The sequence below is a fragment of the Micromonospora sp. WMMD1274 genome (assembly GCF_049179035.1).
GTDB classification, from domain to species: domain Bacteria; phylum Actinomycetota; class Actinomycetes; order Mycobacteriales; family Micromonosporaceae; genus Micromonospora; species Micromonospora tulbaghiae.
On sequence record NZ_JBMHMG010000001.1, the window covers coordinates 173,015 to 230,685 of the forward strand.

Consider the following 57,671-nt stretch of genomic DNA (forward strand, 5'->3'; position numbering starts at 1 on the left):
GTGGGCCGCCACCCTGGCCTGTTCCGCGTAGTCCGCCAGTTGCCCGCGCAGTACGGACAAGGTCTCGTCCAGCACCGCTGACCAGTACCGTTGCCCGGCCGCATGCCGCCACTCCGGCAGGGCCGACGGGGACACCGCCCCGAAAGCGTTCGTGAGGTCCTGCATGCCGTCCCAGTCCCGGAACTCGTCCCAGGTGTCGCGGCCGAGATCGGTCACCGGCCCGGCGGTCTGGAACGGGTCCTGCGAGACGACGAAGACCGGCACCCGATCGTCCAGGCCGAACAGGTCCCGCAACTCGCGGACCTTGCGGTCACCGAGTTCCCGGTACCCCGCCGGGTCGTACTCCGGGTTCCCGAAGGCCTCGTCGAACCGGGAGATGACGAACCACATCGTCCCGGCCGGCCAGCCCCGCGTGAACAGCCTCCGGAGCACGTCACGTTCGGCGGTCACCAGCTGCGGGGTCAGCACCGCGATGCCGACGTCGGTGAGCCCGACCGCGGCCATCGCGCGGGAGCTGTTCTGTTCGCGGACGCCCGACGCGCCGACGTCGAATCCGGGGGTGTCGCGGACGATGCACGTACCCAACTCGACCTCGTTGACCTCGAAGGTCTCGTGACGTGCGCTGATCGTCAGCCAGCCGGGAACGTCGCGGCCCGAGTCGACGAGCAAGCGGCGCAGCAGGGAGCTCTTGCCGGTGTCGTAGGAGCCGAAGAGGGTCACCACCGGTTGGTCCCGCTCCTGGAAGGCGTCCCAGTCGTCGGCGTACCGCCCGGGCGATCCACCGGGAAGCCGCCCCAGCCAGTCGCGCACCGCGTCAATGTCAACCACTGTAATCCGTTCCTTCCATTTCTTCCGCGGCCACGATCAGGGCATCGGCCACCTCGACACGTACCTTTGCCGATTCCATCTGCTCGACGATCGACGATTCCCGGGCGAGGTGTTCGTCGAGCAGCGCTTCGAGGTCCCCCGTCCGCTGCTCGAGGTAGGCGACGTGACCTCCCCACTGCTCATCGCGCATGATCAGATCGACGATCAGCGCGGCCGTCTCGTCGATCTTCTGCCACGCCAACTCCTGCCGCTCCCGGTGCTGGCCGGCCTTCTGGGCGTCGGTGGCCATCTCCGCGATGTCCACGGCGGAGGCGATGGCCCCGAGGACGAGCCCGACCCGGGCGACGTTGGCGCCGCCCTTGACCGCGCCCCACGGTTTGAACTTGTAGTTGAACTGCTTCAGGACCGTGTAGAACGCGTCCCGGTTTCCGAGGGCTTTCGCGAGCGGCGCAACGGCTCCTGCGACACTGCCGGCGCCCGCGACGATTTCCTCGTACCAGGCGGTTCCCTGGGCCTGGAACTCTGCCGCGGGCTCGGGCGCCACCTGGAGTTCGGCAGCGCGAATCTCGCGACTGATCGTCGGGAGGTGATCGCCATGCCACTCGGCCAACCGGCGTGCCGCGTCGTCGCGGTAGCGTTCAAGATCAGCCTCGACCTGCGGTGTCTTCCACCAGGACTCGACGAGGCTCGTCATCTTCTGGGCGTCCTTGCGGTCGAGGTCCGCGACCGCGGATTTCGCCGGCACCGCGTGGCGGTCCACCATGCGCCGGGCGTCCTCGCGCAGTGAGCTCTCGACAATCATGGCGTCGCGCACCGCGTCCCGGAGGCTGGCGATCAGCGGATCCAGGTGGCTCAGTGCCTTCTCGCCTTCGGCCAGCACCTGGTGCAGGGTGTGCCGGTGACGCTTAAGGGCAGTGACCGCCGCGTCGAGGGCGGCCGAGCACGTCGCGTCGGCCAGCCGCTCGTCGGAGAGGCCGGACAGGGCGCTCGTCAGTGCGGCCACCCCGTCCCACAGCCGATGCTCGTCGAAGTCTGCGGGCTGGGCCGTTGCCGCCCCACCGACCAGGCCGAACGGATCCCCGGACAGGCAGTGGATCCGGTCGAGCTCCACGTCGGCGCCACGCGCGGCGAGGGCCGCGCGTAGCTCCCCGCGTTTGCGGTTCTGCAGACGGAGGAAGTCATCGGGTGCGGTCAGCGGATCGACGCCCAGCTCGTCGCACCGGTTGATGAGAAACACCATCCGCCCGCCCTTGGCGGCGGTCATCTCCGTGCCGCGCAGGAGCTCCTCCAGCATCGAGGTGTTGCCGACCAGCAGGTTGACGTGGACGACGACGAGCACGAGAGCGCCCTCGGTGATGGCCTCGAGCGCGGTGGCGTCGTGCTCGTCGTGTCCGCTCTGCAGGCCGGGCGTGTCCACGAGATCGAACCCCGGGAACCGGTAGCGGCTCGCGGCCGTGGTTGCCGGCAGCGCCCGGGTGTCGAACGCGGTGTCCGGCCGCAGGCCACCGTCCACCATGATCCGGTGGACCAGCGACGACTTACCCGAGTTGTAGTCACCCAGCACGGCGAAGGACGGCCGCGCCCCGCGGACGCGCCAGAAGGCTCGGACGACGTCGGCCAGCGCCGGGTCACGCCCGGCCGCGTCCTCAAGGTCGTGGCGCCAGGAGTAGATCTGCGCCGGCGTCGGTGACCGCCACGCCGCGGTCACGGCGTGTGCAAGCCGCGTGCGGTCCGCCTCCTGGCGACTCGCGTACGCCTCGCGCACCGCCTCGCTGATCCGCACCGGCTGGTGGTCGACGCCGGACTCCAGCCAGTCCTCGCCCAGCAACGCCCGGTTCACCTCGGCCGGGGTTTCCCCCATCCGGCGCTGTGCCCGCCGCAGGACGTCGGTCACCGCCGGCGTGGGCCGAACCGCGTCGGCGTAGGTCCGCAGGCTGTCGAGTAGCCGCGTGATTCGGGCGCGCGCCATCCGACGCTCGATCGCGGCGCTCAGCGACTCACCGACCGTGGGCCCCAGCGACGTCCACGCGGCTCTGCGGCTGTCCTGGACGAGTGCGTCCTCGTAGGCGACGAACGTCCGGTCCACCGCCCGATGGCCTTCGGCGATGGCGTCGGCCTTTGCCTTCCGGGTCTGCTCCGCGCCCTCCTCGCTCGCCTTCTTACCGAAGTACTTCCCGACCTGCGTGACGATGCCGATGCCGGCGAACGTGGTGGCGAGCACCCAGCCTGCGGGGTTCCAGATGAGCGGCAGCGCAAGGGCGCCGAGACCCACCGCGATGCTCGTGCCCTGGGCGGCGTCACCCGCCAAGCTGCCGCCCTTGTCACCGGCGATCGTCGCGGCGTGCACCGCGGCCGGCCCGCTCGCAGCGGGCTCGTCGTCCACCGCGATCTCCAGCTCACGCTGCAGGAACACCTGCCGATCCGCCCACACGGCCTGCGCCGCGGTGGTCATGGCTCCTTCGTCATACGTGGCCGCCCGAAACTCGGGCTCGCCGAACGCCTTGCGTTCGGCGAAGGCCCGCTGGATCGCGTCGTCTACGTTGACCTTCGCCTGCCGATGGCAGCCCGCCAGGTGCGACGCGGCGAGATGCCGGACGAAACGGTCCAGCGACCCCTTGGGCGGCGAGGTGTACGGGCCGCCCCGCGCCTGCTCGGACAGATCGACCAGGTCTCCGCTGAGCGCCGCGTCGTGCAGCCACTGGGCACGTTCGGCGTCCTCCGGATAGCCCAGCACGGCGAACAGCGACTCGACCCGCCGCTCCAGGGACTCCGCCTCCCGCTCGAGTTCGGCCGCCAGGTCTTCGAGCTCGCCGATCCCGCGGCGGCACCGTGACCGGATGTCCTCGCGCAGCGCGGTCAGCCGCAGATCGGCGCCGCCCTCCGCGATCGAGGCGGTGATAAGGCGCTCCAGCTCGGGAAAGTTTGACCAGCGGTCGAGGTAGTCCGTACCGAAACGCTCCCGTTCGTTGTGGAAGTCCTCCGGGAACGGACTGCGGAACGGGGTCGCGGCGCGCGCGTACAGGGCCCGCTGGCTCTGGATCGCGACGACCGGGACGTCGAACAACCCGATCTGGGCGAGCTGGGTCCGGATGTTGTCGGCGTGCTGGCGAACCGTCTCGGACAGATGCCGGCGGCCGGACTCCCGGACCACCGCCGGGTGATGCCAGCGCCGGTTGCGGGAGTTGAGGACGGCCACCACCGGCTTTCCCCGGTCGAGGACCCAGGCGGCGATCTTCTCGAACTCCATCGCCTGCTGGGACTGGCTGTCGAAGCACAGGAGCACGATGTCGGCGATCTCAACCGCCGCACGGGCCCGGGCTTCGAGTACATCACGACTCTCGGAGGCGCCCCAGCCGTTGATCCCGGGTGTGTCGAACAGCCGGCAGTCCCGCCACCCGACATGGCGCACCTCGGTGGTGAAATCGTTGTCACCGGGCGAGACGTACGCCCCGTCGAGCCGGCCGAACACCGACAGCAGGGTGCTCTTCCCGGTGCCGGTCCGCCCGAAGAACGCGATGTTGAATGTGCCGAGCGACTCCCGCTCACGGTCAAGGTGACGCCGCAGCTCCGCCGGAAACCCCTGGACGAACTCTTCCAGCCGAGCGATCGAGCCCGGGCCCTGGCCTTGAGTGAAGGCGGCGACCAGGTCGTCCGTGATGTCGTCCAGGTGCATCAGTTCCGCGCGTCCCTGCTCGACGGCCGACCGAACGGCCTCCTCGAATGACCGCACCTCTAGAGTCAACTCATCATCACTTTCGCTGCCTGACGGGCCACCGCTCGAATGCACCCTCAACTTGCCGGCGACCACACACCGAGAAGTTGTCTACGGGATGCGTGGCGATCTTGTCCAGCGTGCAGCTGAGATCAAAGCCCGTCTGCCGGGGGGAGAGTTCCAATGCTTCACCTGATCAGGTGCAGCGGTGCCGGCCAAGCGATGATCGGGTACTGCTCGACCGGGTCGGAAACGGCTGCGTCGGTGGCCGCGTCTCGTCCGCGGACGGGGACGCGGATTCGGTAGGCCCCAGGCCCGGCGGCGGTCAGGGTCGGGATCCGGTCGGGTCCACCACTGCAGCGCAAGGCCACTGGGATCTTCGCCGCAGGGAGAACGATGTTCACGAGCAGCGGCACGACCCCAGTACCGAGATCCGGACGCCGCACGAAGGGCAGAACGCCGTCCCTCGTGTGGCAACCTCGGGTGGCGCTTGTTTTGTCAGGGATGGCGGAGCTCCATCGGATTTCGCCTTACGGGGCGAAGCCGCTTGCTGTAGCGCTTTGCGGGTTTTCGGACCGATTCGCCCTTTCTTGGTCTTAGCGCGGCGCCGTTTGACAGCCAGGCTCTCGGTACCAGGTATCGAGATACCAGGCGGCGGAAGAATGCTCCTCACCAGGTCGGTCGATACATTCGACCATCCCATGTTGCGGAGGTGACGCGAGATCTCCCAGGTGGCCCACAACGGCCGGCGCGCATGAATTATAAAAACCGCCCGGCGAATTTCCTCGAGAGGAGGGCGAACCTCAACAGGTCTGGGTGTCGCAGCGACCACTATCTCCTTGCGGGGCTGCGGGATGCGCTTGATTCGGGATTGTACCCGACGTACGGCAAGAGAAATTTCTTTCGATGTCAGGCGAGCCCAACCGTCGCCCTTGCGGTGAAGAATTTTTTGCACGGATTCCTGCGCCTTCAAGCCCAGGATGACGGCAATCTCACTCTCGAGTTCACGAACCGACGGCTTTGGTGCGCGACGGATGCCTGCCGAAGCCGCGGTCGCCTCCGCCTTGCCTCGTCGCCGGGCAGGGGGCTTGGATTTCATAGCCAGGGGTGCGGAAGAGCGATCAGGTGTGGCCAGAGCCCGGTCCAGCCACGTGTCAGGCCCGTGACCGGGAGCTTCGTCGTCAGTCCTGTCATCCGCCGAGGACGAGCCACGACCGAGGTACCAATCGTTGATTGTACGGCCCCTGACCACCGCGCCCCTTTCGAAGCAGCCATCGGGACTCCAGGATGCCAGCTGTCGCGTGGGAAGTCATCCTGCACGCGGCCGCGTCCACTGCCGTGCGCTGAGCGCAGTCTGTGTGGTGTGGACCAAGCGCCGTCCACGCCGTCCGCTGGCCTACCACAATGCCCGGGCCGTGCCTGGTGCAGGTGGATTGAGTCAGTCAGCCGGGAATGTGTCGGGTTCGCGTCGCGCGGCGTAGCGGTCGAGCAGGATCGGCACTCCCGTGTGCACCCACCATGGAACGTGGACGGCGCCGGCAGACATGCCGTGGCCCGGGTCGAACTCGGGGACGTATATCGCTCCGGCGTGGTCGTGCCACGGTGCCGATTCGCGGCTGGTGAGATGTTCGCCGACAACCTGCTCGATGGTGTCCATGATGAGCGTCCGTAAGTCGAACCAGTCGTCTGGCAGCGGCGTGTCGGCGAACCGCGCGCGAAGTTCTCGCCACAGGTAGAAATCGCCGCGCAGCGAGTACTGGATCGGCTCGCGCTCAAACAAGGAGCCGACGCTGTCTGTGTCGACGGGCGGCGGACACCGAACCCAGACGGCTGCGCGGGTTCGCTTGTGCATGGCTTCGTCGAATGCGACGAGCCGTACCTCGTCGACGCCCGTCTCGGCGGCCGCGATGGTCTCGATCGCCGCCTCAATGGCATCGGCGTGTGGCCAGCCGCGGACGCCGGTGCTGATCAGCGGGAACGCGACGCTGCGCGCGCCCAGTTCGTCGGCGACCTTCAGCGCGCGCCGGTAACACGACTCCAGCAGGGAGCGGTCGCGCTGCCCGGCGTGGTAGTTGGGGCCGACGGTGTGGATGACCCACCGGGCGGGCAGGTCGCCTGCTGTTGTCCATCCGGCGTCGCCGGTGGCGAGGCCGTTAGGAAACCGGGCGATGCAGTCACGCAGGATCGCCGGGCCTCCGCTGTGATGGATCGCGCCATCCACACCGCCGCCTCCGCGCATAGCCTTGTTCGCCGCGTTGACGATGGCGTCAACGTCCTGCGTCGTGATGTCCCCGAGAACGGCGGTGATGACTGGCACGGCATCAGTCTGCCCGGAGGCACCGACAGAGCAGCGACCACCCCGGCACAAAGCTTCCCGCTCCTGCCGCTCGCGGTGCAGCCGGACCGCTGACTACGTTTCGCACTGTCAGTGCGTGGAGGTGCTGCTGAGCGGCGGCCCCAATGCGGGCCAGGTGGTGCCGGCGTGGGGAGAACGCCGTGTGGCAGGCCTGCCTGCACGAGATCAAACCCGCGTACGGCCACCGGCGCGGCCGTGACCCACGCGTCTACCGATACCGCCCTGACTGTTGCCAGCCCTACCCCCGAGGCGCCCAGGACCGCCGCGAATGACCCGGCAGCCCGCCGAGACGAAGCGGCAGCCAAGATCACGGTTGGGCTCCCGCTGCACGCCCACATCGCCGGCCAGCCCTGGGAACAAGAGGTCGGCTTGGGTGGCCAGCAACGGCGACACGATCAGTGCGGCCCACCCAACCGGGCGCCACGGTGACGGAATAACAATGCAGGCCCCCGTCGCTGTTCCTCAGCCGGCGGGCCCGGTCGGTGAGGGTGAGGTGTGCCAGGGTCAGCACGCTGGAGGGCCAGAGCGTCGCGTCGGAGGTCCCCATCGAGCCCGAGACTGGAGCGGCCACATTCGCGAACCTCGTAGCCGAACTCGAACATGTCACACAGCCAAATCGACCCGCTGCCCGGCTATGTCTGAACGAACCGCGTCGGCTCCTGCAGGACAGCGGTTGCGCCGCCGAGGTCAGCGAGGCGGGACGCCAACGTCGCCAGCGCGAGCCGCTCCGGCAGCGCTTCGCTGAACTTGAGTCCGTCAAGAGCTTTCTTGTTGACCTCGGGCAAGCACAGACGCTGATCTGTGTCGGCGATGAGTGTCCGCCATTCTTCCCGAGTGAGATTCGCCCGTAGGCGGACCTGGCAGTCATCGAAGCGTTGGACCGGGTCGACCACCTCGGTCAACGTGGCGGCCAAGGTGGCGTTCGCGCGGAAACCGGCCCAGGTCCACCACCGTAGGTCACCACCATTCCGATCGCGGAGGATGACGCTGCCTCCCGGATGTACCAGCGAGGATCGTTCATCCCGTTCGTCAGCGAGCCGCTTCGCTGCTCGCTGAGTGAGCTTCACAGGGGGATCAGCACCAAGAAGTACCTCCCGCATGGCGCGGCTCAGCTCGAATCCAAGACCTGCCCACCCCCCGGTCATCCAGCGAGCCTTTCCGCCACTCTCGGCGGGTTCGACGAAACAGCGCCGGCGCCGCCAGTCGATGTAGGTGACCCGCCAACTTCGCCCGTTGAGTAGCAGTCGACGGTCGCCCTGCACCTCCTCCGTGAGCAGCGCGGGGTCGACGCGGCCCAGCTCATCGCGGCCCACCAGGACGGTGAACTCGGGTGCTCCGACGAATACTGCTGTCATGCCCATGAAGTGTCGGTGCCCGAAGCGCCGTTCAGCTTCGGGACCGATGTAGAGCATGTCGCTGTCGCTGTCGAGGTAGCCCTGATCGATCAGATGGCGAATGATCGGGGTGGCGCCGCGGCCGAAGGGGTCGAGACCGTTCCACCACTGCGGCCAGTTCTGATCTCCCACTCGGTGTTCTTGCAGGCAGAGCGCGAGCATCTGCTGGGCGACGATGTGCCGTGGCTCTGGCGGGGCGACGACTGGCTCGACCCATCCGCGGCCCCAGAGCACCAGCAGGGCCGCTGCCTCCAGTAGGGCGTCGCCGCTGCGGGTGAGGAAGAGGCAGTTGCGGATGCTGCCAGGCCGCCGACCTGTGCGGCCGAGTCGTTGCAGGAATGAGGCCACGGTCGAGGGGGCGTCGATCTGAATGACGCGGTCGAGGTCACCGACGTCGATTCCCAGTTCGAGTGTGCTGGTCGAAACGATGACGCAGTCACGCGCCTCGGCGAACGCCTCTTCCGAGCGTCTTCTTTCGTCAGCGGACAGCGAGGCGTGTGACAGGAAGGTGGTGATGCCGCGATCCCGCAGGAGACTGCCGAGTTGTTCTACGGCCTGGCGGGATTCGCAGAAGACCAGCCGTTTCTCACCGGAGTGCAGCCCGGCGAGCACAGTGGCAGCATTTTGCAGGGATCCGACGAAGTCGAGTTCGATTTCGCCCGGCGGAGGTGTCACCGCGGTCGCTGTCGCGGCGACCGGCAGGTCAGGAGCGATGACGCGTCCGGCCCGAGCACCCGCGCCGGAGCCCTGCAGCCAGGTCAGCAGGCGATCCGGATTGCCCACGGTTGCCGAGAGCCCGACCCGCTGAACGGGACGGCCGATCAGGTGGGTCAGACGTTCCAGGACGGCGAGCAGATGCCAGCCACGGTCGTCGCCGGCAAATGCGTGCACCTCGTCGACGACCACGGTACGCAGGCCGGCGAAGAACGCCCGATGGTCGACGTTACGGCTGACCAGCATCGATTCCAGGGATTCCGGCGTGGTCAGGAGCACGTCTGGGCGGGCAGCCAGGATGGCCCGCCGTCGTGACGCGGTGACGTCGCCATGCCAGAGCGCGGCTCGCCGTCCCAGCCAGTCGGCGTAGCGTTCCCAGCGCGGCAGCAGATTGTTGAGCAGGGCTTTGAGCGGGCAGAGGTACAGCACTGAGGTTCCGGACCAGCCCTCGGCTGCCATCCGGGACAACAGCGGAAACGCTGCCGCTTCGGTTTTGCCCCCAGCGGTCGGGGCGAGGAGGAGCGTGTCCTCGCCAGCCAGAAGCGGCTCCACAGCAGCTTCCTGTAGGGGTCGCAGACCCGGCCATTGCAGGGAGTTGACGATGTGGTGCAGCAGCACGGGATGTAGCGGGTCGGCGGCGGTCACACGTCTAGTGCAATGTCGTCGGCGCTTGCGGCGTTGCGTTCCACGTCGGTCATCTCCGCTGCCGACATGGTCGGCGCGTAGTGCTGCCTAGGGTCGAAGTCCGGGAACTGGTCGACCCGGTCGAGGACATCGCCCACCAGCTTCTTCAGATACAGGCGCGGCACGATGCCGACTTTTCCGCCCAGGCCGCCGGCAACGGCGCGGGCCAGTTGGTCAAGGTACGTGTCGTCGACCAGAGTTCGTATCCGGTCGGGAGCGGTTGATCCGTCGGCGTAGAGGTCCCGGACGCGGGCGCCCAGCTCGACCAGGGAGTCGATGGTGAAGCCGGGCAGGCGGATCTGCACGGCCCTGGGGTTGTCGAATCTCGCATCCGTGCCGAAGTCGACGGCGAGCCGTTGTGCGAGCGGGGCGAGGCGCTGCACACCCTGCTGCCCGTCGTAGAAGGCCGGCGTGCCGGTGATGACGAGATACAGCCCGGGGAAGCGACCGGAGTGCACCTCGTCGATCAGCTGCCGCAGCGCGTTGAGTGCCTTGTCCCGGACGTCACCACGGACCCGTTGCAGCGTCTCAACCTCGTCGAGGACGAGGACCAGTCCCGGATGGCCGGCGTCCCGTAGGACGGTGAGCAGCCCCTGGAGGAAGGCCATGGCGCCGAAATGGTCGAGCTCGCCGCGAATCCCGGCGGCTCGTTTCGCCGCCACCGCGACCTGCGGCTGTCCGGCCATCCACGCGGCCAGGCCATCGGCGATGACGGTGTCGTCCGCGCTCGACGCCGCCCGGTAGCCGCGCAACGCCAGTGCGAAGAGCGGGGAGTGCTTGCTGACCTGAGCGAGGCGCTGTTCGAGGAGCCGATCCACGGCCGCGCCCACGTCAGCCTCCGCGGCGGGATCAGCTTGGAGCGCATCGGCCTCCAGCGTGAACAGCCACGAATCCAGAACGGCACGGAACGCACTGGGTGGTATCGACGCCGTCCGCATGGACTCGGTGATGCGCCGATACACGGTCTCCAACCGGTGCAACGGCGTCTGGGTCTCGGAGATTTGCACCTCGGCTGCGGCGAAGCCGTGGCGAATAGCCCGCTCGGCCAGGTGTCGCGTGAAGAAGGTCTTGCCGGCGCCATACTCGCCCCGTACCGCCTTGAACACGGCGCCACCGGAGCTGACCGTGTCGAGCTCACCGTCGAGGGCGGCGGAAAACCGGTCGAGACCGACCGCGAGCAGGTCGAGACCGCTCTCCGGGACGGTTCCGCGGCGAAGCGCGCCGATCACCTCGCGCCGGCGCCGCTGGGAGACGTCCAGCGTCACGAGGGCACCTCGAACTGCTCGGTCAGGAGTTTGACGTCGAGCATGACCGTGCCGGTGGCCGGTTCGGCGGCCAGGACGGCGTACCCCTCGACGTTGAGTAGTTGCTGGACCTGCGTCAGCGCACCCCGCAGTCTCGTCTGGGCGACCCCGAGGGCTTGGGCGGCGGGGGTGGGCGCCAGCCGGTTGGCTGTCGCGCCGGCCAGCGCGTCGATGATTCCGGCGATCTGGTCGTCGGTGACGATGAGGCGGCCGGAGATCTTCCGCTGTGCCTTGTAGACAGGGCTGGTCACGACGGAACGGCCGAGCGTCGTCGTCGGTTGCTTGGTGACCTCCGGGGCCTGGTCGAACAGGTTCTGCTCGAATGGGGCGTGGTCGAACAGGGTCGGGCCGGTCTGGCGCCCCCCTTGGTTCTTGGCGGTCGCGGCCTTCGGAGCCGGTGGGACGGTGGGTGTTGGCGGAACGGCCGCGGAGGTAAGCCACCACCACGTGGGCTCCTGCGGCGGCAGCAACTCCAGACCGGCCTGGTTGCGGGACTCATCCGGTACGAGGACGGCGACCGGGACGACGACCTCTGCCGCGCTCGCTCCCCCGTGGTAGCCGGCCTTCAGCGGTCCGTACCGGAGGGTCTCGTCGACGGCGAGGACGGCTCGGTGGTCGGCTGTCAGCACGCGAGGACCGCTGACCTCGATCTCGTCGTCCTGGACGGGAGCGGTGGCCGGGCGAGAACGAGCACTGGAAATCTGGGGGTGCGATCGCTGGGTGCCTTGACGGCGTTCGACGATGTGGCCGTGATCGGCGGTCACGACGACGGTTCGCCCTGCGGCTGCCGCCCGAGCGAGCAGCGGTTCGAGGTGTTTGACGGCATCGGCGGTCCAGACCGTGCCCGCGGGGTCACTGCGGTCGAGCGCGTCGTCGATCGTGTTGAGGATGACGGTCACCAGCGGCAGCTCGATGTCGTCGATGGCGCCGCCGACATCCGGGCTGACCGACCAGCCCGCTGCCGTGGTGTCCACCGCCTTCTTGTGGAAGAGCCGCGCGACGATCTTCCCGCCTTTGGCGGTCACCTCGGCGTAGCCGTGGTGCTCTTCGGATTGCTGCCCGCGGGTGAGGCGGCCGGAGAGAAGGGATGCGCGGCTCACCTCGGTTACCGACGGCAACACCGCGAGCGCTGCGGTCCTTTGCAGCGGACCGGCACCAGGCAGGGCGGCCTCGAGCCAGCCGAGCCGGCCGGTCGCGTCGGACAGGATCTCGGTGGCGACGGCGGCGCTCATGCCGTCGAGGACCAGCAGTAGTACGGGTGCCTTACGGGCGAGCGGAATGACGCAGCCCGGCAGCAGCTCCTCCACATACCAGACGGTTCCTGCGCCGGCTGGCACGCCCCGGCCGGCAGGGGCCGGCGCCGAGGCGAGCGCCCGGGCAAATTGGCGTTCCTGTGCGCGACGTCGCTGCTGCGCGGCCGTGACGACGGCGTGCAGCGCACCAGACAGGCTCGGATCGTCCACCCCGCCGAACGCGTCGTTGATCGCCGCGTCGGCCCATGCCGCGCTGTCCAGATATCGGCGGGCGAGGAGGCCCAACGCGGGAGTGTCCGCGGGGGTATCGGGCGCGGATTCGACTTCGGCGAGCCATCGGACCAGCCGCACCGCGGCCTCGAAGGGTCCGCGGAACGGCGTGGTCGCGGCGAGCCGGTGGGCCCGCAACGCTGCCCAGGCTTTCTCGACGGTGTCCGTGTCGCCGGCGCGGCCGGGCGTCGTGACGGCCCGGCGCAGTCCGTCGGCGAGCGCGACGAAGCGCGCCCGCAATCCGCCGGCGAGAAGTTCGGAGTGGCGGGCCAGCGGCTCGGCCTGGATCTGGGTGAGGATCGCGTCGGCCCGGTCCAGGCAGCGAGCGACGTCGTCGTCGGCGCGCCGGTCGTGAATCAGGTCGGACAGCAGCGCGTCCGCCGCTTGCCCGAGGGCGGCCAATGCGGCCGGCGTAGGGCTGTAGTCGCCCCAGCGCGGTTCGAGCCGGACCAGAGCCAGTTGAGCCTGATGCGTCGTTGGCGGGTCGTACCGGTCATTGGTCAGTAGGCGCAGAACGAGGCCGAGCGGTACCACGTCGGCGAGTTCCCCGCGGGACAGCAGCGCCCGTATCGGGCCTGCCGCCGAGCCCGCACGCTGGGCGATCCAGTCGAGTGTGGTGTCGGCCAGTAGGTCCCCGACGCTACGGCGCAGAGCGCCGAGGGCGGCGACACTGCGCGCGGCGATCGACCAGCGGAGGACGCCGAGGACGTCGGCGGTGTCCGTGTCGAAGTTGAGGTGGGTGGCGGCAACAGCACCAAGCGCATGGGTACGGGTGAGAACGCCGGCCGGCGCGGCCGGCCAGCCTGCGGCCGGGGTGGCGGCCACCAACGCCGTGGCCAGCTCTCGGTTGTCCGGGCGGCTGGTCAGCGCGGGGTCGATCCCGGCGGCCGCGAACCGGGCCCGGACTGCCTCCCACGGATCCGGGCTGCGCAGCCGCTGCCAGACGAAATGGGCCAGGATACCGGCACCGAGATCGTCGTCATCGCGGTCGGTAACGATCACGAGCCAGTCGCCGTCGCGGTGCTCGCCGAGCATCTCCCGGGCCGCCAGCGCGGACTCGGCCGCCCGGACTCGTACGGTCTGGCCCTGGTGTTGCAGGTCGACGGCGGTGGCCCGATCGGGGACGCCGCGGATGCCGATGACGCCGGTACGGTAGTTCTTGGCCAGGGCTTCGTCGATGATGGCGAGCACCATCGATGCGCTCACCCGCGTCGTGGCCACGGCGACGGTCACGGCAGCACTCGCCACGTCACCTCGACAGTGACGTCGGGGTTGGCGTCCAGGAACGCTCGCACCTGGTTCATGATTTCGCTGTTGCCCGCTCCGCCCGCGCGGCTGGAACTCCCGGCCTTGGGACCGGACACAACGGGTGGCTTCGGCTTGGGCTCAGGATTCGCCGAGGGCGCAGCTTTCGCCAGCCAGCTGAAGATCCCGTCCTCGCAAGCTGCGAGCGCACGTTCGATCGGCACCGGCAGCTCGTCCTGTTCCAGCGCTGCCCGAAGGCCGTTGACGACAGCGGCGGCGTCCGCGGCGCGGCTGTCCTCCCCCTTCATCGCCTCACGCAGCGGGTCGAGCCGGTGCCAGGGAAACCCGTTGAGCGCTTTCCCGACCGTGTCCGCCGAAGCCAGCGACTTGCCTGCCGCGACCGGCGTGGCGTCACCGAGGTTCGCCTTCGCCAGCACCTGAACGACCTTGACGCCGTCGAGGTGACGCAGTTGCTGCACCAGCGCAGACCCAGCTCGAGCGGTCCTCAACCGGTTACCGTCCGCAATCTCCAGGCGCCGGTACGCCGCCTCGATCGCTGCCACCAACCCGAGCGCCGTCTTCGACAGTTCCGCCGCCTTGACAGCGACCTGCCCGACGAAATCGGCCACAGCTGGCGCGGTGAGATATGCCCCAGCCACAACGCCCAGCATCGCGCCCGCCACGGTTCGCGCCGTCTCCCAATCGTCGGCGGACGGCAGCTCCTGGGTGCGCAGCTCCATCACCGGGGTGAGCGAGCCCGGCTCCGGTACGACCGGCAGAGCCGTTTCCTGCTGGAACCAGGCCCGCTGCCGCAGCGCCGCCCACGCGATGATGACCAGGTCGGCGACCTCGTCCCTCAGCCCGTGGGCGGGCGAGACGTCCCGGATCCAGCGCCGTAGCTCCGCGACGGTCACCGGCCCGTCGGCCGGCTTGCCCTGTTCCTGCGCGCGCCGGCCGAGTGCTCGTTCGATCTCCTGGCCCCATGGGGTGAACCGATCGTCACCGAGCAGGTAGTGCATCTCCGTGGCCTTGCCGACGCCGAGCGGCTCCGCGATGCGGCGCACCACGGCGGCATCGGCCTCCAGCTCGACGCGTTTCTCGCTGTCCGCCGCGGTCCGCGCGACATACCGGGCGACGGCCTTGAGGTCGCGGACCTTGATCTCCACATCACCCGGCTCGAACGCGGGATGCGCCGGGTAGAGGGCCTTGAACGCCTGATCGAGCAGATTGTGGAAGGCCTGACCGAGCGTGGCGCCGACCGGATTGGCCGGGGCGAAGCGCCGCTCGAAGGAGAACAGGGTCCGCTCGTGCGACGCGTCCTCGAGGAGGACGCCCGGGCGTGGCGACGCGGCGCCGTACGCCTGCTGCACTGCGTCTTCGAGGCTGCGCCGTAGCGTGTTGCGCTGGGACTCGAGAATGGACCGGGCCAGGGCACGGTCGGCCTCGTTGAGGTGGTCGGCATGGCCCTGCCAGCGCTCGGTGCTGCCGTCGAGTAGCCAATTGAGGATGACCAGGCGTCGCAACTCGCGAATCTTGTCATCCGACAGGAACCGCGGCAGCCAAACCACGGTGCGCTCCTGCACGCCTCGGGCCACCATTTCGTCCAGCCGTTGCAGGTCCTCGACGGTGGAGTGGCCAGGGTCGTCGAACGGGTGGTCGATGACGATGCGCCAGGTGTCCGGAGCGGCACGGAAGTGGTCGTCAGACAGCCAGCTACGGTCGCGGACGTTGCCGAAGAGCACGTCAAGCTTGCGCTTCGAGCCACGCCAGACGAAGTCGTACGGATATGCGCCCTGCAGATCCTGAGACGCCAGCGTGACGCCCAGGCTTTGGCTGACCAGGTCCTTCAGCAGCTCACGGCGCCGACCCTCGTTGTCCTCGGCCTTGGCCCGCTCCACGATCGACTCGTAGTCGACGTCGGACAGCTGCACCCTGATCGTCGGGTTGCGGTCGTCGCCGTCGAGATGAATCTCCGGGATGTCCCGGGCCCAGGTGCGCACCTTGGACAGCACGACCGCCGCCTCACCACCCGGCAGCGGCGACACGATGGAACCGTGGTTGAGCGACGCGAGCCGGGCCGCGGTCAGCGCCATCAGCGCCGGGACCTTCGGGGCGACGGCCGACAACAGGAGGGTCTTGGCCAGCCGATCGTCGGTGCGGAATCCGGGTGGAACCTTCTCGGGCTCCTCGCGCAGGGTCCGCTCGTCGATGCCGTGGATCCCGAGCAGCAGCGGCCGTACCTTGTCCGTGTAGAGCTTGTTGGCCGACCGGAAGAGAGCAGCCGCCTCGGCGTCCAATGCCTGCCCGGTCTGACCCTGGACCACGAGGTCGAAGGAGTCGCCGACCGGGATGATCTGGTCGATGGTCAGGGTCTCGCGCCGGTCGACGAGCATCTGCTGCATGACCTTGAGCGCAGTCCGCTCGCGCTGCATGACACTGGCGAGGCTGCGCAGGGTGGAGACCAGGGCCGGCGAGAACGGGTAGGTGAGACGGAACGCCTTTTCGTCGGAGCCCCGATGCCGTTCGTCGGTGTTCACGCCGTCGAGCAGCACGTCCCATACCGCGGGCCGTCGGTCGATCGCACCGAACGCGCCCTCGAGCACGGCGGCAGCCGCGGCGTCCTTGGGCTGCAGGAGTCGGCGATTGGCCACGTACGGCAGGTTGTCGTCGCCGAGCGGAATGACACCGAAGCGGCCTTCCTGGTGGCGGAAGGCGCGGTCGAGCGCGTCCTGCTCCGCACCGCTGGCGCCCGAGTCGGCGAACCAGCGCCGCAGGTCCATCTGCCGGGCCACAAAGGAGATGAGCGGGATGGGCCGACCACCGATGGACGACTCGACCAGCTTGGTGAGCTTCTGCGATTCGCGGCGGAAGAACTCCCGGTCCTGCACCGAGAACGCCAGCCACAGGACCAGCTCGTCGAGGAACAGGACCACGGCGTCGTAGTTAAGGCTCTTGGCGTGCGTCGAGATCGCCGCCAGGCCGGTGTCCAGGTCGACGTACTCCGCCTGCTGCGTGTAGGAGCGGAAGTACGTTTCGACCAAGGCCGACACCAGCTTCTGCCGGCTAGGGCTCGCGGCCGAGGCCGCACGCGCCTCGGCGTAGCGAACAGCATCCCACTCCCCCGCGCCCAGCACAGCAGCCCAGGGATCGGCCGCGCCGCCGCCCTCGCCCCCTGCTTCGCCGTTGAGGCCAGCGAAGAACTGCTGGTCGCCGAGCTGGGCCCGGTAACGCTCAGCGTCTTCGAGAAGAGCATCAGACTTGTGTACGGCGGGCAGCGGCGCACCGGGGCGACGCTCGCCGATCTGGCGGATATAGCCCTGGAAGAGGGCCTCCTCCATCGTCCGCGCCCCGAGCATGTGGAAGGCGAGCGGCAGGATCTTCCGGTCGGCCAGGACGGGATCGTGGCGCGCCACCACGGGCTGAAGCTCAGCCTTGGAGCGAGCGGCCGGCTCGTGTTGAAGGAGGGCATGCAGCACGGCCATGAAGTGCGACTTACCCGAACCGAACGAGCCGGTGAGGAACGAGCCGCGGCTCGTGCCGGAGGTGATTCCCTCGGCCACCAGGCCCATCGCCGAGTCGAATGCCTCGACCAGCGCATCGGTGACGACGTATTCGTCGAGCGTGCGCTGGACCGCGTTGTGCCCGACCGAGTCGGTCAGACGCAGGACGTAGTCCTCCGCGCCGGCACGCTCGGGAATGGTGATGACGTCGCGGAGCGGGGTACTCACGCCTTCTCCTCAAGCTGCATCGTCATGGCTGTCACGACCTCGGTCGGCGTCCTCGGCTGGCGGCCGGCGGCCTCCAGGCACCGAGCTGCTCGACCGTCATGCCCACCTGGTGAGCGCGGCCGCGCAGTTGCTCCTCCAGGTAGTCGGCCAGGTTGAGCTGGTAGGTGGGGTCAGTCTTGTCGTGCCACTGCCGTACCCAGGGCTGGAGCTCTGCGAGGCCGGCGACCAGGGGGACAAGCTTATCGTCAGCCCAGCCTTCGGCCTCCCGCTCGGCGATGACCGCGTTCAGGGCGAGCGCCTGCTGAGCGTGGTCCCAGCCGGCCCAGCCGAGCAACTGGGTGGAGTCGGTCTCGCGGCCGGCGTCCGGGTAGACGATGAACCGCTCCTTGGGTACGTCAAGCTTGCCCCGGTGCTGCCACCACGACTGCTTCCGGAAGTCTGCGGACGTGTACTTCGGCGGCACCGGGATCTCACCGACCTTCTCGCCCTCGTCCTCGCGGCGCTGCAGATCCCAGGTGTGCTCCCAGGCTTCACGCTTGCGAAGTCCAGCGTCCTTGAGCCGGTAGGCGGCCAGGAAGGGCACGCTCTCGCTGTCCAGCAGCGTGGAAAGCTGTTGGGTGACCGACCGGTCCTTCCGGCCGTCCCACAGTTGCAGGACAGAGACTAGGTCGGGGTCGCGGGACACCACGTCGGCCAGTTGAGCGACCGACCGCGCGGTTGGCCGCCCCTGCGCGTCGAACCAGTACAAGGGGGCTTCTAGGCGGTCGAGCAGCCATGCGCGCAACGCCTTCTCAACCTGCTTCTCCCACGGTTCGGTGGCCCACCGGCGCTTGTACTCGGGACGTTCAAGAAGATTTATGAACCGGTTCGACTCAATCAGATCAAGCCGTCGCTGCACCATATCCCGATACGCCTGCGGCCAGCACTTAGGGATTTCCGTGACAGGAGCCGATCCATGACGCTCAAACCACTGCGTCGATTCACCGTCCGCCACCAACCGCCTAGCAAGCGCAATTTCAAATGCACGCTCACCAAGGCGCAGTTCCGGCGACCTTCCATCCTCGCACGTAAGTCTCGATTCGGTTATTCCGTAGGAATGGTAGACAAGCCAGTCGAGCTCTTCTTGAGCGGCGACGCTTCGAGCCTTAGCAGCCTCAAAGTCGGACCTCGCCTTTTCCAAAGATTCTGCCGATGGAACCTTATCGATATTATCCAGCAGGTCATATAATATGCCGCTGAGGCGAGCAGCATCGTCAAGCGAACGTGCAAGGTCCACTGGCCTGTCCGCTGGCATCGGATAGTCCTTCAGAGTTGTACCAGTGAACTCATAGGTCCGCAGGAACGATACATCTGCGGCACCACCTTTCGGCTGACTATTCTCTTTCAGCCAAAAGCAGGCCGTCGACGAGCTTAGCACGCCGAGGATTGCAAGATAGTCATCCTCCGTCGCCCCATCCGGCAACTTAACAATCGGTGCAGTATTCGCTGCGAGCTGATTACCGCGATCGAGCGCGAAGTGGTTGTGCGTAGCAACAAAGGCGAAGGCTATTGACAGGCCACGCATCCGAGAAGGGTAAGTCTCCAGGTGGTCGAACCACGGTCGACCCTTTTCTTCGAGCGTTTCGCCAAATATTAGGCGCCTTCGAAGCGTTGTCCGGTAAGGCCAAAGCCGCGCAACGATAGGCGAGTCGGGCGATACAAACTTCGTGGCGTAACTATCGACATATGGCCAGAGTGCGACTGTAGTGGCCCGTGCAGAGAAATCTCGCACCGCTTCACCGAGCAGAACACGTCGCGCGTCGACCCTTGGAGTGTATCGATTGGCATCGCGGACGCGACCAAAGTACCACGCATCATCGCCACCCACCTTAGTTGTCCGTCCCACGTCGGCGATGAAATCACTAAGAGGGCGGTTGCGTACGTCATTCAACTTGCCGAGGAGACCCGCCTTATCGCCGCCGGATAGGTTCCATGGATGTCGAGCGAAGGTCGACCGAGGCAGATCTACAACTGCAACGTATTCATCCGAATATCCGGGGTTTTCAATGTTCGCTGCAATGGCTGTCCAGTATGGGCCACTCCCATTGCTGTAAGACTTGTTCTCGCGCCTGCCTTTACTCTGGACCACCCGCAGCGATGTAGTGGACGGCCTTCCGGGACGAGCTATGATTATTACCGTCGGCGTTCCATCCGTGTTGTGCCCGGGAATCCACGCGCCCTCGCTGTCAATCACAGCTCGTAGGTTTTTTCGAGATAAGAACTGTTCCACAAGGCGCTGCCCGAACTCTCTCTTCATGAAAGAATTCGAAGTGATTTGACCAATCCAGCCCGCCGGACGTGCAGCCATCCCTGGATTCGCTAGTTGGAAAAAGCGCTCCATGAAAGGAACCGTCAACGCATAGTTTCTACTGCACGTCGGATATATCTCCCGATAGGCTGCATTGAGCTTCTGGTCCTTGACGGTAATGTACGGTGGATTACCCACCACAACGTCATACTTTCCAAGGTCTAGAATTGAACGTAGGGCGGCGAGATTCTCTGTGGTGTAGGCGAACCCGCTCAACCCGGAGTCGTAGTCTTCGATGCCGGGCAAGTCCAATGCCAGCTGCAGCCGCCCGTGAAGCAACGAATCACCGACCGCGAGATGGAATTGGAATGCGGGCGCGTTTTCCAAAGACGTCAGCCCAACGGCTTGGAGCGCCACAACTACCAGGCGGAAGCGTGCAATCGCGACGGCGGAGGGGTTGAGATCCACGCCGTGAATTGCATCGAGGGCATTCTGGACACGCGCCTGCACTTCCAGACCGGGAGCATGGGCCGCCCAACGATCGTTGAGCCGGGTGAAGGCGCCGAGGAGGAAGTGGCCTGATCCACAGGTAGGATCGATAATTTTGAAACCTTCGAGCGGCCGGTCGGCGAGTGCGGGTTCCATCGTTTGATCGAGGATGAACTCCTCGACGAATTCCGGCGTCTGAAGGAGGGCGTAGGTGCTCTTGGCGTAGTCTGATAGGTCTTGGTAGAGATCGCCGAGGAAGCGGGTCGAGAGGTCGGGGTCGGCAAGGTCCCAGACGAGGTCGCCGTCGGCGGTGCGTTCGCGCCAGAAGGCGATGAGCCGCCTGGCGGCCTGGCCCGATGGAGAGACCGTCCACAGCGGCGAGTGCGACTCGACCAGATCCCGGGTCGCCTTCGTGCTTCGCAGGTATTCGACCGCTTGGAGCACCCACTCCCGGTCGGTGTCTTCTGGGTGGGCGCGGAAGTAGGCGAGTTCCGCGTCCAGCGCCTCCTGCCGGCGGTCGGCGGGGCCGGCGATCCAAACCGGCTTGAGCAGGCGGTTGTCCTCGCAGAATCGTACGAAGACCGTGGTCAGCACCCACGCGACCGCGGCCTGCGTCACCCGGTCGTCGCGCCATTCCTGCCACGACATGGCCGTCCGCTCGCGGCTTTCCGCGGCCTTGTGCTCCTGCTTCCACGTCGCCAGGACGTCGGGCTGCGAGGCGACACGGTCGCGAAGGTCGTCCTCCAGATCGAGGACGACCTTCTTGAGCGCTGCCGTCAACCCCGTTGAGACCGCCATTGCTACTGCTCCTTCTGGGTGGCTGCGCTCAGGGCAGCCGTGCTGTCGATCCACTCGTTGTCGAGGTTGACGAACTGGTTGGGTGCGGCGAGCGGAACTGGCCGGCCGTCAATCACAGGACCGTGGTTGCCGTTGAGCTGCGGCACGAGCAGCCAGACCGCACGGCGGCGCGGAGCGGCCAGGTCGGTCCAGCGGGTGAGCAGGCCCATGTTGTCGTAGCGGGCGAGCGGCGACGCGTCCGTGAGCAGCACGGGCGAGTCGTCACGGCCTGCGGACAACGCCCGCTCGACGGTGGCCTCGACCTCGGGCCAGGATCGGCGTATCAGCTCCTCCAGACCGCGACGGGGACGGCTCGACTCCCGTTCGGCGTCGGCGGCGCGCACCAGATCCCAGGGCATGTTGGCGGCCGCGGACACCGCACGCAGCGCGTCAAGCAACGCGCCGGTCAGGTCCACCGTCGTCGCCCCGTACCGCGCTTGGACGGCGTCGATCAGACGGCCCAGGCGATCGGCGCGGGTGCCGAGCGCGAGGAACGACCGGCTGCGGATCGAGGTCTCCAACCGGGCGCCCAGCGCACCCGTGGCACCCACCGGGGAGGTGGTTACCGCGAGACTGGTCGCTGACCGGGAATCCAGCCCGGTTGTCGCGGCACCGGTGTCCAGGGCCCGGTAGACCCGAAGCCGGTCGTCGAAGATCAGGCCGAGACCAGCCTCCGTGATCAGGCTGTCGAGCGTCGGCCGCCGCGGCAGCTCCGGCGCGGCGGGGAACCGAACCCGTACGCGTTCGCGGATCTCGTCTGGGGTGAGCTGCTGCCCGCCGAAGTCCGCGAACGTCTGGGCCAGGGCCGCGACTGCGGTGAAGCCGCGATGGTGCAGATCTCCGGCACCTGAGGCAGCCGCGTGGGTCGATGCGGCGGCGGCCAGAGTCACCCGGCGCAGTGGGTCGGCGAGGGCTGCCGGCCATCCGCTCTCGGTGGGGACAGCCGCTTCGAGGCGGGCCTGCGCGCGTTGCGCCGGGATGATGGCGTTCGCGGCGTCGCCGGTCGCGTTTACCAGGCGGTCCGCCTCTGCGGCGAGCGACTCGGCGACATCGCACAGCGCCTGGTCCTCGGCCAGCAACGTGACCACTCCCGCGCGCCGGCGTACCCAGACGGGTGGCTGCGAGCCGTCGGCCTTGTTCATCGCCTTGCGGCGTTCCAGCGCGAAACGGAGCAGGCCACGAGCCAGTCGCTCGTCGGGATGTGCCTCAGGCGCGAGCGCTTCTTTCACCGTACGGGTCAACTCGGCGACCGTCGCTACCGAGCCGAGTTCGGTGAGACGAGCCGAGACCGCCTCGGCCAACCGGTCGAGAAGCGCTCGGGCGTCGTGATCCCCGGCCCACCGCTCCTGCAGGGTTCCGAGCAGCGTCGTGATGCGCGACTGCTGGACCGGCTCGTCGAGGTTGGCCCCGAGCTGAGCGTGTGTCGCGAAGGCGTCGAGCGTCGTGTCGAACCCCAGGATCAGGCGGACGACTCCACCGCGTGACGGTGAGCGCGGCGTGGCGACAACGCTCAGCAGGAGGTCTGCAGCTGCCGTGAGGGTGAGCTCCGGACCGCTTCGTTCCGCCGCGCGGATCTCGGAGCCGAGCCGGGCCCGCCATTCCTTGATGCGCGAGGTGAGCTGCAGGCGGGTCGCGTTCTTGACGCCCTGAAGGCGGGACAGCTGCACCGGGTCGACGGTCAGCAGCTCGCCGACCGTCTGGACGGCATAGGGTTCCAACGCCGACAGGGCGCGGGCGGTCAGCCCGGAGTCGCGCAGCGGCGTGGTCAATGTCGCCCGAGCTGCCAGCTCGTCGTAGGACTCGTCGGGCTCGGTCGTGGCGTCCTTCGCGAAGATCGTCAGCCATGCGGCCCGCATCGCCTCGGCGGTATGATGCCGGGCGCCGGCATCGCGGGCCAGCGCCTTACGGAAGAAGTCGACCAGGTCGCCGGCGAGCGTGGCGTCGAACATCTCCGGCCTGATGGTCGCGTCATCCGGGATGCTTCCCGGGTCGCCCTCGCCGTCCCCGTAGACCGGCGTGCTGCCGGTCGCCATTTCGAAGAGAACCACCGCGGCGGCATATCGTTCCGCGGCCGAGTCGTATCGGTCCCGTGTGCCGGTGAGGAACGGGTCGAGGTACGGCGGGGTGCCGGCCTGCGTAGCGGAGGCTGCGGCGCGGGTCAGGGAGAAGTCGAAAAGGATCAGGTGCTTGGTGCGGTCGCCGCGGCTCTCCCGTACGCCCAGGTTGGACGGCTTGATGTCACGGTGATCGATCCCGGCCCTGTCGAGCGCGACGAGGCTGTCGAGAAGATCCTTTCCATACCGATCAAGCAGGTCGTACGACAGCCGGGTGCGCGCCCGCAGAGCGCTGGTCAAAGTTTCCGGTCCCGCGCTTTCGAGCAGCAGCGCCCGCCGGCCACCAACGACCACGTGCGGATCGAGAACCTTCACGATACGGGGGTGGTCGAGCCGCTTGAGCGCCTCCGCCTCATCGTCGAGACGCGTCGCGGCCGTATCGTTAAGGGCCACCTTGAGGACGCACTCGGGGTCTCCTTCGGCGAGCAGATCCTGCACGAGCAGGCCCACGGCCGTCGAGCCCTGCCCGAGCCGCCGGATCAAGCGGAACCTTCCGTCGAGAACGGTGCCGGGTGCCGCCTCTAGCGGGTCGGTCTCCTCGTTCGCGGTGGCGGCGTCGCGCTCGGCCGCGCCGAGCTGCGACAGGAAGGTCGTGACGTCGGCCGTCCGCCGGCTGGGTGCCGGATCGGTCGCTTTGAGGACGAGCGAGCGCAGCGTCGAGGGGATCTGCGGCAGCTCGATCGCCAAGTCGAGGCCTTGCTGGTCGCGCAGGCGCTGCTTCAGGGCACTCCGGCTCGGTGCCGGCGATCGCCCGGTGAGCAGATAGAAGGCCAGGCTGCCCAGACCGAACACATCAAGCCGGATGCGGTCGGCGTCCGCGCTCCAGGCCCCCTCGGGTGCGGTGAACACCTCGGCCGCCCCTGATCCGTGATCGTCCAGGGACACGTCGACCAGCGAGGTCACGCCATGAACCGTGCCGCTGGTGGCTGAAACGTTCTGGAGACTTCCGGAGCCCTGCCAGTCACCGACCCGAACTTTGACGTCACCCTGGGTGCCGGGGACCGGACGCACCCACACCGCGGGCGGAATCAGCCCGCGGTGGACGACCCGATTGTTGTGGGCGTACTGCAAAGCCTCACCGATCTGGCGGATCATCGACAGCTGCGTCGCCAGCGGTACGCCCTGTTCCTGCCCGGCGAGCCACAGGTCGAGACGTTGCCATTGCTGGTCGTACGGGTAGACAAGCCCGATGCCAAGTTCGGATTCGACCAGGTCGCGAGGGCGCAGCAGCCCGTCGTGCTGCAGCCGCGACATGATGCGGAACTCGTGCTCCGCGATCTGACGGGCCGCCGCTCGCTCCGGTTGACTCGCTGTCGGCGGCAGCACCCGGAAACGGATCCGGGCACGGTCCTGCTGGACCACCCGGTGGTAGGCGAGCCAGTCCTGCCAGCCTTCGTCGGAGTCGATGGCCTGGTCCTCGATGACCCACGAGCCCGCTTCGCGTTCGCGGCGCTGCACGAGGCCGATGCGTTCCAGCAGCTTGACCAGGATGTGTTCCTGGTTCGGGCCGATCGCCCGCCGCCCTGCAGGTTCGAGCACGAGTTCGGAGATGCCGGTGAGGTGGCTCTGCGAGACGCGGTCGTCGAGGCCATAGAGGTTGATCGCACTTGCCGGGCTGAGAACGCAGCGCAGGTCGGGGTGGTGCAGGAAGACGGCCTCCTGGACGAACGGAATGACGTCCCGCTCGTCGGAGATCTGAACGTTCTGCTCCTGCGCCCACAGCCGCAGCTCGTCTCTCAACTTGCTCGCGAAATACTGCGCTTTACGGCGCGTCAGCTTGAGCGGGGAATCTTCCGGCCGCCGACCGTCACGGGCCCAGCGCTGATCGTCACCCCGGAGTGTGCCGGAGTAGTACTTGAGCTCGATGAGGTGCAGCTGCTTACGACCGAGAAGAAGCAGATCGACCTCGTGCCATCGGCCCCGCGAATCGCGGAACTCGAAGTTCGACCACGCGCGAAACGGCGTCTCGTCGGGCATGATCGCCCGGACCAGGGATAGTCCCTCGGCTTCGTGAGGAAACTGCGAGGGCGAGACGTCGACCCACCGGTCCTGCCCAGCCTCTGCCACTGTTCCACCCTCCGCGCCGCGCCCGGTTCGTCCCCACCGCTCCGGCCGCAGCAGCATAGCCGGTCAGTAGCCGACGGTCGTCGTCTCATTCGGCAGGACCTCACCGAGCGTTGGGTCAGCGTTGATGAGTGCGCTACCTCACCCCCAGGACAAGGGACGGCCCAGCGCGGTCGCGGCCGGGACGTCAGCGACCCACTCAGCGATCGCGGCGTACGAGCGGTAGCCGGCCACTACGGCACACATGGCAGCAGTGACGACGACCGTCAGCTGGTACCGCACCCCGCGACGGGCACGGGGATCCGGCAGATCGTTGTCACCCTCCGTTGCCGGCATTGATCAGAAGGTAGCCGTCGCGCGAGCCGGTGCATAGTCCAACGGCCTGCCTGGCCGCTGCTGCGCGCGGCTGAGCTGGCACGTACCCGCCTCGTGGTGAGAGAGAAAGGATCGGGCACCCGGGAGACGCTGGAGTTGGCCCTACGCGACCTGGACCCGGCGCCGCCGCACCTGTCCCTCGGGTCGAACGCCGCCGCCAAGGGCGCGGCGATGACCGGCACCGCGCCCGCAGTGCTCAGCAGGCACGCCGTCGAGGCGGAACTGGCAACCGGCCACCTGGTTACCGTGCCGGTGGACAGCCTGCCACTACGGCGGGACCTACGCGCGGTATGGCCGCGCGGTCGGCGGCTCACCGGGTCGGCCACGGCATTGCTGCAGCCGATCGACAACTCCCCCGCGACGCCACCGACCCAGCGCAGAATGATCATCAAGGGCCGGAGCTCACCGGGCCGAAGCAACGCTTGAGGCTGCTCGCGCAGGTCCCCAGCTCTACTCGGACGCCACTCCGGGACCCTACTCAACCAGGTCAAAGCCATCGGGGTGTTCCTGGCCTACGTCTCACCCGCCGGGCGGTCAATGATCGACCGCACGCTCTACCTACCGGGGACGACCTGGTGCGATCGGACAGGAGAGGAAGAGACTCGGCAGCGACTGCGTTTGACCTGCCTCGCCAGGCTGGCCGAGTGACTGATCATGTAAGGAGCTCCGGTACTTGATCAGTCCGGGGTTCCCCCCCCCCCCGTTACATTTTTGATCGTCCCCAGCCGGGGACTCCTCGGTCGCCCGGCCCGGTATGACTTCCTGCCCCTGTCGTTCGGATGATCCGGGGGGTGTTGTCGCCGGGTCGGGTGGCGTCGGCGGACCGCTGATAGGGACACGGCCACCCGTATTGGGGTAGGTCTCTTCGTAACGTGGCTGCCGGCAGTCCGACGCCCTGACTGCGGCCGAGGGCCACGATGCGATGCGTGGAGGCGGGTCTGGTGCACGACGGATATGGCGTCTTCCTGGGCTTGGACGTCGGTAAGGGTGATCACCACGCGGTCGGGTTGGCGCCGGACGGCAAGCGGCTGCACGACGCGGCGTTGCCGAATACCGAGGTCCGGCTGAGGCAGCTGTTCGACAAACTCGCCCGCCATGGTCGTGTCCTGGTGGTGGTCGACCAGCCGGCCTCGATCGGCGCCCTGCCGGTTGCGGTGGCTCGGGCGGCCGGGCATCAGGTGGCCTACCTGCCTGGCCTGGCGATGCGGCGGATCGCCGATCTGCACCCCGGCAGCGCGAAGACCGACGCCCGCGACGCCTACGTCATCGCTGACGCGGCCCGCACCCTGCCGCACACGCTGCGCCGGGTCGACACCGGCGACGAAACTCTGGCCGAACTGGAGATCCTGGTCGGCTTCGACGACGACCTCGCCGGCGAAGCCACCCGCGTGTCCAACCGGATCCGTGGCTTGCTGACGCAAATCCATCCCGCTCTGGAACGAGTCCTCGGCCCCAAGGTCCACCACAAGGCGGTCCTGGAACTGCTGTCCCGCTGCGGAGGCCCGGTCGGCCTGCGCAAGGCCGGCCGCCGCAAACTGCTCTCGATCGCCGCCGTCCACGCACCTCGCATGGGTGACCGGCTCGTCGAGCAGATCATGGCCGCTCTCGACGAGCAGACCGTCACCGTCCCCGGCACCCAGGCCGCGGAGACGATCCTGCCCCGCCTGGCCGACAGCCTCCGCGACATCCTGCGGCAACGCGACCAGGCCGCCGCCCAGGTCGAAAGGATGCTTGATGCGCACCCTCTTGCCCCGGTCCTGACCTCGATGCCCGGCATCGGCGTCAGGACCGCCGCCCGGATCCTGCTCGAAGTCGGCGACGGCACCGCCTTCGCCACCCCAGGCCACCTCGCCGCCTACGCCGGCCTCGCCCCCGTCACCCGACGATCCGGCAGCAGCATCCGTGGCGAACACCCACCCCGCGGCGGCAACAAGAACCTCAAACGCGCGTTCTTCCTCGCCGCGTTCGCAGCCCTCGCCGACCCCGTCAGCCGCGCCTACTACGACCGCAAACGCGCCGAAGGCAAACGCCACAACGCGGCCCTCATCTGCCTCGCCCGACGCCGCTGCGACGTCCTATACGCCATGCTCCGCGACAAGATCCCCTACCAACCCCGCCCCACGACGCCGATCGCCGCTTGACGAACCCCATAGGGACACCCCCCCCGCCACCGTCCCCGACCACGCCCCCGTCATCGCCAGTTTCAACGCCTGAGCAAGGCGGACAAGCCGCTCAGAAGCTCGTGCACCGCATTCGCCCGCCCGCGAGCGCTCGTGCGCTCGGAGCGGGATCCCCGGCTGCGCGCGTCCGCTCGCCCCCGTTCATCAATGGGCTGATGCCATGCCAGCAGGACGCGTCGTAAAGGAGCCAGCGATCTGGCTCCAGCTCATCGCCGCGACCTACCTACGCTATCTCCGGCGAAGCAGCACCCCGGCCTCCAGGAAGACGACCTGCCGGTGGTCGCGGACGTCATCGGTTAAGTCAGCATGCTGTTCACCGAGGTCGAGGACAGGATCCGGTGCGACCTGATAGTTCCCGTCTGCGTCGGGCGCGAGCGTGACCAGTTGGTCGTCATCGCCCCACTCACCAGCCGCGATCATGTATGCCGCTTCCTGCAGCAAACCGGCCAGCCTCGAGGTTGTATAGAGGCTGCGGGCTGGCATGAATCGCGCCGGGAGCCTAAGGGATGTCTCGTAACCCTGGTGTCTGTCTGTTGAGGACGATCGGGCAGGATGCCTGGGTGCAGGTGATCACCGCGGCCCACTCTGAGTGGATCTTTCCGTTCACCGGGTTGCAGCCCGCCCAGTTCCGCAGGCTGGTCCGGCTGGTCGCCGAGCGTGGCGGTGACGGCATCGCTGACGGCCGGCCGGGTCGGCAGTGGGCCCTGGACCTGGCCGATCGGGTGCTGCTGGTGGCCACCTACTGGCGGACGAACTTGACGATGCGGCAGGTCGGCCCGCTGTTCGGGGTGTCGCACTCGGCTGCGCATCGGGTCATCGACACTCTCGCGCCGCTGCTGGCCCTGGCGCCGGTGCGTAAACGGCCGGTCGAGCAGATCGCGATCGTCGACGGGACTCTGATCCCCACCCGCGATCACCGGCTGGCCGCCCGGAGTAAGAACTACCGGTACTCGACGAACCTGCAGGTCGCTATCGACGCCAGCACCCGTCTGGTCATCGCCGTCGGCGACCCGCAGCCGGGCAACCGCAACGACACGATCGTCTACCGCACCTCGGGCATCGCCGAGAAGCTGGACGGGCGGCCGGTGATGGCTGACGGCGGCTACCGCGGTAACCCGGAGGTGATCATGCCGTACCGCAAGCCCGCCGACGGCAGCACTCTGCCGGACTGGAAAGAAGCCCTCAACATCGAACACCGCACCGTTCGAGCAGGGGTCGAACACGCCCTGGCCAGGATGAAGTGCTTCAAGATCCTGCGCGACTACCGCCGCGCCGCCCACACATTGGCCGACGCCGCTTCCGGCATCGCCAACCTCCACAACATCATCCTCGCCGGCTGACCACCAGCCCGGTGCCGGGCAACGCCTTCAACCAGTTACGAGACGTCCCTTAATCAGTTGCGGCCACCCGGCGCGCCCACACTGCTCGAGCTCCGACCAGAAGTTGCGCCAGCGGACGACTTGGGGCGCAGTCGCCCTACAGCCCCATGTGACCACGGGGTTGAACTGGGAATGGGTCAGGTCGAAGCGGACCAGCCGCTTCTTGGTGCCTCGCCTTGGGCAGCCGTGCGCCGCCAGCTCCTTGTGCAGCACTCTCTCCACTTGGGCGGCCGTCAAGACGACCATCCAGTCTGCGAACCACCAACCTGGACCGCTGCGACCGAATCCTAGTTCTGTCACCGGACGTCCTCCTGCAGTGGCTGCGGCGGTCAGGTCGCCGTGCCAGTCCGGCCAGGGGAAGGCATAGAACGGCTGGTGCCCGATTGGACGTTGGCGGTACTCCCACAGTTGACCCAGGTCCACCAATACATCGTGGAGACCGGTACCGGCGAGAGTCGTCGTTTTCAGCTCGAGCTGGACGGCCTTGCCTGGTCTCGTCGGCAGCCAACGGACGTCGATGTCTTCGCGGCTACTAGGCCACCATAACGCGGCCTGGGACCGATAACGGTAGGTCAGGTACTGGCTCGACCAGTGCTCGAGCGTCTTCTCGGGGACCGACACGGACTGGGGCATGAGGGGAACCATAGGTCCTCCCGATACAGGGGAGCACGCCAGTGGCAAGCTCGCCAATCTGGCGGCTCCATCCGGACGGTCATGTAAGGGGCTTCTCTGCTCTATGGATTGACTGCTTGACGGCCAGCCGATTATCCCGCACTGTTGGAAGACATCTCGCCCTTAGATAGGAGAGGTCGATGACGGGAGTGCAAACGAACTTCGAGTGGCGGCGGCTCGGCACCGTGACGATGATCGCCGACAAGGTGACCTTCCCTAGCGGCCCTGCCGTGCCCGGCGTCTGGCGGGTGAGCGTAGGTCCACACGCACACCATGGATCCGCCAAAGATCTGCGGGCTGCGATGTACGCCTTGACCACCCCTGGCCCGACTCAGAGCACCAACCAACGGGTCCACGACGCCGCTCGAGCTGGCCTCGCGCAGGGGCAGCTCGCGGTCGTAGACGTGATCACCAACGCCCAGGTGAATATCCACGGGGAGCAGGTACCGCTGGGACTGGAGCCGGACGACAATCGGGCATTCATCAAGGCAGCCGCAATCCTCGCCGCTGAAAGCCCCGACCCCGACCCCGACTCCGCCGACTACCGCAGGACACTCGCCGCTGCACAGCGAGCCGTCACCGCCCTTGCCGCGACCGACATGATGAGGGCAGACACCCACGGCAAGCCGACCCAGCCCGACAGGCTTGACGTCAAGATGATGCGCGAGGCACTCGTCACGCTCACCGCCCTCGTCACTGAGCACGACCGATACTGGCCTACCAGGTGGGGGCATGAGGGCAATCCAGGCCCGCGATAGCGGACACTGCGGAGCGACGCGCAGGACCAGTGCCTGACGACGAGCGGGTGCCCGCGACATGCTGGGCGCCCGCACGACCGCAGAATCCACGCTGCGTACTCCACTCCACCGGCCGCCAGTCATTCTGGACCTGCACGATGGCCAAGATCCGGCCCCGCGTGCCGTCCGCCGTCCACCGCCGCAATCGCTCATGGCACCGACCCGACCGCCTGCACCGCCCGCCACCTGTACGTCTGGGGCTCCGCCGAGACGTTTTCCAGCTGCTCGGACCGCTCGCCGATACCGACATAGAGCTCAGCTGCCCGTTCGCCAAGCGGAAGCCGGCGGGCCTCCACTGGCGACGCAACCAGCGCGGGGAGCAACCTGCCACTCGCCGGAGCGCAGCTCCTTCAGCAGGAAGGTGCAACGCAGTGGTCGACGCTAAGGGATGTCTCGTAACCCTGGTGTCTGTCTGTTGAGGACGATCGGGCAGGATGCCTGGGTGCAGGTGATCACCGCGGCCCACTCTGAGTGGATCTTTCCGTTCACCGGGTTGCAGCCCGCCCAGTTCCGCAGGCTGGTCCGGCTGGTCGCCGAGCGTGGCGGTGACGGCATCGCTGACGGCCGGCCGGGTCGGCAGTGGGCCCTGGACCTGGCCGATCGGGTGCTGCTGGTGGCCACCTACTGGCGGACGAACTTGACGATGCGGCAGGTCGGCCCGCTGTTCGGGGTGTCGCACTCGGCTGCGCATCGGGTCATCGACACTCTCGCGCCGCTGCTGGCCCTGGCGCCGGTGCGTAAACGGCCGGTCGAGCAGATCGCGATCGTCGACGGGACTCTGATCCCCACCCGCGATCACCGGCTGGCCGCCCGGAGTAAGAACTACCGGTACTCGACGAACCTGCAGGTCGCTATCGACGCCAGCACCCGTCTGGTCATCGCCGTCGGCGACCCGCAGCCGGGCAACCGCAACGACACGATCGTCTACCGCACCTCGGGCATCGCCGAGAAGCTGGACGGGCGGCCGGTGATGGCTGACGGCGGCTACCGCGGTAACCCGGAGGTGATCATGCCGTACCGCAAGCCCGCCGACGGCAGCACTCTGCCGGACTGGAAAGAAGCCCTCAACATCGAACACCGCACCGTTCGAGCAGGGGTCGAACACGCCCTGGCCAGGATGAAGTGCTTCAAGATCCTGCGCGACTACCGCCGCGCCGCCCACACATTGGCCGACGCCGCTTCCGGCATCGCCAACCTCCACAACATCATCCTCGCCGGCTGACCACCAGCCCGGTGCCGGGCAACGCCTTCAACCAGTTACGAGACGTCCCTTAGCACATGGCAATCTTGCAATGCTCATTCGCTTCGCTCGGGAGGCGGTCCTGGACTTTCGCGACGTCCGGGTAGCCGCCGACCGCGAGCGTGCGGAAAGCCCGTGACAGTCTCTATTGTCTGCTCGGCGCCAGCCGGGTGTGCGCAGATTTGGAACCGAGGCATCCTGTCATCGGCAGAAGCGGATGCAAGGGCACGGGCTCAGCCGACTGTTTGAGGCCTGCTGCGCCGGATTCCGGCAGCACCCGCTGCTCATCAGCAGACCCGCGGACACTCACCCCAGGTCGCCGAAGTAGCCCTCCTCCTCGCCGAGCAGCAGCGGTACGTCGTACACCGACATGTCCGGCCGGTGCCGCGCGTACCTCACCCGGTGCCGCCAGCGTCCGTGCTCGAAGGCGACGTCGGCGTCGATCTCCGCCACCACGGTGGGCTCGACCTGCACGTACCACAGCGGCTCCGGCCGGTCCAGCTGCCCGGACCAGGACGCGGGTAACGGCTCCGGCCACGGGTGCATCACGGCGGCGCCGTAGTGTTGCCGAGGCCGTAGCGGAGACAGCAGCCCACCGAGCTCCTTCCGGTGGGCGCCGGTCAGCGGGTGTGTCCGCCCGGTGTACCGCAGCCGTCCCCTGCGGTCGAACCGGCCGAGCAGCAGGGTGTCAGGATTGTGGATGCTGCCGGTCGCTCCGCCGATGATCGCCTCGGTCACGATCCGGGTCCGGAACTTCCACCAGCCGCGCCGGCCAGGCTCGTACCGCCCGGCCAACCGCTTGCTCACCACGCCCTCGATCCCGGCCGCGACGGTCCAGTTCAGCAGCCAGTCCGCGACCAGCCGCATGTCGGTCGTCTGCGGCGTCATGGTGAGCTGCGCGGGCGCGTCAGCGAGCAGCCGCTCCAGCCGGACTCGCCGCTCCGACAGCGGCATATTCAGGATCACCTGCCCGTCGGCGTCCGCGAGAAGATCGAACAGCACGTAGTGGGCGGGGCAGTCTTGGACGAGGCGCAGCAGACCGCGGCCGGCGGTGACGCGCCGCTGCAACTGTGCGAAGTTCGTTCGACCGCGCTCCCACACGATCAGCTCCCCGTCCAGCACTACTCCGGGCGGGATCGTCCGGATCGCCCGGGTGATGTCCGGGAAGTAGGTGGTGAGGTTCCGGCCCGCCCGCGACTGCAGGTGCACCCCGTCGGTCTCGCGGAAGGCGATGCACCTCCACCCGTCCCACTTCGGTTCATGCACCAGGCCAGGGCCTTCGGGCACCGCGTCGACCGGCGCGGCGAGCATCGGCGCGACCGGCCGGCGCAACGCGGGATCCGCCGCAGCCCGGCGCCGGGCCGGACTCACCGCCTGCGCGGGCTGTGAAAGCTCATCATCCCCCGTCCCCTCACCCATCGTCGGTGCGGGGCCACCCGGAACGGGCGAAGATCGACTATAACAAATGTCCGCCTTGTCGGCCTTCACGGTCACTTCGACTCAGGGGCGAGCACAGAGGCGACGACGTCGTGCACATGGCCACCAACGAACCGAAGCTGGACGATGGCGAGTTCGTCATCCTGCGGCAGGCTGTCGAAGACTCGTGATCCCTCAGGTCTACCTGCATTACGACCCGTACACCCGAGCCCACCATGCCCCAGGCAAAACGCCCTGTCGCGACAGCGCATGTACTTCCTGCTGCTACTTCCCCAGGTACCCGCACCGTCACCGGGTGCGATGGTGTCCAGCACTACGTACGCCCTGACGGCCGCAGCGAGCCTCGTCGCTGCGCTACTGGTCGCCGAAGACGGGGAACTGCGGCTTCACGGGTACGAGGTGTACCGGTTCGGCGCCGCCGAACTAGTCGATCAGAATCTCGCCCGACAACGGCTCTCCGCCTTCTTCAACCGCCTCGCTGCCCGACACGGCAGCCAAGGTTTCGGCGCCAGCCGTACTTGGTTGCCTACCCTCTCCCCGCTTGGGCCCCGGGTACGCCCGGTCGTCCGGCAGCCCATCCGGCTTCGGACTGCGGCTACCTGCGGCTGCTGGGCTCACCGCTCCCGGGCGAGGCGGTCGGGCAAGCACATGAGCGACCAACGTCGCCGGATCACCCTCGGCGCCGGACCCGACGATCTGCCACAACGCCCGGCTGAGGTCGCGCACAAGATCATCGTCTACTGTTGCAGCTCGCCAACGGGGAGTGGCGCGGTAGACGAGCGAGCTGGCGGGACGCTCGAGGACTGCATCCCCTCGAACGAACAGGTTCCGCTGCTGGATGGCCGTGCGTAGGCCTCGGTGGAGGGTGGCGGCCATCAGCAACATCTCACTGCCGAGCCGCGTAGCCTCCCTAACTTGCCGCATGCGGCCCCGAGCCTCAGGGTCCAGTAGCGAGCGAGTCCACCGTAGGGCCTCGCCCAGCTCGGCGACGGCGTCCTGGGCCGGGGCGACCGCCGGTGTCGCGCGTAGCTCGGCAGCAGCGATCGCCGCCTGCCGCCAACCCCCGGTCATCGCCAGGGATCCTTCGGCCTTGAGGACATGCACCGCCAGGCCAAGCTGCGTCCCGAGCTGAAGATGCGCGCCCGTGACCTGGCCGGGGTTAAGCCACAGCCAGGTCCGCGCGGCCCGGACTGCCGCGATCGCCGCATCAACGGTGTCTACCGCCGGCGCCGGGTGCAGCGGTGATCGGGCGATGTCAAGCTCACGCAGATTGGGCTGAGCCTTCGAGGCCGTGACCAGCTCTTTAGCAGCGGCACCCAACCGGCTGCCGCTCGTCCATCTAGCTGTCTCCGTCACCGGCCTGTACGTCTGCGCCAGCGGTCCGCCCCGGTCCAGCCAGGCGGGAAGCCGGCCATCGAGCCGCACGGCATCCACGGCGAGCCGGGCGATGTCACCAAGCCCTCCTTGGACGCCGCCCCCGGCGCGGATGGCGATTCCCTCTGGCGTATTGGGACGCTGCCCGAGTGGAACGTGGCCGGCGATGATGTCACCCATGACGCCAATCGCGTCAGCGGCCCGGCGCAGCGACCGCGCCGCGCCAGCGGCGACCTCGGGTGCCGGCGGTAGCCGCTCGTCCACCACCGCGGCGGCCCGCAACCCCACGTAGAACCGGGTCAGGCTCTGCCCATGCCGCCCGAGAAGCAGCGCGGCAGCCGCCTTGTCCGGCACCTCCGCCACCGGGCGACCACCCACCAGCAGCTCCGTCACCCTGGCCAGCTGGTCATAGAGGTCCGACCGGGCACCCACCAGGCCGTTGATCTCCCCGGCGGTGCCCGCGCGGCGTCTGGTCACCGCCGCAGCGGCCGCCCGCATCGCCCGATGCGCCTCCTCGTACCAGAAGCCGACCGTCATGCCAGGACCGCTGCCGCCCGGCGTAGTTGCTGGGCTGCCGCGTCGTGGTCGAGCCGTTGAGCCAGCCCGTCCTGGGCGACGGCACGGCGATCGTGGTGCTGGGCAAGGTGCTCAATGAGATCCCTCACCGCAGCCCGCACCTCGGGCCCGTCGGCGTCCGGGGCAGCCGCCTCAACGATGACATCGTCCTCGTACAGGCGGCTGCGGACGTCCAAGACCTCCAGTCCGAAGCGGTCCCAGGCGGGATCAACCCCGCCCAGGTGTTTCCAGGCTTCGATGGCCAGGTGGACGGCGCCGGCGGCGGCGAGGCTGTCGTCGCCAGCGGCGAGACGCGCACCCAGGACGGTGGCTGCTTCCGGGAACTCCATGCGGGAAGCCTCCGCCAATCGGCCGCGCCTCGTCCACCCCACCGGGTGCTTCCCTGTGGATATCCCGCGTCCGAGCAGGTCAGCGACGTAGAGCCTCATTGGGGGTCTGGCTGGAGCCGAACAACTTCATCGCGCACCAGCCCGCCGCACCGTCGCCGAGAACCGCGGGCCGACGGATCCCCTGCATAGCTGAACTATGCGGACGTGTGGGTCAGCCGCGCCGATCGATCGTCATGTGCTCGCACGCGCCGTCGTGGTTCTCGGTGAAGGCCCCATCCGTCCGCCGCGCGATCTTCTGCCAAAACGTCCCAGCGGTGTCGTACTGGGTGGTCGTGTACCAGGTGAGGCCCGGGTACCGCCGATAGAGCTTGAGAACGGCGCGGGTGCCGATCCCATAGCCCTTGGCGGCCCCATCAACGCTGATCTTCCGCAGGTAGCCACGCCGACACCCCTGGCACACCTGGAAGTCGACCTGGCCCACGACGAGCGGGCCCCGACGCAGGACCAGCCGCTGGAACCCGGCAGGCGCGCCGGCTGGCAGGTGGACCGCGCGGACACGCAGTGCCGCCAGGCGGCGCAGCCACCACACAGGATCGCGGCGCCGCGCCGTGTCCCACTGGAAGGGCCCTGGATCCGGGAAGAGCTGCCCGAGGAGCCGGACCCGAGCATCGTCGTCGTTGTCGGCACCGGCGCCGTGGACTATGCGCAGGGCCCGGTCCAGAAGGTTCGCAGTCTCCCCCCAAAGATCGTCGTCCCCCTCGCCCTGCCGGCGTCGGCACACCGCGGCCGCCGCCGCAAATCGGCCCGAATCCGCCTGCCAAGCATTGACGAGCACAGCGGCCACTGCGGCGATCCTCTCCAGTGACGCGTCGCCCAGTCCGATGGCAAACGACAAGGCCTGGTCAGCGTCATCCTCGGCGGACCGCCGAGAATCCGGCACCTGCGGAAAGCCCATGGCCGTCACCGTAACCGTCCTGTACGACGGCGAGTGCCTGCCGGAGGCTCCCACTCCAACCGTTCGGGGCGGACCCGGTCCGCTTTAGGCCAGGGCCCGCCCCAACACCCCATTACGCCAGTGGATGTGGCTCACCGGTGAGCGCCGCCAACGCGGCGGCAACCTCGTGGATAGTCGCGCGGACGTAGGTGGCGGTGGTTCCGGCATCTCCCCCACTGGCGGAGTGACCGGCATAGGCCCGGGCGATGGCATAGCCGAAGTTGCGCTCAACCCACGTCAGAGTGGTATGCCGTAGCCAGTGCGTGCTGATCTGCTGCGCGTGCACCCAAGGCAGGTGCTCACCGATGCGAACCCACAGGTGGTCGTAGCGCCGGTAGCTGATCGGCTGCCCACTGCGGTACCGAAATAGCGGCCCCGTCTCGGTGGCGTGCCGCTGCTCAGCATGCCGTAGCAGGTACCGCATCAATGTTGGCGAGACCGGCTGCCACCGCACCGTCTCGCCCTTCTCACGCAGCAGGATCAGGCACTGATCTGGGTCCAGGTCGACCGGGCGCAACGCCAGCGCCCCGCCCCTGCGGCACGCCGTCTCGGTGTGCAACCGCAGCAGCAGACTGTCCAACGCCGGATCGTCACCCGTGGACGCCGCTACCTCGTTGATTTCCGCCAAGCGGTTGTCCGCCAACGCTCGCCGTGTGCTCGGCAGCCGCCGTGGCTTCGCCACCTTCAACGCCGGGTTCTCTGTCTCAGACAGGAGCCCGTCGGCGACCGCCCGCCGGTATAGACAGCGCAACGACGCGATCAGATGCTCCGCCGCGCTGCGCCCGCCCCGCGCGTTGCGGCGGGCCACCACATGCGTCTTGACGTACTCCGCAAGCCGCTCGATCTCCGATGGTGTCGGCTCATCGATACGCCGCTGACCCCACTGCTCGACCACGCGCTTCCAGTACGACCCGTACGCCCGCCGGGTGCCAGCACTGACCGCAGCTGCCACCACCGGCACGTACTCCGCGAACGTCGGAGCCGGCGGACGGTCCGACGCCACTGCCACCAGATCCGCTGGAGAGATGCCCATCCGCGATAGCAACAACCGAGCGGCCTCCAGTTCGGCCTTGCCCGCCACGCTGCTCACGACTCACCACCCGCGAACGCCTCGTCCTGCACTTTCGCGACCACCGCGTCGAGCGAGGCCGGCGGGTGCAGCACGAGACGTCCGGCCTTCGGATCGGCCGCCAGCAGCACCCGATCGCCGGCTGTCAGGCCGCACCACTGGCGGACCACAGCGGGCAACCGCACATGGCCCTCTTTCGTCACTCGGAACACGCCGCCCGGGTCAGGGTCGACGATGATCAGGCCGCCGCTTTCCCTGATGCCCAGCCTGAGGCCGGGAGCCCAGCCGAGAGCGATCATCACCGCCCGATCAGCGACGCGGCCGTGCACATCAAGAGTCGCCAGCCCATAGACCGTGCTGCTGTCACGAGTAGGAGCCAGTCGCGCCAGCGGCAGTGGCGGTCGCTTCATGGCGGCACGCGAGTCGCCGCGGATCTTGAGCCCGCCTGACGGAACCACCGCCGGGATCACCGAATCGATTGGCCGGTCGGTCATGACCCACCTCGCCCAACGACGAGGCTGCCACCAGCGGCGGTAACAGAGAGTGAAAACAGGTGGTCAAGCATGCTTGACCACCTGTACGTCCAACGTCGCATGGATGCTACGCGGGAGTGTCCGAGGGGCCACACCACCCATTACCCCACCGCCGATGACACTCAGCGCAACTCTGAGGCTTGCGCAAGTCTAGCGACGCCAAGTAGGTCCGGTATCCGGCGCCGGCCGTGATCGGCCGGCGCCGGATACCGGATCAGCGTGCTCCGACGCGATGCAGCTGGACGGCGCCGAAGGTCAGATCGCGCGGGGCGATCCGATCGACGTCGAACTCGGTGCTGCCGGGGCTATGGTCGTAGACGACCGTTCCGCTGGCGGTTTCGAAGACGACCAGCCGGGCCCGGTCGGTGGGAATGGCCACGCAGTCGGTGCGGTCCGACGAACAGGCGTCCCAGCCGTAGATCACCCAGGGGTAGCCGGACCGGACGTTGAGGTTCCCGTACCACGAGAGGCGACCTTGCCCTCCTTGTTGAGCACAAGCCACTCCAGGGAGCTGGGTTCGAGCCGGAAGCTCGTCCCGTCCGTCCAAGCCTTGCCCTGGCCAGCCGGGGTGGTGGCACTCCTGGTCTGGTACTGCGCGGTGTTGTGCAGCCATATATGGCCAGCCGCGTTCGGCTCGCTGACCAGGGCGCCGGGCAGGGTGGCGGTGGAGCCGTCGATGTTCGCGGTTCCGGCGTCGGGGTCGTAGACCACGATCACGCTGCCGGAGGTGTCGGTGGCGGCGTCGTCGCGGACGGTGACGTCGATGGTGTACATGCCGGCGTCGGTGAAGGTGTGCGTGGCTTGGCAGACGTTGTTGGTGGCAGTCGGTGATTCTGTACGGCCGTCGTCCAGACGACGGTGCAGGTGTGGAGGCGGCTGACCAGCAGTCCACCTCGGCCGGTCGAGGCCAGGATCTCTCAACGCCGGTGAATCCAGGGCAACCTTTCCCCGACTGGGTTCGCTGTCGCCACCGCCGTCCCCACGCGGTGTTCGCCGCCTCCGCACACTGCGAGGTGACGCAACCGGAGTCGGTGATAGTCGACCTCATCCGGTCGGATCAGCCGTCAGCGCTGCGCCGTCATGCAAGCGCTGGCGATCGGACAGGGGGTCGTTCACTGCCCGACAGGGCGGTAGCGGAGGTGCACGACGCCGTTTCGGCATCGGCGCTCGTCGAGGAGTTCAAGGTCGACGCGCATGCCGGTCGGCAGGCCCGGCTTACCCCCGCCGACGACCACGGGCCAGACGAACAGCTGGCACTCGTCGACCAGCCCGGCCGCAAGAGCCTGCGCCGCGAGGTTTGCACCCCCAACAGTGAGATCGCTGCTGGCCGTGGCCTTCAGTTCGCGTACTTCAGCGGGATCGAAGCGGCGTTCGAGTCGGGTGTCGGCGGTCGACACCGCGGCGAGAGTCGTGGAGTACACGACCTTTCTCGCTGCCTGCCAGACGCTTGCGAAGTCGGCCATAAGGTCGGACTGCGCGGCCAGAGCGGCGTCGGTTTCCCAGACGGCCATCGCCTCGTACAGCCGCCGTCCGTAGAGGAACGTGCCCACGGACCGCAGGAGATCGGTGTAGACAACAAACACCTCGTCGTCCATCGGCAACCAGGCGAACGCGCCGCGTTCGTCCTCGATGTAGCCGTCAAGCGACACGTTATTCACATAAATCAGCTTTGCCATGCCCATACCCCTCGATGATCAACCGCAACAGCCTGAACACTCGTCAGCGTGGCGTCCAAGGTCGATCGGCCACGCGCAAGTTGTTGAAGACCGCGTGCATCCCTTCGCCGTCAACAGCCCCGGCAGCGCGGCCCAGCCCGCGAAGTAGCCGTCCCGCAATCGCACATGCCGAGGGCCAGAAACGCCTCGTCCGGCACCTCGGAGACGATCACGGTGGCAATGGGCAGACGAGATCGAACATGCAGCAGACCATGACGCACGGGCGCATCACCCATCACCTCCTATGACCGCGACAGCACCCTCGTAGGCTGCCCCTCACACTGACTACGAACAGCCCTGCCCGAATCCGACACCTTCGGGGCCGCCGAGGGAGCGCCAGCCCCGCCGGGGATGTTGCCCAGCTTCTTGACGTCGACGTGCAGCATCACGCCAAGCTTTAGGTGCTCGTAGCGGCGCACCGGTTCGCCGGTGACGCGGTCGACGTGGGTGAGCCGGTTGAGACGTCACCGCAGCAGCACGGCATGCACCGTTGACGACGCCAGGCCGAGCCGGACGGCGATTGTGACCGGCCCCAGACGGTGCTTCCACCACAGATGCACGATCTTGCGGACCAGTGGGTGCGGTGTCATATTGGGCTGCGACGCTGGCCGTAACGAACGGTCCTGCATACCGCTTCATCCCAGCAGGCGGTATCGGTCGGCCCGACGCTTCGCATCGCGGGGAAAAGACCCAGCGCGAGCGCCCCTTCGACCTCGCGGCGCCTGGCGCGCAGTTCGTCGTTGAAGCGCCGCCCGGCGAGGCTGGTCGCGGTCATCGCGCCGCCGGTCACGATGCCGGCGATCGGGATAATCGCGATGCCGAGCAGGGGCAGCAGCCTGGCCAGGAGCAGCGCGGCGACGACGGTCAGGCTGGCGAGCGCCTGCCTTCTCGACAGGCCGAGCAGCTTGATGAGTTCGGGGCACGCCACGGGTAGCCGAGTAGCCCTATCGCGCTAATTCGACAACTGTTCCGGACAAGTATTGACTGCCGCCCGGAACGCTGCCCATACTCGTCCGGACAAGTGGGGGTGAGCGATGGACATCGACTTCGTGGTGACCGGCAACCTGACGATCGACGACGTGGTGACCGCCGACGGCACCATCTCGCCGAGCCAGTGCGGCGGCAACGGCGTCTACGCGGCGGTCGGCGCGTGGGTCTGGTCGGACTCGGTCGGAATGGTGGCCGGCGCCGGCAGCGACTACCCGGCCGGCTGGCTCGACCGGATCGCCGCCGCCGGGATCGACACATCCGGGGTCTACCGGCTGCCGGAGGCCCACGCCCTGCGGTCCCGGGTCTTCTACCGGCCGGACGGCTCCCGGACCGACCGGGTCGCCGAGGCGGATCTCGCGCCCGAAGTCGCCGCCCAGATCGACCTGTCTCAAGACTTCAGCGCTATGGGCTCCGAGGTGCACCTGGAGGCCTGGCCCCGCTACAGCCCGGCCCCGACCCAACTGCCCGACCACTTCCGGCGGGCCCGTGGCGTGCACCTCGCGCCCGGCCCGCACGCCAACCTGCACGACCTCGCTGCCGGGCTGCGCGCGGCGAGTGGGTCGACCGTGCTCACCCTGGACTGGCCGTGGTGGGACGAGACCGGCACCGAGTTCAACGACGAGCTGCTCAACCTGGTCACCGCCGTGCTGCCGGGGCGGGAGGAGCTGACCGCCTGGCCGGTGCGCGCCGACGCCGACGCCACCGTGGCCGGGCTGGTTCGGCGCTGCCCCGTGGTGGTCGTCAAGGAGGGCGCGGACGGCTGCTCGGTGCACACCCGCGAGGCCGCCCGGCGGGTCGGGGTCGTGCCGGTCAAACCCGGCGACCCCACCGGTGCCGGGGACGCGTTCTGCGGCGGCTTCCTCGTCGGCCTGGTCCGCACCGGCGATCCGCTGCTCGCCGCCGCCCACGGCGCGGTATCCGCCTCATTCATCGTCGAGACCTTCGGCGCGCTGAACGCTTTGGCAGTCGACCGCTCTTTGGCCGAGCAGCGTCTCAAAAACTTGATCACTACCCTGGATGGAGGATCCCCGTCTTGACCACCGATCTGATCGAGCCGCCGGCCGCCGAGTACGGCGAGCCGAACCGTGTCTCCGTCGACGACATGATGTACGAGATCGCACACCAGTCGTACGCCGTCCTGGCCGCCATCGACGTGGTGGAGGAGCAGGTCGCCCGGCTGCCCGAGGAGCAGCTTCGCGACGCCCGGCACGTCTACGTCACCGGCTGCGGCGACTCGTACTTCGCCGGTATCGCCGCCCGGATGGCGTTCCACCGGTTTGCCCGGGTGCCCACCGAGCCGATCGAGGCGCTGGAGTTCGGCCGGTACGCCGCCGACGCCCTGCCCGAGCAGAGCCTGGTGCTCGCCATCTCCAACTCGGGAAAGGCCACCCGTACCGTCGAGGCGGCGGCCCGCGCGACCGACGCCGGGGCGTTCTCGGTGGCGGTCACCGGCAGCCCGACCAGCAGGCTCGCCGAGGCCTCCCGGCACACCCTCAACCAGCGGGTGGAGCGCGACGGACGCGCACTGACGATGCCGAGCAACCTGGAGGACGGCGCCGGGCGGCCGAGCTTCGGTCTGGCCAACTACCTCGTCAGCTTCACCACCCTGCTGCTGGTGGCGCTGCGGATGGGCCGGCTGCGCGGGCACCTGGACGAGGCCGGGGTCGCCGAGATCAAGGAGCAGATCCGGGCCGCCGCGCGCGCGGTCGACCAGACCGTGGAGGTCTGCGCAGGGCCGGCGGACAAGCTCGCCCAGCGCTTCGCCGAGCACTCCGACGTGATGATCGTCGGCGGCGGCCCGGCGCACGGGATGGCGATGTTCTACGGCGCCAAGACCTACGAGCTGGCCCGGATCAACGGCAACGTGCAGCACCTAGAGGAGTGGGCCCACGAGCAGTTCTTCGTCACCGGCCCGACCAGCGAGCTGCTGCTGCTCGCCCCGCCCGGCCGCTCCAGCAGCCGGGCCGAAGAGATCCTGCGCACCGCCGCCCAGCTCGGCGCGCACTGCGCAGTGGTCACCACCGAGGAGGCGGCGGCGAGCTTCGGCGAGGCCGGGCTGATCCTGCCGGTCGCCGGCAGCCACCGCGAGGAACTCATCGGCATCCCGTACGTGGTGCCCGGCGAGCTCTTCGCCACCCGCGTCGCCGCGCACCGTGGGCACGACGCCTTCGAGTTCGACAACGAACTCCAGTACGTCCTGAACATGAAGACCATCCAGGAGAGCCGCATCTACCGACCCCGGTAGCGCTGAGAAGCGCTCCAACCCGTTGGGAGCCACCCGTGAGACCCCGTCCCTTGATCCGTTCCGGTGCGGCCGTCCTGCTCGTCGCCGTGCTGGCCGCGTGCAGCTCCATCGATTCCGACACCTTCTCCGGCGGCGCCAGCGCCGGCCCTGGCGAGCCCCGCACCGGTGGCACGCTCACCACGTTCGCCTCCGCCGATCCGGCCAACCTCGACCCGGCCCTGCTGACCGGCTACGACCAGATCATCATCGGCACCAACATCCTGGAGGGCCTGTTCCGGTTCAACACCGCCGGCAACGCGGTCGAGCCGGCCCTGGCCGAGAAGGCCGAGGTCGGCGACGACGGGAAGACCTGGACCGTGCAGCTGCGGCGAACCACCTTCACCAACAGCGACCCGGTAACCGCCGAGGACGTGAAGTTCAGCCTCGAACGGGTGGTCGCCCCGGCCACCAAGTCGCCCCGGGCGCAGATCATCGACATCGTGGCCGGTGCCGCCGAGCTGCGTACCGGCAAGGCCGACGCGATCTCCGGGATCGCGGTGAGCGGGGAGCGGACGCTCACCATCACACTCACCCAGCCGTACGCCGGGTTCACCGCCCTGCTGGCCAGCCCACAGCTGGCGATCGTGTCGAAGAAGGCCGCCACCGCCAGCGTCGCCGACTTCGGCACGAAGGTGGTCTCGGCGGGGCCGTTCAAGCTCGGTGAGTGGCAGCGCAACCAGCAGCTCACCGCCGTCGCCAACGACGCCTACTGGGACGGCCGGCCCTATCTCGACACGGTGGTCTGGCGGTTCGTGCCGGACGAGAACACCCGCATGATCGAGTTCGAGTCGAACAAGATGGACATCGCCTGGCTGCCGCCTGCCAGCTACGACCGGTACGCCAAGAACCCCCAGTGGTCGGACAAGCTGGGCCGCGCCGAGACCCTGCACACCGAGATGTTCGCGGTCAACATGCAGCGCCAGCCACTCGGCGGGTCGAAGCCGCTGCGGCAGGCGATCTGCGCCACCGTCGACCGGGCCGCCGCCGTCGCCGGCCTGCAGGGTCGGGCCACGGAGGCGTACACGCTACTGCCCAAGCCGCTGGAGAGGGCAGCGCCGAAGCCGGCCTGCGCCGCGGACGCCGCCGGGGCGAAGGCGCTCGTCGTCCAGGCCGGCGCCCAGGCCAAGCCACTGCGGCTGATCGCGCCGTCGTGGTCCAACCTGACCAAGACGCTGGAGCTGTACCAGGCCAACCTCAAGGCCGTCGGGATCGACGTCCAGCTCAACCAGCTGGAGACGGCGCAGTACCAGCAGGCCCTCGACCAGGGCGACTTCGACCTGGCCTGGACTTACCGGGTGCCGGACTTCATCGACCCGGACAGCTTCATCACCCCGCTGGTCGCGTCCGACAGGATCGGCTTCGGCAACGCGGCGCGCTACACCAACCCGCAGGTCGACGCCCTGCTGGCCCAGGCTCGCAGCAATCTCGACGAGAACGCCCGCGGCGGGCTCTACCAGCAGATCGGCGACGCCGTTCTGGGCGAGCTGGCCTACATCCCGCTGCTGCACAACGTCTACGTCGACATCCACCAGCCCCGCGTCGGCGGCTATGTGCCCTCGGCGATGGACGCGCACAACTATCGCAAGACCTGGGTGTCGCAGTGACCGGCCGGCCCAGGTCAGATCAGTGAGCAGGGTCCTCCGTCAGCTGGTCACCATCCCGCTGCTGGCCCTCGGGGTCGCCCTGGTGGCGTACGTCCTCATCGACGCGCTGCCGGGCGACCCCGCCCGGGTGGTCGCCGGCGCCGGCGCGGACGCGGGCAACGTCGAGGCGGTGCGGGAACAGCTAGGCCTGGACAAGCCGGCCGCGCAGCGGCTGCTGGAGTATCTCGGCGGGCTGTTCCGGGGCGACCTCGGCACGAGCTTCCAGACCGGGCGGCCGGTCCTGACGGAGCTGCTGGCTGTCTTCCCGACGACGGTCCAACTGGCGGTGGTGGCCGAGGTTGTCGCCCTAACGGCTGGCCTGCTGATCGGCGCGCTGGCCGCGCTGCGCGGCGGGCGCTTCGCCTCCAACGCCCTGATGACCGGGTCGGCGGTGGCGGTCTCGCTGCCGATGTTCGCGCTGGCCCTGCTGTTGCAACTGGTCTTCGCCCAGTGGCTGGGCTGGCTGCCGCCCTCGGGCAGCGGCGGGATCCTCAGCGCGGCGATCGTGCTGCCGGCGGTCACCTGCGCGATCCCGTCCGCCGGGTTCGTGGCCCGGTTCGCGCGGGCGTCGATCGCCGGGCACCTCGACGACGAACACGTGCGCACCGCCGTCGCCAAGGGTGTCCGGCCGGCGACCGTGGGCCGCCGGCACGTGCTGCGGGTCTCCTACGGGCCGCTGATCTCGGTGGCCGCCGCCGACCTTTCCCGGCTGCTCGGCGGCGTGGCCATCGTTGAGGTGATCTTCAGTTGGCCGGGCGCTGGCAAGTACGCCTACGACGCGCTGGTGCACCGGGACCTGCCGGCGTTGCAGGGCGCCCTGCTCGCCATCACCATCGTCGTACTGCTGACCAACCAGTTCGCCGAGATCGCCTACCGACTCGTCGACCCACGGATCGGTGCCCATGATGACTGAGCTTCGCAGCCGGCTGCGGCCGGCCACGGCGGGCCGAGCCCGTCGACCAGGCCGCCGGACTCTGATCTGGTGCGCGGTGGTCGCCGGGCTGTGGCTCGTGCTGGGCGTGGGGGCGCCTCTGCTGTCCCCGTACGACCCGACGGCGGTGAACGTGACGCCGGGCAACGTGCCGCCGTTCCCGCCCGGACCGGAGCACTGGTTTGGCACCGACCAGCTCGGCCGGGACATGCTCAGCCGAGTGCTCTACGGGCTGCGTACCTCGATCCTGATCGGCGTCGGCGTACGCACCGTGGTCATGATGGTCGGCGTGTTCGTCGGCTACCTGGCAGCCTTCTCCCCCGGCGTCGTGCGCGCCCTGCTGCTGCGAACCACTGACGTCATGCTGGCGTTCCCGGCCCTGCTGGTGGCGATGGCCGTGACGGCGGTGCTCGGCCCGAGCCTCGGCACCCTGACCCTGGCCCTGGTGATCATCGGCTGGCCGGACGTGGCCCGGCTGGTCTATGGCGAGGCGCTGGCCCTGCGCGAGCGCGACTACGTCTCGGCCGCCCGCAGCTTCGGCGCCGGGCGGTGGCACGTGCTGCGGCTGCACGTGCTGCGCCCGATGGCGGTACAGCTCGGGGTCGCCTGGTCCGTCGGCATCCCCGGCGCGATCATGTACGAGGCGGGCCTGAGCTTCTTCGGCTTCGGCGTCCAGCCGCCGATGCCCAGCCTGGGCAGCCTGATCAACGACGGGCGGGGCTACGTCTACACCGCGCCCTGGTATCTGGTCTTCCCGACCCTGACCCTCTGCCTGCTGGTGGTGTCGCTGAACCTGGTCGGTGAGGCTGTCGCTCGCCGCTTCGCCACCCGCAGCTCCACGGAGCGGGCATGAGCGCGGGTCCGCCGGCACCAGCGGCCACGGGGCACCCGGGCGGCGGCGTGCGGCGGGGCCGGTCGGCGATGATCCCGGTCGGGATCCGGTTCGTCGTGCTCGGCTTCGCGTTCACCGTACCGGCGGGGGTGTTCCCGCAGCGCCCGGCCGCGATGGCCGGCTACCTGCTACTGGTCGCCGCCGGCTGCCTGGCGCTGGGGGCACGCCGCGCCGCCGCGGCCCGGCTGACCGGTCCCGGCTTCGCCCTGCTCGCCCTCGGCCTGGCGCTGCTCGCCGCGCCCTGGGCGATCGGCCTCGATGACGGACCGGCGGTGACCGCGTCGCACCTGTTCGGCCTCGCGGCGCTGGCCCCGGCCGCCGCGCTGCTCAACGTCGGGCTCACCGACCTGGCCGCCCGCCGTTGGTCCGGCACCCGGCCGGTGCTGGGGTTGCAGGCGCTGCTCGCCGCCGGCAACGGGGTGCCGCCGATTCTGCTCGGCCTGGGCATCGGCGTCGGCCCCCTGTTGCTCGTCGGGGCGCTCGCCGCCGCGCTCGCGGTGCTCCGCGCGCCCCGGCAGATCTTCGCCGCGCCAGCGGACGGGCCGCCGGCCGCCCTGGTGGCCCGGCTCGCCGCCTGCGCCGGCCTGGCCACCGCGGTCCAGCTCGGGCTGGTCTCCGGCGCCGCCCTGGTGGTGCCCGAGCACGCCGACGAGGTGCTGCTCGGCGCCGGCCTCGGCATGATCGCCGGCCGGGCCGCGGCGTCGCTGCCGGCGATCACGCCGCCGCGCGGCGTGCTGGTCCTGCTTTGCCTGGCTGGCACGGCCGGGCTGGCGGTGCTCCCGATGGTGGCCGGGCCCGTGCTGGTGGCCGTGCTGGCGATCGGCGCCACCGCCGCGGTGGCGCCGATCTTCCCGATGCTGCTGGGGCTGGGCTACGCCCCCGGCGGGGTCAGCCGGCTCGGGGCGCCGCTGATCATCGCCGCCTCCACCGGCGTGGCCGCGCTGGCCCCCGGCGCGCTGCAACTGGCGCACCGGCTCGCACCCGGGGCGCAACGCTGGATCCTGCCGGCACTCGGTGTGTTGTTGGCCGCCCTGGTCAGTACGCTGCCGTGGCCGCGGCACGCGGCGGCACCCGGGAACCTCCACAGAGGAGACGCTCATGTCGGCTGAGCTGCCACCGATCGACCGGATCGGCGACCACCCGCTCTATCTCCAGGTGAAGTCCGCGTTACAGACCGTCGTCGACGACGGCGCACTGCCGCACGGGGCCCGAATGCCGTCGGAGAGCACCATCGCCGGCCACTACGGTGTCAGCCGGCACGTGGTGCGCCAAGCGCTGGAGCGGCTGGTCACTGAGGGGCGGCTCACCGCCCGGCACGGCGCCGGCTACTTCGTCAACCACCGGCGCATCCACCTGGTGCTGCCGTCGCTGACCAGCTTTTCGGAGGCGATGCGCACCGCCGGAGTGGCCGCCGAGCTGCGGGTCGTCGAGCAGGGCACCGAGGAGGCCACCCCGGAGCTGCGGCACAAGCTACGCGCCACCCGGGCGCAACGGCTGTACCGGCTGCTGCGGGTCGGCGCCGCCGACGGCGAGCCCCTGGTGCTGGTCGAGGCGTGGTATCCGCCCCGGGTGGCGAAGTCCATCGACGGCGCGGCGATCGACTCCTGCGGCGTCTACCAACAGCTCAAGGCCGCTGGGCTGCGCCCCTCGCGCGCCGAGAACCAGCTGCGGGTGTCGTTCGTGGACCCGCCCGTGGCCCCTCTGCTCGGCCTGCCGTGGGGCAGCCCGGTGATCGTCACCGACAGCCTCACCTTCGACCAGGACGACCGGCCGATGGAGTACGTCCGTGAGCTGTACCGGGCGGACCGCTTCGTCTTCGACTACGGCTCGAACAGCGAACGGAGACCCCAGCCATGAGCAGCCAGACCGCCGCGCCCCCGACCGGCCCGCCGCCGGAGGCGGACGCCCTGCTCACCGTACGCGGGCTGCGGGTCGCCTTCCGCGCGCCGGCGGGCGGGGAGCTGGTCGCGGTGGACGGCGTCGACCTGGAGTTAAGCCGGGGTGAGATCCTCGGTGTGGTCGGCGAGTCCGGCTCGGGTAAGTCGCTCACCGCGCTGTCGTTGCTGCGGATGGTGCCGCGACCGGGCCGGGTCGGCGGCACCGTCGACTTCGCCGGCCGGGACCTGCTCGCCCTGCCCGAGCGCGAGCTGCGCACGGTGCGCGGCGCCCGGATCGCCATGGTGTTCCAGAACCCGCTGGCCGCGCTGAACCCGGTGATCCGGGTCGGTGACCAGCTCGTCGAGGCGATGCTCGCGCACGGCAGATACACCGCCGGCCAGGCCCGGGTGCGGGCCCGGGAGTTGCTGGAGCTGGTCGGCATCCCCGACGCCGAGGCCCGGCTGCGCGAGTTCCCGCACCAGTTCTCCGGCGGGATGCGGCAGCGCATCGTCCTCGCGATGGCGATCAGCAACGACCCCGAGGTGATCGTCGCGGACGAGCCGACCACCGCGCTGGACGTGACGATCCAGGCCCAGGTCCTGGACCTGCTGGTGAAGATCAACCGCGAGCTGGGCACGGCGGTCGTGCTGATTTCACACAACCTCGGCGTGGTGGCCCGCACCTGCAACCGGCTGCTGGTCATGTACGGCGGACGGATCGTCGAGCAGGGCGCCACGGCCGACATCTTCGCCCGCCCCGCGCACCCGTACACCCGGGCCTTGCTCGCGGCGGTGCCCCGGCTGGACAGCCCGCCCGGCGGGCTGACGGCGATCCCGGGCCAGCCCGCCAGCATCTCCGACCGCCCAACGGTCGGCTGCCGGTTCGCCCCCCGCTGCGCGCACGCCGACGACCGGTGCCGCACCCTCGACCCGCCGGCGGCGGTGCTGCCGGACGGACACTCGGCGGCCTGCTGGAAGCCCGGAGTGGCCACGGCCGCCGGCGCGGTCGACGGCGACGCCCTCGGTGCCGCGACCGCCGGGGCGCCACTGCTGGAGCTGCGCGAGGTCAGCAAGGAGTTCCGGTCCGGCCGGTCGCTCGCCTGGGGCCGGCGGGGCTCGGTCAGCGCCGTCGACCACGTGTCGCTGACGGTCGGGCACGGCGAGACCCTCGGCCTGGTCGGCGAGTCCGGCTGCGGCAAGAGCACGCTGGCCCGGCTGGCCATTGGCATCGAACAACCCACCGGCGGTACGGTCCACTTCGACGGCGTTGACGTCACCGCTCCCGGCGCGCGCCGAACGGCCGGACTACACCGCAAGGCCCAGATCATTTTCCAGGACCCGAAGGCGAGCCTGAACCCGTGGATGACGGCAGGCGAGCTGGTGGGCGAGCCGTTGCGGGTGCAGCGCACAGGCAACGGCCGGGAACGTGCCGCCCTGGTAGCGCAGGCGCTGGAGCGCGTCGGCCTGCGCCCCGCCGACGCCGCCCGATATCCGGGTGAGTTCTCCGGCGGGCAGTTGCAGCGCATCGCCATCGCCAGGGCGCTAGTGCTCGACCCGTCCTTCGTGGTCTGCGACGAGCCGGTTTCCGCCCTTGACGTCTCCATCCAGGCCCAGGTGGTGAACCTGCTGGCCGAGTTGCAGGCCACGCTCGGCCTGTCGTACCTCTTCGTCTCGCACGACCTCGCGGTGGTGCGCGCGGTCAGCCACCGGGTGGCGGTCATGTACCTGGGCCGGATCGTCGAGCTGGCCCCGGCCGAGGAGCTTTACGCGGACCCCTTGCACCCCTACACGGCAGCGCTCATCTCGGCCGCGCCGGTGCCGGACCCGGTGGTCGAGCGCGCCCGGGAGTACGTGACGCTCGCCGGTGACCTGCCCAGCCCGCTGCGTCCGCCGTCGGGCTGCCGGTTCCACACCCGCTGCCCGATCGGCCCGACGTCCCGCCCCGGGCGGGACGTCTGCCGCAACGAGTCACCTCCGCTGCGGCAGCAGGCATCGGGGCGCCACGTCGCCTGCCACTTCGCCGGCGAGCTGCACCAGATCGGGCTCACCGCCGACCCGCCGCCACCCGTCCCGGCCTCCACGCCGGCCGGGACGGCGCTCCCCGTCCCGCGCGTCGCCCCGGCGACCCCGGCGGACCATGTCCAGCCCCTGCCCGACAACCGCACTGGAACAACGGGAGGCTGACCATGACTCAGATACGGAACCCTTCCGAGCTGGGACGATCCGAGACCGCTCTGCGGACCTTCCTGCACGGCCTGCCCGGCGTGGACCAGGTCGGCGCGGAGCAGCGGGCGGCGCAACTCGGCACCCGCTCCATCAAGACCACGGCCAAGGCTGAGGCGATCGACCTGGCGATCCGGATGGTCGACCTGACCACCCTGGAAGGGGCGGACACCCCGGGCAAGGTGCGGGCGCTGGCCGCCAAGGCGCTGCGCCCCGACCCGGCCGACCCGAGCTGCCCGCACGTCGGCGCCGTCTGCGTCTACCCGTCGATGGTTCCGTACGTGGCCGAGGTGCTGCGCGGCAGCGGCGTGCACCTGGCGAGCGTGGCGACCGCGTTCCCGTCCGGCCAGGCGCCGCTGGAGATCAAGCTCGCCGACGTGCGGGCGGCGGTCGAGGCGGGCGCGGACGAGATCGACATGGTGATCAACCGGGGCGCGTTCCTGGCCGGGCGCTACTCCGAGGTCTACGACGAGATCGTCGCCACCAAGGAGGCGTGCGGGGACGCACACCTCAAGGTGATCCTGGAGACCGGCGAGCTGGCCACGTACGACAACGTGCGGCGCGCGTCCTGGCTCGCCATGCTGGCCGGCGGCGACTTCATCAAGACCTCCACCGGCAAGGTCCCGGTCGCGGCGACCCTGCCGGTGACGCTGGTCATGCTGGAGGCGGTGCGCGACTTCCGCGCCGCCACCGGGCGTCAGGTCGGCGTGAAGCCGGCCGGTGGCATCAAGACCACCAAGGACGCGATCAAGTACCTGGTCATGGTCAACGAGACGGTCGGCGCCGACTGGCTGAGCCCGGACTGGTTCCGGTTCGGCGCGTCGAGCCTGCTCAACGACCTGCTCATGCAGCGCACCAAGCTGACGACCGGCGTCTACGCCGGCCCCGACTACTTCACCCTGGACTGAACGCGATGTTCGAATACGCTCCCGCCCCCGAGTCCCGCTCGGTGGTGGACATCAAGCCCTCGTACGGGCTCTTCGTCGACGGCGCGTTCGTCGACCCGGCCTCCGGCGGCAGCTTCAAGTCGGTGAACCCGGCCTCCGAGGAGGTGCTGGCCGAGGTCGCCGAGGCCGGCGAGGAGGACGTGGACCGCGCGGTCCGCGCCGCCCGGACCGCGTACGAGAAGGTCTGGGGTCCGATGCCGGGCCGGGACCGGGCCAAGTACCTGTTCCGGATCGCCCGGATCATCCAGGAGCGCTCGCGCGAGCTGGCGGTGCTGGAGTCGCTGGACAACGGCAAGCCGATCAAGGAGTCCCGCGACGTCGACCTGCCGCTGGTCGCCGCGCACTTCTTCTACTACGCGGGCTGGGCGGACAAGCTTCCGCACGCGGGTTTCGGCCCCGACCCGAAGCCGCTGGGCGTGGCCGCGCAGGTCATCCCGTGGAACTTCCCGCTGCTCATGCTGGCGTGGAAGATCGCCCCGGCGCTCGCCGCCGGCAACACGGTGGTGCTCAAGCCCGCCGAGACCACCCCGCTCACCGCGCTGCTGTTCGCCGAGATCTGCCAGCAGGCCGACCTGCCGGCCGGCGTGGTGAACATCGTCACCGGCGCCGGTGACACCGGCCGGGCGCTGGTCGAGCACCCGGGCGTGGACAAGGTCGCGTTCACCGGCTCCACCGAGGTCGGCCGCGCCATCGCCCGCTCGGTCGCCGGCACCCGCAAGAAGCTCACGCTGGAGCTGGGCGGCAAGGCCGCGAACATCGTCTTCGACGACGCCCCGATCGACCAGGCCGTCGAGGGCATCGTCAACGGCATCTTCTTCAACCAGGGCCACGTCTGCTGCGCCGGTTCCCGGCTGCTGGTCCAGGAGTCGGTGGCCGACCGGGTGCTGGAGTCGCTGAAGCGCCGGATGGCCCAGCTCCGGGTCGGTGACCCGCTGGACAAGAACACCGACATCGGCGCGATCAACTCGGCCGCGCAGCTCGCCCGGATCCGGGAGCTGTCCGACGCCGGGTCCGCCGAGGGCGCCGAGCGCTGGTCGCCGCCGTGCGAGCTGCCCGAGCGCGGCTTCTGGTTCGCGCCGACCATCTTCACCGGCGTCACCCAGGCGCACCGGATCGCCCGCGAGGAGATCTTCGGCCCGGTGCTCTCGGTGCTGACGTTCCGCACCCCGGCGGAGGCCGTCGAGAAGGCCAACAACACGCCGTACGGGCTGTCGGCCGGGATCTGGACCGACAAGGGCTCCCGGATCCTGTGGCTGGCCGACCGGCTGCGCGCCGGAGTGGTGTGGGCCAACACGTTCAACAAGTTCGACCCGACCTCGCCGTTCGGCGGTTACAAGGAGTCGGGCTACGGTCGCGAGGGCGGCCGGCACGGGCTGGAGGGGTACCTCAATGTCTGAGCGGGTCGCGGTACGCAAGACGTACAAGCTCTTCATCGGCGGGAAGTTCCCGCGCAGCGAGTCGGGACGGTCGTATCTCGTGCAATCCGCGAACGTGTCTCTTGCCTCCCGGAAGGACGCGCGGGACGCGGTCGTGGCCGCCCGCGCCGCGGTGAAGGGCTGGGCCGGGGCGACCGCGTACAACAGGGGTCAGATCCTCTACCGGGTCGCCGAGATGCTGGAGGGCCGGCGCGAGCAGTTCGTCGCCCTGGGCGTCCCGGCCGACGAGGTGGACGCGGCGATCGACCGCTGGGTCTGGTACGCGGGCTGGTCCGACAAGATCGCCCAGGTGTACGGCGGCGCGAACCCGGTGGCCGGCCCGTACTTCAACCTGTCCGCGCCGGAGCCGACGGGCGTGGTGGCGGCGGTGGCCCCCGAGGAGCCCGCGCTGCTCGGCCTGGTGAGCGTGATCGCCCCGGCGATCGTCACCGGCAACACGGTGGTGGTGGCCGCCTCCCCGGCGGCGCCGCTGGCGGCGGTGACACTGGCCGAGGTGCTCGCGACCTCCGACCTGCCCGGCGGGGTGGTCAACATCCTCACCGGCCGGCTGACCGAGACCGTGCCGACGCTCGCCGCGCACATGGACGTCAACGCGATCGACCTGACCGGCGTCGCCGACGCCGAGCTGGCCGCCGACCTGGAGATCAAGGCCGCGGAAAACCTCAAGCGGGTGCTGCGGCCGGCCCCGGCCGACCACGACTGGCACGCCGACCCCGGCATCACCCGGATGACCACGCTGCTGGAGACCAAGACCGTCTGGCACCCCAAGGGCGTCTGACCCACACGAAGTTCACGGCAGGGACGGGTGCTGTGCCGTGCGCTCGGAATGAGCGGTAAACGATCTTGTGGAGACAATGCCGTCCCTTGTCGTCTTCAGCGGACCGTCCGGGGCTGGCAAGACAACGTCGCCTACCTGCTCGCCCGAAGGATCAGTGATGGCCCAGTCTGCAGCCGGGTCACCCCACCATGTGCGGTCCCTGTCGAGGACCCCGGTGACCGTCGGCGGCGAGGCTGAGGCTGACGGTCAGAGGTCATCCATCAGCAGCCGCGGCTCGATGGTCTCGTCAAGTTCCGCCCGGTGCGCGCTGGCGACGTCGGCCGCCTTGCACAGGTCTGCCGCGTCGACCAGCCTGCTGCTCTTCGGCACGATCGTGGTCCTCGTCATCCGTGAACAGGTTCTGGTCAGGCGGCGCGGGGTGGCGGTCAAGGGCGCGGGGCTGGTGGGCGGCTACCAGCAGGACTACCTGTGGGCGGCGTGGCCGTCGCAGCTGTCGCGATGGGCAGCGTGGCTGGATGACGGCGGCAACTATCACCCCGATTCCCGGGGGCGTGGTCGTGAAGCTGACGTGGACGACCGGGCCGCTCGCCCTCGTGGCCGACGTGTTGGCTCTCCTGATTGTCACCGCTGTTTGCCCTGCGCGCCGTAGCACCGCAGGGTACTGGCGTACCGGATGCGATAGCCCGCAGCGCGGCGAGCCTCAGCATCGAGGAGCGTTCCGCGGTATACATCGACTGCCACGCTCAGCGACTCGCCCGGCGGACACAAGCTCGTGCCGATAACCGGAAAAGTCGCTCGCGCGGTGCTCCGGTGACGCCCCGGCCAGCGCCCGACGCCCGCTAAATGACCCCGCCCTCCTTGGGAGGATGGGGGCATTTAGTCGCACCTGTCACCATTTCGACGTGGCCAGCCGACTCGTACATGCCGCCCACACCATTGCCAGGCCAAGGAGGCCCTCGACAAGGCTCGCCCAGAACTCGCCCACCCCATAGTGGCGCCGCCCGCCCCCGGCACCGAGCACACCCGACGTCGCCCGTATCACCCGGCTACACCGGCAGCAGCGGCGCCGCATCTGCCGCGCCGTCGGGCTGGAAGCCGAATGGCCCTGCGTACACAACGCCCCCGCGTCGGCCGACGCCGAGCGGGGGCGCTCCCCCGTGTTAGGTCAGGTCAGCGAGTCGAGGACTCAGCGTGAAGCATCGGCGGGCAGGTTTGACCTGTATCGAAGCTAGGCCACTATGTGCCCACGGTCAACGAAGCGGCTGGGTCTATGGATGAGGGGAATACAACAGGACGGCCCGTCTCCTGCCGCGGCTATCCCGCCTGCCTTGCCGTTTAGGCGTGCGCGCTCTCGGTACGCGGCTCTGCGCGGGTGCGACGTCCGAGAAACGCCGGTGGGCAGGCCGGTGAAGGGCCGCTCGGCCGGTGACCCGAACCGAAGCGGCCCGGCCGCCGCCTCGGCGGAGTCCGTCTGTGCGTCAAGGCGCGCTCGGCGCGGGACGCGGGTGGTGGGCCGCTTTCCCAATGGACAGGTCGACTGCGACGAGATGACAGGCAGCCGCATCGCGAGGGGAGAGCCGGGATGTCTATCAACGGGCCTCGTGGAGAACATGACCTGTCGATAGGTTCCGCCGGGTGAACGGCATCTCACATGAACTCGCTGATCGCCTACGCCAATGCCGTGCTCAATCCGCGTATGGCGCCTGGCTACGGTGGGACGACGCTGGTCATTGCCGCAGGCAGCCTCTCCTCCGGCGTGTGCATCGCCACCGGCTCAGGTGCAGAATTTCTGCACAGAGCACGCAACGATCGCTGCCATGGTCTCGGCTGGGGAAACACGATCATCGCGGTCTGGCGCAACGAAAAGGGCGTCGTGTGCGTCCTCCCGGCATGCGGGTGTTGCAGGAGGTTCATCCGCCGGTCACGTCCGCGCTGATGGTGTAAGAGACGGCCATCGCGTGATCCGGTCTGATGCTATGCGGCGATCGGGGTGGGGTCGGGTTGGTCGGTGTCGTGTTGGCTGGTGTCGACGGTGATCAGGCGGGCTTTGGCGAGGAGTTCCAGGCCCATGTAGCGGCGACCCTCGGTCCACTCGTCGGTCTGCTCGGCCAGGACAGCACCGACAAGGCGGATGATCGCCGCCCGATTGGGGAAGATCCCGACGACGTCGGTGCGGCGGCGGATCTCCTTGTTCAGTCGCTCCTGCGGGTTGTTCGACCAGATTTGACGCCAGATCTCGCGCGGGAAACTGGTGAACGCGAGGAGGTCATCGCGGGCGGCGTCGAGGTGTTCGGCCGCGGCGGGGAACTTCGCTTCGATCGTGGCCACGACCCGCCGGAACTGGGCGTGGACGGCGTCGGCATCAGGCTGGTCGAAGATCGTGCGCACGAGGGTCGCGATCCACGGCTGCGCCGACTTCGGCACCTTCGTGAGCAGGTTGCGCAGGTAGTGGGTGCGGCATCGTTGCCAGGTGGCGCCGGGCAGGGCGGCGCCGATCGCGGCGACGAGGCCGCGGTGGGCGTCGGAGATGACCAGTTGGACGCCGGAGAGTCCGCGGGCGGTCAGGCTGCGCAGGAACGCCAGCCAGCCGGCGCCGTCCTCGTCCGAGGCGACGTCGACGCCGAGGACTTCACGCTGGCCGTCGGCGTTGACCCCGACCGCGATCAGGGCGTGGACGTTGACGGTCCGGCCGTGTTCGCGGACCTTCATGGTCAGCGCGTCCATCCACACGAACGTGTAGTGGGCGGCGTCCAGGGGTCGGTTGCGGAACGCCTCGACCTGGGCGTCGAGGTGGGCGGCCATCTCCGAGACCTGCGACTTCGACAACTGCCGGATGCCGAGGGTCTCGACCAGCTTCTCCACCCGCCGCGTCGACACCCCGAGCAGATAGCTCGTGGCGACCACCGAGACCAGGGCCTGCTCTGCCCGTCGCCGGTGCGTCAGCAGCCAGTCGGGGAAGTAGCTGCCCTGACGGAGCTTGGGGATCGCCAGGTCGATCGTTCCGGCGCGGGTGTCCCACTCCCGAGGCCGGTAGCCGTTGCGAGAGTTGACCCGCTCGTCGCTGCGTTGCCCATAGCCGGCTCCGCAGATGGCATCGGCCTCGGCGGACATCACCGCCTGCGCGAACATTTTGATCATCGCCTGCAACACGTCCGGCGACGCGCCCTCGATCTGCTCGCGCAGCAGGTCAACAGGGTTCACACTCTCTGAAGCGGCCATCGCGTCCTCTCTTCCTTCTCTGACTTGGTCGTCTTGAAGGATCGACGCGATGGCCGTCTCTCATCTACGCAACACGCCCATCACGGGCAAGTCGTACACCACTTCCGCGGACGCAACCCATCCGCCAGATAGGCCCCACCAACCTTGACGGAGAGGTGGCACTTGGCCAGATCAGCTCGACCACTCTGCGCGACCTGCTCCGTACACCGAGGGGACCGCCCCGCTCAACTGATCTGGGCAACCGCCCGAGCGCCAAAACTGGGTGTCCGGTGGGTGCCCAACCATCCCGGTGGCGATCACGACGGACACTCGTGAACGAGATTGCTAGGCGGGAGGCCGTCGTACCAGGTCAGCGCGGCCGGTGGCCTGGGCCAGCAGGACCGGGCTGCCGGTGCCACAGCCGCAACAGCACCGAGGCGAGCATGAGCGGCAGCTGGCAGGGCAGGCTCGGCCCGATCAGCACTAGCAGCACCGGCACCGGAGCAGGCGGGTGCGAGCAGGG

General features: G+C 68.9%; 42 protein-coding genes and 2 pseudogenes (2 of these 44 running past the window's edge). 18 read left to right on the top strand and 26 right to left on the bottom strand.

The window, feature by feature from the left end; all coding sequences use genetic code 11:
• The 3 genes from ACN27D_RS00580 to ACN27D_RS00590 all read right to left on the bottom strand — a co-directional run.
• Nucleotides 1-828 carry the 5' portion of a GTPase domain-containing protein gene (locus tag ACN27D_RS00580; RefSeq protein ID WP_421498233.1) on the bottom strand. It extends 768 nt beyond the left edge of the window, so the window shows 828 of its 1,596 coding nt (coding positions 1-828); the start codon lies at nt 826-828; the stop codon falls past the left edge of the window.
• The gene (locus ACN27D_RS00585) at nt 821-4,558 is read right to left on the bottom strand and encodes a GTPase (protein ID WP_421498234.1); all 3,738 of its coding nucleotides are present in this window, start codon (nt 4,556-4,558) and stop codon (nt 821-823) included. The genes ACN27D_RS00580 and ACN27D_RS00585 overlap by 8 nt, the downstream gene beginning before the upstream one ends.
• A gap of 1,420 nt (nt 4,559-5,978) precedes the next feature.
• Entirely contained in the window at nt 5,979-6,857 is an 879-nt protein-coding gene (locus tag ACN27D_RS00590; RefSeq protein ID WP_421498235.1) for an O-acetyl-ADP-ribose deacetylase, read from the bottom strand.
• Between the two features lie 115 nt (nt 6,858-6,972).
• Here ACN27D_RS00590 and ACN27D_RS00595 point away from each other — a divergent pair.
• Nucleotides 6,973-7,168 (top strand): annotated as a pseudogene (locus ACN27D_RS00595) (hypothetical protein).
• 360 nt (nt 7,169-7,528) lie between these two features.
• Here ACN27D_RS00595 and ACN27D_RS00600 read toward each other — a convergent pair.
• The 7 genes from ACN27D_RS00600 to ACN27D_RS00630 all read right to left on the bottom strand — a co-directional run bounded on the left by ACN27D_RS00600 (nt 7,529) and on the right by ACN27D_RS00630 (nt 25,615).
• Nucleotides 7,529-9,649 carry a DEAD/DEAH box helicase gene (locus ACN27D_RS00600; RefSeq protein ID WP_421498236.1) on the bottom strand — a complete coding sequence of 707 codons (2,121 nt, stop codon included), beginning with the start codon at nt 9,647-9,649 and terminating at the stop codon, nt 7,529-7,531.
• A complete protein-coding gene (gene brxD / locus ACN27D_RS00605; RefSeq protein ID WP_421498237.1) occupies nt 9,646-10,953 on the bottom strand; it encodes a BREX system ATP-binding protein BrxD in 1,308 nt (435 codons plus the stop codon). Before brxD ends, ACN27D_RS00600 begins: the two co-directional genes overlap by 4 nt.
• Nucleotides 10,950-13,748 carry a BREX-2 system phosphatase PglZ gene (gene pglZ, locus ACN27D_RS00610; protein WP_421498238.1) on the bottom strand — a complete coding sequence of 933 codons (2,799 nt, stop codon included), beginning with the start codon at nt 13,746-13,748 and terminating at the stop codon, nt 10,950-10,952. Before pglZ ends, brxD begins: the two co-directional genes overlap by 4 nt.
• Entirely contained in the window at nt 13,745-17,488 is a 3,744-nt protein-coding gene (locus ACN27D_RS00615) for a hypothetical protein (protein WP_421498239.1), read from the bottom strand. The genes pglZ and ACN27D_RS00615 overlap by 4 nt, the downstream gene beginning before the upstream one ends.
• Nucleotides 17,489-17,519: 31 nt before the next feature.
• Nucleotides 17,520-21,062, bottom strand: coding sequence for a BREX-2 system adenine-specific DNA-methyltransferase PglX (gene pglX, locus ACN27D_RS00620; protein WP_421498240.1), 3,543 nt, complete (start codon nt 21,060-21,062; stop codon nt 17,520-17,522).
• A 2-nt stretch (nt 21,063-21,064) separates the two neighbouring features.
• Nucleotides 21,065-25,282 carry a BREX system serine/threonine kinase PglW gene (gene pglW, locus ACN27D_RS00625; RefSeq protein WP_421498241.1) on the bottom strand — a complete coding sequence of 1,406 codons (4,218 nt, stop codon included), beginning with the start codon at nt 25,280-25,282 and terminating at the stop codon, nt 21,065-21,067.
• Between the two features lie 138 nt (nt 25,283-25,420).
• Nucleotides 25,421-25,615 (bottom strand): transposase family protein, encoded by a 195-nt coding sequence (locus ACN27D_RS00630; protein ID WP_421498242.1) that lies wholly within the window; start codon nt 25,613-25,615, stop codon nt 25,421-25,423.
• A 60-nt stretch (nt 25,616-25,675) separates the two neighbouring features.
• On the opposite strand from ACN27D_RS00630, the gene ACN27D_RS00635 reads away from it, so the two are divergent.
• The gene (locus tag ACN27D_RS00635; RefSeq protein ID WP_421501083.1) at nt 25,676-26,080 is read left to right on the top strand and encodes a LysR substrate-binding domain-containing protein; all 405 of its coding nucleotides are present in this window, start codon (nt 25,676-25,678) and stop codon (nt 26,078-26,080) included.
• Between the two features lie 491 nt (nt 26,081-26,571).
• Nucleotides 26,572-27,795, top strand: coding sequence for an IS110 family transposase (locus ACN27D_RS00640; protein WP_421498243.1), 1,224 nt, complete (start codon nt 26,572-26,574; stop codon nt 27,793-27,795).
• Between the two features lie 267 nt (nt 27,796-28,062).
• Here the strand turns inward: ACN27D_RS00640 and ACN27D_RS00645 are convergent, their stop codons facing one another.
• Nucleotides 28,063-28,275 carry a hypothetical protein gene (locus ACN27D_RS00645; protein ID WP_421498244.1) on the bottom strand — a complete coding sequence of 71 codons (213 nt, stop codon included), beginning with the start codon at nt 28,273-28,275 and terminating at the stop codon, nt 28,063-28,065.
• A gap of 119 nt (nt 28,276-28,394) precedes the next feature.
• Here ACN27D_RS00645 and ACN27D_RS00650 point away from each other — a divergent pair, with 119 nt between their 5' ends.
• Nucleotides 28,395-29,174: a transposase family protein gene (locus ACN27D_RS00650; protein ID WP_421498245.1), complete on the top strand. Its 780-nt coding sequence runs from the start codon at nt 28,395-28,397 to the stop codon at nt 29,172-29,174.
• Nucleotides 29,175-29,201: 27 nt separating this feature from the next.
• Here the strand turns inward: ACN27D_RS00650 and ACN27D_RS00655 are convergent, their stop codons facing one another.
• The gene (locus ACN27D_RS00655; RefSeq protein WP_421498246.1) at nt 29,202-29,846 is read right to left on the bottom strand and encodes a hypothetical protein; all 645 of its coding nucleotides are present in this window, start codon (nt 29,844-29,846) and stop codon (nt 29,202-29,204) included.
• Nucleotides 29,847-30,025: 179 nt separating this feature from the next.
• Between ACN27D_RS00655 and ACN27D_RS00660 the strand changes: the two genes are divergently transcribed.
• Both ACN27D_RS00660 and ACN27D_RS00665 read left to right on the top strand, forming a co-directional pair.
• Nucleotides 30,026-30,643, top strand: a complete 618-nt coding sequence (locus ACN27D_RS00660; protein WP_421498247.1) for a hypothetical protein — start codon at nt 30,026-30,028, stop codon at nt 30,641-30,643.
• A gap of 481 nt (nt 30,644-31,124) precedes the next feature.
• Nucleotides 31,125-31,904: a transposase family protein gene (locus ACN27D_RS00665; protein ID WP_421498245.1), complete on the top strand. Its 780-nt coding sequence runs from the start codon at nt 31,125-31,127 to the stop codon at nt 31,902-31,904.
• 324 nt (nt 31,905-32,228) lie between these two features.
• Here the strand turns inward: ACN27D_RS00665 and ACN27D_RS00670 are convergent, their stop codons facing one another.
• The 11 genes and pseudogenes from ACN27D_RS00670 to ACN27D_RS00720 form a co-directional block, all read right to left on the bottom strand.
• On the bottom strand, nt 32,229-33,254 hold the full coding sequence (locus ACN27D_RS00670) for an ATP-dependent DNA ligase (RefSeq protein ID WP_421498248.1): 1,026 nt from the start codon (nt 33,252-33,254) through the stop codon (nt 32,229-32,231).
• Nucleotides 33,255-33,782: 528 nt separating this feature from the next.
• Entirely contained in the window at nt 33,783-35,270 is a 1,488-nt protein-coding gene (locus tag ACN27D_RS00675) for a hypothetical protein (protein ID WP_421498249.1), read from the bottom strand.
• Nucleotides 35,267-35,638 (bottom strand): hypothetical protein, encoded by a 372-nt coding sequence (locus tag ACN27D_RS00680; protein ID WP_421498250.1) that lies wholly within the window; start codon nt 35,636-35,638, stop codon nt 35,267-35,269. The genes ACN27D_RS00675 and ACN27D_RS00680 overlap by 4 nt, the downstream gene beginning before the upstream one ends.
• 211 nt (nt 35,639-35,849) lie before the next feature.
• A complete protein-coding gene (locus ACN27D_RS00685; protein WP_421498251.1) occupies nt 35,850-36,593 on the bottom strand; it encodes a hypothetical protein in 744 nt (247 codons plus the stop codon).
• 112 nt (nt 36,594-36,705) lie between these two features.
• Entirely contained in the window at nt 36,706-37,722 is a 1,017-nt protein-coding gene (locus ACN27D_RS00690; RefSeq protein ID WP_421498252.1) for a tyrosine-type recombinase/integrase, read from the bottom strand.
• Nucleotides 37,719-38,195 carry a hypothetical protein gene (locus tag ACN27D_RS00695; protein WP_421498253.1) on the bottom strand — a complete coding sequence of 159 codons (477 nt, stop codon included), beginning with the start codon at nt 38,193-38,195 and terminating at the stop codon, nt 37,719-37,721. Before ACN27D_RS00695 ends, ACN27D_RS00690 begins: the two co-directional genes overlap by 4 nt.
• Before the next feature lie 253 nt (nt 38,196-38,448).
• Complete coding sequence (locus ACN27D_RS00700) at nt 38,449-38,658, bottom strand: hypothetical protein (protein WP_421498254.1); 210 nt, start codon at nt 38,656-38,658, stop codon at nt 38,449-38,451.
• Nucleotides 38,655-39,008: a hypothetical protein gene (locus ACN27D_RS00705; RefSeq protein WP_421498255.1), complete on the bottom strand. Its 354-nt coding sequence runs from the start codon at nt 39,006-39,008 to the stop codon at nt 38,655-38,657. Before ACN27D_RS00705 ends, ACN27D_RS00700 begins: the two co-directional genes overlap by 4 nt.
• Nucleotides 39,009-39,346: 338 nt before the next feature.
• Entirely contained in the window at nt 39,347-39,910 is a 564-nt protein-coding gene (locus ACN27D_RS00710) for a dihydrofolate reductase family protein (protein WP_421498256.1), read from the bottom strand.
• A gap of 374 nt (nt 39,911-40,284) precedes the next feature.
• Nucleotides 40,285-40,578 (bottom strand): annotated as a pseudogene (locus tag ACN27D_RS00715) (IS481 family transposase); the annotation flags it as partial.
• A complete protein-coding gene (locus ACN27D_RS00720; RefSeq protein ID WP_421498257.1) occupies nt 40,536-40,877 on the bottom strand; it encodes an ABC transporter permease in 342 nt (113 codons plus the stop codon). The gene ACN27D_RS00720 and the pseudogene ACN27D_RS00715, both read right to left, overlap by 43 nt.
• A gap of 106 nt (nt 40,878-40,983) precedes the next feature.
• Here ACN27D_RS00720 and ACN27D_RS00725 point away from each other — a divergent pair, with 106 nt between their 5' ends.
• Genes ACN27D_RS00725 through ACN27D_RS00775 form a run of 11 tightly spaced genes read left to right on the top strand, consistent with a single transcriptional unit; the run spans nt 40,984 to nt 53,950 of the window.
• Nucleotides 40,984-41,976, top strand: a complete 993-nt coding sequence (locus ACN27D_RS00725; RefSeq protein ID WP_120569368.1) for a carbohydrate kinase family protein — start codon at nt 40,984-40,986, stop codon at nt 41,974-41,976.
• Nucleotides 41,973-43,184 (top strand): SIS domain-containing protein, encoded by a 1,212-nt coding sequence (locus ACN27D_RS00730; RefSeq protein WP_120569367.1) that lies wholly within the window; start codon nt 41,973-41,975, stop codon nt 43,182-43,184. Before ACN27D_RS00725 ends, ACN27D_RS00730 begins: the two co-directional genes overlap by 4 nt.
• 35 nt (nt 43,185-43,219) lie before the next feature.
• Nucleotides 43,220-44,827: an ABC transporter substrate-binding protein gene (locus ACN27D_RS00735; protein ID WP_162959088.1), complete on the top strand. Its 1,608-nt coding sequence runs from the start codon at nt 43,220-43,222 to the stop codon at nt 44,825-44,827.
• A 22-nt stretch (nt 44,828-44,849) separates the two neighbouring features.
• Nucleotides 44,850-45,779: an ABC transporter permease gene (locus ACN27D_RS00740; protein ID WP_162959087.1), complete on the top strand. Its 930-nt coding sequence runs from the start codon at nt 44,850-44,852 to the stop codon at nt 45,777-45,779.
• Nucleotides 45,769-46,650 carry an ABC transporter permease gene (locus ACN27D_RS00745; RefSeq protein ID WP_120569365.1) on the top strand — a complete coding sequence of 294 codons (882 nt, stop codon included), beginning with the start codon at nt 45,769-45,771 and terminating at the stop codon, nt 46,648-46,650. The genes ACN27D_RS00740 and ACN27D_RS00745 overlap by 11 nt, the downstream gene beginning before the upstream one ends.
• Nucleotides 46,647-47,798, top strand: a complete 1,152-nt coding sequence (locus ACN27D_RS00750; protein ID WP_162959085.1) for a hypothetical protein — start codon at nt 46,647-46,649, stop codon at nt 47,796-47,798. The genes ACN27D_RS00745 and ACN27D_RS00750 overlap by 4 nt, the downstream gene beginning before the upstream one ends.
• Nucleotides 47,788-48,546, top strand: coding sequence for a GntR family transcriptional regulator (locus tag ACN27D_RS00755; protein WP_120569363.1), 759 nt, complete (start codon nt 47,788-47,790; stop codon nt 48,544-48,546). Before ACN27D_RS00750 ends, ACN27D_RS00755 begins: the two co-directional genes overlap by 11 nt.
• A complete protein-coding gene (locus ACN27D_RS00760) occupies nt 48,543-50,750 on the top strand; it encodes an ABC transporter ATP-binding protein (protein ID WP_120569362.1) in 2,208 nt (735 codons plus the stop codon). Before ACN27D_RS00755 ends, ACN27D_RS00760 begins: the two co-directional genes overlap by 4 nt.
• A 2-nt stretch (nt 50,751-50,752) precedes the next feature.
• Nucleotides 50,753-51,697, top strand: a complete 945-nt coding sequence (gene deoC / locus ACN27D_RS00765) for a deoxyribose-phosphate aldolase (protein ID WP_120569361.1) — start codon at nt 50,753-50,755, stop codon at nt 51,695-51,697.
• Nucleotides 51,698-51,702: 5 nt separating this feature from the next.
• On the top strand, nt 51,703-53,133 hold the full coding sequence (locus ACN27D_RS00770) for an aldehyde dehydrogenase family protein (RefSeq protein WP_421498258.1): 1,431 nt from the start codon (nt 51,703-51,705) through the stop codon (nt 53,131-53,133).
• Complete coding sequence (locus tag ACN27D_RS00775) at nt 53,126-53,950, top strand: aldehyde dehydrogenase family protein (RefSeq protein WP_421498259.1); 825 nt, start codon at nt 53,126-53,128, stop codon at nt 53,948-53,950. The genes ACN27D_RS00770 and ACN27D_RS00775 overlap by 8 nt, the downstream gene beginning before the upstream one ends.
• Before the next feature lie 246 nt (nt 53,951-54,196).
• Here ACN27D_RS00775 and ACN27D_RS00780 read toward each other — a convergent pair whose 3' ends face one another.
• Complete coding sequence (locus tag ACN27D_RS00780) at nt 54,197-54,337, bottom strand: hypothetical protein (RefSeq protein ID WP_162959084.1); 141 nt, start codon at nt 54,335-54,337, stop codon at nt 54,197-54,199.
• A gap of 1,264 nt (nt 54,338-55,601) precedes the next feature.
• Here ACN27D_RS00780 and ACN27D_RS00785 point away from each other — a divergent pair.
• Complete coding sequence (locus ACN27D_RS00785) at nt 55,602-55,886, top strand: hypothetical protein (protein WP_421498260.1); 285 nt, start codon at nt 55,602-55,604, stop codon at nt 55,884-55,886.
• Nucleotides 55,887-55,924: 38 nt separating this feature from the next.
• Here ACN27D_RS00785 and ACN27D_RS00790 read toward each other — a convergent pair whose 3' ends face one another.
• Together ACN27D_RS00790 and ACN27D_RS00795 are read right to left on the bottom strand one after the other, a co-directional pair.
• The gene (locus tag ACN27D_RS00790; protein ID WP_121686484.1) at nt 55,925-57,169 is read right to left on the bottom strand and encodes an IS256 family transposase; all 1,245 of its coding nucleotides are present in this window, start codon (nt 57,167-57,169) and stop codon (nt 55,925-55,927) included.
• A gap of 462 nt (nt 57,170-57,631) precedes the next feature.
• On the bottom strand, nt 57,632-57,671 hold the final stretch of the coding sequence (locus tag ACN27D_RS00795) for a hypothetical protein (protein ID WP_244933305.1). It continues 206 nt past the right edge of the window; 40 of the gene's 246 nt are visible here — the last part of the coding sequence; its start codon lies beyond the right edge, outside the window; it ends in the stop codon at nt 57,632-57,634.

What these genes read in the sequence shown, in the direction of transcription:
- pglX (WP_421498240.1), bottom strand. Translation starts at nt 21,062, where the DNA reads ATGGCGGTCTCAACGGGGTTGACGGCAGCGCTCAAGAAGGTCGTCCTC.
- ACN27D_RS00630 (WP_421498242.1), bottom strand. Translation starts at nt 25,615, where the DNA reads ATGCCGGCAACGGAGGGTGACAACGATCTGCCGGATCCCCGTGCCCGT.
- ACN27D_RS00640 (WP_421498243.1), top strand. Translation starts at nt 26,572, where the DNA reads ATGCGATGCGTGGAGGCGGGTCTGGTGCACGACGGATATGGCGTCTTC.
- ACN27D_RS00655 (WP_421498246.1), bottom strand. Translation starts at nt 29,846, where the DNA reads ATGCCCCAGTCCGTGTCGGTCCCCGAGAAGACGCTCGAGCACTGGTCG.
- ACN27D_RS00660 (WP_421498247.1), top strand. Translation starts at nt 30,026, where the DNA reads ATGACGGGAGTGCAAACGAACTTCGAGTGGCGGCGGCTCGGCACCGTG.
- ACN27D_RS00675 (WP_421498249.1), bottom strand. Translation starts at nt 35,270, where the DNA reads ATGACGGTCGGCTTCTGGTACGAGGAGGCGCATCGGGCGATGCGGGCG.
- ACN27D_RS00680 (WP_421498250.1), bottom strand. Translation starts at nt 35,638, where the DNA reads ATGGAGTTCCCGGAAGCAGCCACCGTCCTGGGTGCGCGTCTCGCCGCT.
- ACN27D_RS00685 (WP_421498251.1), bottom strand. Translation starts at nt 36,593, where the DNA reads ATGGGCTTTCCGCAGGTGCCGGATTCTCGGCGGTCCGCCGAGGATGAC.
- ACN27D_RS00695 (WP_421498253.1), bottom strand. Translation starts at nt 38,195, where the DNA reads ATGACCGACCGGCCAATCGATTCGGTGATCCCGGCGGTGGTTCCGTCA.
- ACN27D_RS00705 (WP_421498255.1), bottom strand. Translation starts at nt 39,008, where the DNA reads ATGTACACCATCGACGTCACCGTCCGCGACGACGCCGCCACCGACACC.
- ACN27D_RS00710 (WP_421498256.1), bottom strand. Translation starts at nt 39,910, where the DNA reads ATGGCAAAGCTGATTTATGTGAATAACGTGTCGCTTGACGGCTACATC.
- ACN27D_RS00725 (WP_120569368.1), top strand. Translation starts at nt 40,984, where the DNA reads ATGGACATCGACTTCGTGGTGACCGGCAACCTGACGATCGACGACGTG.
- ACN27D_RS00745 (WP_120569365.1), top strand. Translation starts at nt 45,769, where the DNA reads ATGATGACTGAGCTTCGCAGCCGGCTGCGGCCGGCCACGGCGGGCCGA.
- ACN27D_RS00750 (WP_162959085.1), top strand. Translation starts at nt 46,647, where the DNA reads ATGAGCGCGGGTCCGCCGGCACCAGCGGCCACGGGGCACCCGGGCGGC.
- ACN27D_RS00755 (WP_120569363.1), top strand. Translation starts at nt 47,788, where the DNA reads ATGTCGGCTGAGCTGCCACCGATCGACCGGATCGGCGACCACCCGCTC.
- ACN27D_RS00760 (WP_120569362.1), top strand. Translation starts at nt 48,543, where the DNA reads ATGAGCAGCCAGACCGCCGCGCCCCCGACCGGCCCGCCGCCGGAGGCG.
- deoC (WP_120569361.1), top strand. Translation starts at nt 50,753, where the DNA reads ATGACTCAGATACGGAACCCTTCCGAGCTGGGACGATCCGAGACCGCT.
- ACN27D_RS00770 (WP_421498258.1), top strand. Translation starts at nt 51,703, where the DNA reads ATGTTCGAATACGCTCCCGCCCCCGAGTCCCGCTCGGTGGTGGACATC.
- ACN27D_RS00775 (WP_421498259.1), top strand. Translation starts at nt 53,126, where the DNA reads ATGTCTGAGCGGGTCGCGGTACGCAAGACGTACAAGCTCTTCATCGGC.
- ACN27D_RS00780 (WP_162959084.1), bottom strand. Translation starts at nt 54,337, where the DNA reads ATGACGAGGACCACGATCGTGCCGAAGAGCAGCAGGCTGGTCGACGCG.
- ACN27D_RS00785 (WP_421498260.1), top strand. Translation starts at nt 55,602, where the DNA reads ATGAACTCGCTGATCGCCTACGCCAATGCCGTGCTCAATCCGCGTATG.
- ACN27D_RS00790 (WP_121686484.1), bottom strand. Translation starts at nt 57,169, where the DNA reads ATGGCCGCTTCAGAGAGTGTGAACCCTGTTGACCTGCTGCGCGAGCAG.